Consider the following 42,247-nt stretch of genomic DNA (forward strand, 5'->3'; position numbering starts at 1 on the left):
AGGACCGAAGCTTACATGCAGGATAGCGTTTCCCGGGAACATACGCCTTCCTTTAAAATAGGAGCTGCCTATGTACTTTCTATTGGCTTCTCTTATGAGCAAGGAATTGATCTAGCTGTGGGCTGGCCTTAGTGTCTAAATTACTATTAATCTACCTTAAAAACAGAGGAACACTATGGATTTCCCAGAATCTGTCTCTTTTACAGTTACCAACGCGTGCAACCTGAGATGCAAAATGTGCGGTCAGTGGGGACCTGATGGTTACATTAAAAACAAGGTAAAAAGCAACACAACCATGAGTCCCGATGTCTGGAAAAAGATGGTAGATGAGCTGGTAGATAACAACAGTGCATCTGTTCTTTTGCGAGGCGGAGAGGTGTTTTTGTATCCCTACATAGCTGAATTGCTTCACTACATTCATTCAAAAAACATCTTTATCTCTATTGATACAAACGGTACCTTACTGGATAAATATGCAGACCTGCTATCGACTCTTGGTACTATTCACCTAAGCATTTCGATCGATGGCCCTCCTCACATACATGATAAAATTCGAGGAGACGAAAATTGTTTTGAAAGGATTGAAAAGAACCTTGAAGTACTCAGGGATGCTGAAAACAGGCACGGTCAACGGATCAGCAAGGCTTTCACATTTACACTATCCTCAGATAATTACCTGTTCCTTGGCCAGATGCCCGATATTGCACGACGCTTAGAAATCGAAACTATTACCGTCGTACCCCGTTATTGGGTGCCTGGTGAAGCTGGAAAAGAGTATGAAAACTGGGTCTGTAAGCACTTTGAAGACAAAGCGTTCTCCTGGAAAGGGTTTCATGAGGAGACTCCGAAAATCGATTGTAACAGATTAACCGAAGAATTACAGAAGTATGAGAAAAATCTTGGAACTATCAAAAACTACCCCTATATGGAATTATCTCAGAGTGAGTACCGGGAATGGTTTACCACCTACTATTCTGTGGTAAAAAAACATCACTGCTCCAACACCGAGCGGTTAATTGATATTCAGCCTAATGGTGATGCTAATGTGTGTGTAGATTTTCCTGATATAGTATTTGGCAATGTTCAGAATCAGACGATCCGGGAAATATGGAACGGTAAAAAGCTTCAAAAATTTCGGAAACTAAGGAAAGAAAGCCAAACGCCTGTGTGTTATCGATGTGGAGCTAAATACATGTCGGAGAGTCCGGAGAAACAATCGTCCTGACCGGTCACGTTTTTTAAATTAATAAGCAGCAAGTATCTTTTACCTATAGCCATTACTTTAATGTATACCCGCAAAGGTCACTCAAATAACATGCTTACAAAAAATAGTACCCCGTGCTGATCCAAATCCCCTTATCCCCGAATGTTCATCCCCATCTTTATTAATTCATTTTTAACACTGTCCCTTTTATCACCCTGAATCTCTACAGACCCCCGATTTTCAGTAATGTGAAAGGTACCGCCACTGCCGCATTTTTTCTTAAGCTTTTGAGACAATTCTTTTAAAAACATAGTTGATGCTGGCAACCGGTCAACAACAGTGACATCCTTACCTTTTCTCCCTTTTCGCTCCAGACGTAAAACGGGTTTTATCTTTGAAAGATCATCAGGTACACTATCCTTTTTACACTCGCAGGAAGAGATATTTTTTTTGCAACGCTTACAGCGTTTGTTCTCTTCGGGATCGGTTGAATATACCAGTTCCGAATCATTGCTGCTCATAATTCTATCCTTCTTCACTTACAATTTAAAGAGATCATAAGGTTACCATAAAATATACACCCTGGGGCAAAATAATAAAAATCGCATGAAAAGAGGCTTATGAGGTAAATTTAAAGAAGTGGTATGTATGTGTGGAAAGAGGGTAAGCGCTATATTTTGCCTACCCTAAGTATAGATTTTAGAAAGATTAAAAAACGATAGGAGCGATATCTTTCTCGGTACAGTTTCGGGACATATCCCAGTACTGTGCTTCTCCATGCGCGATTCGAAATATGAATATTTCCTGATCTGGAAATGCATCCCTGACTGCATGTAGCCACTCCCGATCCTCAAACAGTTTTGCTTTCAGTTTTTCATCATTCACTAATTGAATATCACCAGTGATTCGGACCATTTGAGAGTTTAGTCCATCCCCCGGGTTAAAATAAGCAATCTCAGCTTTTGGATTAGTGTGGAGCTGATCGGAGAGTCGTTTCGATGTACCGGTGTGAAAGTAAAACCCTGTCTCATCAGCAAACCACATCATCATACCTCTAACGTGGGGCTGGTCGTTTTCTGCTGTTGCAAGCCATGCAACCGGATACTGATTTGTGAACTCTCTGATTTGTTCGATTGTTTCCATTACGCCTCCATGGAAGAGCATTTACCTGAATATTTCTTTTTTTATATTCATTTAATATAGGTATGTTCGTTATACAATTTCTTTCAGCAAACGCTCAAAAATTAACACTATTATGCTATTTTACCCATTGCTTTTTAAACTGAAGCGGCGATTGGCTAAACTCACGTCGAAAGCAGTGTGAGAAGTAGGATGAACTGTTAAATCCACAGCGAAGGGCGATTTCGGAGATGCAATAGTCTCCTGCCCGAATCATACGCTTTGCACAATCCAGTCGTGTTTTCAGTATATAATCACCTGGAGAGAGCCCGGTTTCAGTTTTAAATAGGCGGGCAAAGTGTGAGGGCGAAAGGCAAGCTACACGGGAAAGATCAGCAAGTGTCATTTTTTCACCATAATGGGCCCAAATAAACTCTACTGCCCTATTTATACTCATTCTGAAACTAATCTTTTCACCCCTCCCGGAACGCTGCAAAAGCAAACGAATGAGCAGGTGAGTGATTGTCTGTGCAGAAGAATGCAGCAGTAGTTCATAACCCGGCGCCTGATCTTCATATTCATTAAGGAACTCTTTAACAGACGAAACGATACGATCGTTTACCTTAAATGCTCTTCCAAAGCAATCGGGATTTAGTGCGGTTTTATACAGTGAAAGATGTGATTCAAAAAAACTCTTATTGATCATCACCGCAAAGTAACGGGGAATAATATCGCACGGAAGCTCCTGGTGGGGCATATCGGGCGGTATCATAACCACAGTAGAAGGGTGGGATTGGATTGTCCGGCCTGAGAATTTTGTCCGGCAATTTGAATCAAATGATATCAGGAACATGTATGCAGGATGGGTGTGCTCGGGCGTAATTGCATAGTAGCACTGACCTGCTAAGGGCATAAACACACCAAGGTTCTTATTTACCGCGCAATCCACGTATCGAAGCTGTTCTGCGGAAACAGTACCAACAAGATTTTGTATTAAGGATAGATCTTTCATAAGCTTTGAGATGAAAAATTAATATGACAGTCATACATCTGGTCTAACCGAGCATGTATCTTACGCATCACTTTTCTCCAGGTTTCTTTTGTGCCCCAATCTCCTTTACACTCACTTTGGGGTGAATATATCTGCCCTCTTTTATTTCATATCTGTTTCTAATAAGTATTGCCTGAACAGGGCAACTGTTAAAACAGGCAAAACAGAGATAGCAGGGCTTATCTTTTCGCCATACAGGGCAATTTCCACCCATATCCACTTTACCTGATGGACAAACCTTTCTACACATAGCACAGGAAGTGCATGTTGAGTCTGCAAAGTATGGTATGGTTGTTTTCATTGCTTTTGCTGAAGGCAGTATCATCGATGTCATTCTTTTGAGAATAGTTCTCAAAATTGATCTTTCATCAAACCATCTGCTTTTATTTTTTATGCAATTACTAACCTCGTCCAGTTTTTGCTGAAGCGGTAGTTCCAGCTTTTTTACTTGCGAATTGGTGATCGCTTCAGGCCATCGCTCAACCATTTTTTTATAACCTGGCAGATACTTTGGAGCGACTCCACAAGGAGTGTTCTTTACCATAGTAGCAATAAAAAACGCATTAAGCTTCTTTCCTCTTCTCTTTAGCATCTTCGCAAGCATCACATCTGCGTAATGAAATGTTCCACCTCTGGTAGCAAAGGCAAAAAGGTAGTTTGCAGGTGTACTATCGAACCTCTCGATAAATTCCACCATGGGAGCCGGGAGCCCCATGAGATAGATTGGAAACACAAACCCGACGGTTTCAGCAGTTGCCTTTAAGCTATCATTGTTTAAAGAACCAATTACAGGTACAAGCGTCGCGTCGGGAATTCTTTTCTGGAGCTCCCTGGCAACATGAAGTGAGTTTCCTGTGCCAGTAAAGTAAAAGATTTGGGTTGCCATAGTTATTTTGCTTTTTTTTCCGGCAAAAGAGTATACTGTGCCTGATAATAGGCATCCAAAGCGTTTGTGGATATTAAAGTAGTATTATTCAACGGTTAAAACCAGATACTTGTACCAGGACCATGTATTAAGTATGTGTAAAAGAGACGTCACCTTCCCTTTTTCTTTTTTCCTGCTCTACTCGGTTTTAAGTACGTGATATTTTCACTCTTAACGATCCAATACTCTGGAAAGAGATGCTTTTTTTACGGTTCCAGTAGTAGTGCCAGGTGCATTCCCACTGAAACCGGGGATTTATAATTATTGATAGATGAACCCAAAGGAATTGCTATAAATGGGCTTAATGCCACTGTTCTGAACCGATAATCTATACCAGCGTATGCACCATAAGAGTATTCCCCGATAAGATCATCATCTGCGTTTGGGTATTTTTGCGATCTTAATTGAAAACCTACAAATGGTGAAAGGTTATTTAGTATCTCATACCGAAACACTAGGCTATTTCTCATTGAAATTGCCCGGAAGTTTATTTGTGAAGTTGGTTTCGTGAAATCTGATACCTCTTCTGTCTCTCTCCACACTCTATCCCCAAATAACCGATAAGCCAGGATTTCTGGCTTAAGTGCCAATCCAAACCGATCGAACTGGTTTGCTATTTTTATATATATCGACCCTCTATGATATCATTATGGACACTTCTGTTCTTCTCAGGAGAAGGAGTACCTCCGATCACTCCAGTTGAAACATCAATGCTGAACCCTACCGAGAGTATATCGGTAAAAGAATATGCCCCCTCACCACTAATCATCACTCGTGATTCGTAGAGGTAATACTCTGCGGAAGTCATTACTGTTACATCCGGACTATAGAAAGTAGATTTAGCAATTACACTTGTATCAGAATAATACATGACCCCTGGTTCATCGATTGAATAGGAGGCATTTATTGCACCCGAAAAGCTACCCCTTTTCATCTGTCTTCCAGGCTCAATTCTGTTCATTTGAGGCATTCTTCTGATGTAAGAAGTATGATGCCGTTCAATGTGTTTACTTGTACACCCAAGAGATAAAAACACAACTATCAATATGAGTAGGAATTTCATCTTACTTATTTCAGGCATTTTGTGTTTCAAAAAGGCTCCATTGTAGGGGTGATACTAAACATAACGGCGGTTAATAGTGCATTTTACTACAATATAAGATAACTATTGCCCGCTTATTTAAGATAGATATTTACTCACTGCTGCCCAACCAGGTCCTAATCAGTTTAAACGCCCCATTCCTTTCATATAATATCGTGTACAAATTAAGCGAGCTCTTAAACTATCTACAGCAGACTCCGGCTCTATTTGAAGCGGATTAAAAATTTACGTCCAAAGGTTTCGATAAATGGTTTAGTCGCTGAGTAAAATAGCTTATTTGACTTATACTCAGTTTTATCCTAAATTGGTGGCTGCTTTCTCCTTTGCCACAGGGGAAAATGCTGTTGCTGCTGAGCTTTCAGTAAAACACATAAAAGCTCCCCTCCTTGGAATGACTGTGCACAGTAAGGCTACCTTAACGGGCATTGATGGGCGTAAGGTCAAATTTAGGTTGCAGCCTGGGATGAGACAGGCAAAATTGGAAAAGAAACACATACTCGCTATAGTATAGATGTGGAGCGGTTTATGGCGATATTGAAGAGGTAGTCGCTACTCAAGTGAGCAGAAAATGATTGCTGGGGAGCTAACGCTCTTGGATCAAATCGGGAGAAGATGTGCTGGCCCGCTCTATCACTAATCCGTGCAGTCTTATCACGTTGCCTGAAAATAGAGTGCTGTGAGGATCCAAGAGGTGGTTTATCATACTCTGTACCTCTCCTCTGGTGTTGAATTCATAGGAGCTTACCTGCAATTCAAGGCTTCTGAATGTATTATCAAAACCGATAAGTGCCGGTCTTTTCTCTAAAGGTGTGCCGGAAAAATTCCAGTGCTCCATCACCATGCAGGCGACTAGATCATTTGCGCAAACCCATGCACTGATCTGATTGTTACTTGCTGCCTGCCGGAAAAATTCTTTGCAGCCGTCAAATATAAGGTTGTCTCTGAGCAGACAATTCAGCTCATACTTTAAACGGGGGAAACGAGTTCCGATAAACGGTTCCAATTTGTGTCTTATCTTTTCCCCGCAGAACTCATGTTCAAAATTACCCTCTTTTGTAGCCTCTTCAAGATACTTATAATCATCACAGTATTTATCTGATACAAACGGGTAAACTCTATGTGTGGGTCCAAAAGCCAGGGCTGCTTTTTTGAGGCCCTGAAGTCTGTTTTGGGACCAGACTCCGCTGTGAAACGGAGATATATAGGCTATTTCACGATGTCCTTTTTCAAAGAGGTAGTTACCTACATCTTCACCCGGAAGTTTTGAGTAGCTAGAGTCAAAAAATGTGAGCCGCTTGTAAAAACTTGAATAGGCTTTTGATTTTTGTAAAACTTTTTGATCTTCTATCCAAATAGAGACCGGGATTTGTGTGCCGATAAGCATTGAAAGGCATGCTGCTGAATCGCCCATGTGATATGAAGAAAGGATAATTCCGCAAACATTTCTGCTTTTGAGATAGGTTTCAAGCGTATGCCCCCGGGGCAAATAAAAACGAGGTTTATCAAGATAGTCGTTATAGCCAACTATCTCTATATCTATTCCGTTTTGCACTGCGATCTCGGAAAGCAGCCGATGAAATTTTCGCTCTCTTTCTGTTTCTATCTTAATGCCGTTTCCATCGAGGCTAAGGCCAATCAGCGCAATGCGGTGCTTTGAATTTCTGTTATTTATGAAAACATAATATCTGGAACCATTTTGTTTAAGAGTACGCTCTCTGACCAGTTCTGAGAGAACCTTACGTATAGTAGGGTAGCTAACATTGTAAATAGTTGCAAGCTGCTTTTGAGAGGGAAGCGGCTGGTTTGAGCGGAACGTTCCCTTAAGCAGATCTTTTTTGAGCCGATCAAGAGTCCTGTGATACTTGCTAGCCGCTGATGCTTTGGGTGGATCAGGTATAAAGTGAACTTCTTTATTTAGGCCAGAAACAAAGTTTCCCTTACCCCATTTACCCTCAATCAGGCCTTCCCCGCGAAGGTATTCTGTTGCCCGCAAAGTAGTTACGACAGAAACACCACATTGCTGTGCAAGCTCGCGCACGGAGGGGAGACGTCCCTCAGACGAATTACTTAGAAGTTCTCTTATAAAACTGATGCATTTGTCGGTTGCCGGAGACTGCTTCTTTTTCATTGATTGAGTTTACCGTTTGATCTGAGTGTAACACTATAACAGTTTATTTAAAAAATAACGTTTTTGCAGGTGAAATGAAAGCTTTTGCACTTTATATTCTTAAGGAATGTACAATTTACTAGTAACAGATTTGCCAATGAAGCGAGGAGGAAAAGGTGTTAAAAGTTCTAATGGTATCGGTTTTAATGTTCAGCACGGTAAGACTTGAAGCTGCAGAGGAAAATATTGTGTCACATTCAGTTACTATCGACGGAAGCAACGTTATGAATACGCTTTCTGACTATTTTTTTGGGCATAACTACTGGATGTGGGCTCCAACCTGGGGGGATCAGGTTAGTGGAACCGAATCTCTGGTATCTGATCTGAATCTTTCGCTGATGCGTTTTGGTGGTATCCAGGTGGATTTGGGTTATCCTGATTCGGTCACAGAAGCGGTGATGTCGCAATTTATTGAATACTGTGCGGACATTGGTGCTGAGCCTTTGGTTCAGCTGCAGATTGCCCGTTATTCCACCACTGAAGAGCGGGTGGCGGGTGCAGTGAAAATGTTCAACTACTACAGAACATTGTACCCGGTAAAATATGTTGCAATAGGTAATGAACCTGATCTCTATTCAAGTGACCATTCAAATAATCCCGAGTACAATGCACCATATCTGAGCGGTTATACAGTGGATGATTATTGCAATGATTTTAACGCAGTTGCCGAGGCATTGAGAGCTATTGATCCGGATATCAAACTAGTGGGACTTGAGCTTTCTCACAGATACAACCAGTGGGTGCCGCAGTTTATTGAACAGTGCCGGGACAATGTAGATATTCTCTCTGTACACTATTATCCTTTCAATGCTGCGCAATGTACCTACAGTAACGCGCGTAATAGTTTTTCTTCATTCAACACTTTCTATGACAATATACGTAACCTTATTGATGAGAACGCAGATGGAAAAGATATCCCACTGTTGATAGGGGAGACAAATATCTCCTGGGACGGGGACCCTGCTCATTCTACAAGGGATGCATCGCCCGGGACGTTTAATGCAGGTCTATGGTTTGCTGATTATGTTGGTGTTTCAGCTGCTCAGCATAATCTCTTCTCAATAATGCCCTGGAGCATAAGCGAGGGATGGACATTGGGATTTCTTGGTGCAAACAGAAGGCCCAAGCCGGTCTATCATGTATATAAGATGTTTTCAAATAATTCTAAAGAACATTTGATTCATATTGAAAGTGTAAACCCATTCTTAAGAGTATATACCTTCAAAGATGATCAGGAAAATGTAGCTGTTTTCGCGGTAAACTGGGATACACTTTCCTCCTACAGTCTTGATATAAACTTTACCAACATCCTTAATGATTCCTCCTTTAATTATGAAGTACCACCTCACTCCGTCTCTTCCATTGTAATCTCCTCAGACTTTTCTCAAAAAGAGTTTTTGGAGTACAATTCATCGATGCAAGCTCCTACAGCTCCTACAACTTCTGTTGTTCAGAGAAGTAAGGGCCTTTCGGGAGGTAAAAAGGCTGGTTTGAATGTTTCTTTGCGTACTGAGGGGGCGGTGTTAGCACTTTCTTTGCAAAATCCACTTAGTGGGGTGAAAGTAGATATAGTCGATCTGCAGGGACGAACTGTGCGCTCTATGTTTACAGGAAACTCCGAAGCCGGTAAACAGATACGAATACCGCTGGAGGGAGTTCCAAAAGGTACCTATATGGTAAAGATTGCTTCGGGCAATGAAGTGCTCGCCCAAAGAAGATTTGTTCTTAGAACAGGTTTTTAGGAGAGGGTAAATATTCTGGTGTATCGCAAAACAGGTCTGCCATTTGGCAGGCCTGTTTTTTTGTGTTTGGCTGAAATTAACCGGGTAATGGGCTTAGTTGGGGTCGATTCTCTTTGCGTAGTTGGGGTCGGACCAGATTTGAGCAACCTAATTGCCCAAATTAAGCTGCAATGGGCAAAAAGATCTGTACTCTAGTCAAACATCTCGGGCTTAGAGCTCGATGTGAAGGCATCTTATCAAGCTCTAAGAATCTAAAATGGTGCATCTCCCAAGATGCACCGATAAAGGTTAGAAGCACGATTCTCTTTTCGTAGTTGGGGTCGGACCAGATTTGATCAACCTAATTGCCCAATTTGAGCTGAAATGGGCAAATTCATCTGTATTATAGTCAAATATTCCGGGCTTAGAGCTCGATGGGAAGGCATCTTATCAAGCTCTAAGAATCTAAAATGGTGCATCTCCCAAAATTCACCGATAAAGGTTAGAAGCACGATTCTCTTTTCGTAGTTGGGGTCGGACCAGATTTGAGCAACCTAATTGCCCAATTTGAGCTGAAATGGGCAAAATCATCTGTATTATAGTCAAAATTCCCGGGCTTAGAGCTCGATGGGAAGGCATCTTATCAAGCTCTAAGAATCTAAAATGGTGCATCTCCCAAAATTCACCGATAAAGGTTAGAAGCACGATTCTCTTTTCGTAGTTGGGGTCGGACCAGATTTGATCAACCTAATTGCCCAATTTGAGCTGAAATGGGCAAAATCATCTGTATTATAGTCAAATATTCCGGGCTTAGAGCTCGATGGGAAGGCATCTTATCAAGTTCTAAGAATCTAAAATGGTGCATCTCCCAAAATTCACCGACTTAGGTTCTGAAGATAAGCGTTCCGGCAAAATGCAGACGGCTCTTACGAAAACTCATGGCGGCAGTACCGTTTACTGCCCCATCATAAATACATTTCTTTGATTTGCCTTTTTTTCCGTCTGTTTTTAAAGGAGTGCAGGACCGCAGCATTTTTTGAATTTTTTATTACTTCCGCAGGGACACGGGTCATTTCTTTTAACGGGAGCGCATGGTTTGCTGTACGTTTCACCTCTGATTGTTCCATCTTCTCTAAACGATGAAAGGTAACGATCTTTACTACCTTCTACATACTCTATCAGATCCAATGCCCGGGGATCACGCCCGGTCGATCCGGTAAAATGAAGATAGGAAATAACAAGGTCCGGTGCATTCTTTCGGGTTTCAAGAGAAAGCTGCAGTCTGCCAATGTGGTTTAGGGCGCGTTTAACCGTCTCAAATGAGAACTCATCGTTTAGATTCTTGAAGAAAAGATGTAAAATCTCTCCTGAATTGTCCGCTCTGCATTGGCTCAGAAGAAAGTATTCTGAACCAATGTATTCATCAATGAAGTCAGAAATAGAGTGCATACAGTGCTCCTTTGCCAAAGAAGTAAAATACATCCTGTATTACGGAAAAAAGGATGTGTTTATGTGTAGTTTTTCTCGCAGCGGTCTTTTATGGAAAAATGAGTGGGAATCTCATCTTACTTATTTTCAGTTTTAATGTGTTTTAAAAGGGGCACCTTTGAAGCGGTGTTAGGAAATTTTTGTATTCAAGATACTCAAATTTTCGCAACCAAAGTGTTGGCTGTATATTAAATTCAGTAGAATTAATTCTTCGTCGCTTCCTGAACTAATATATCGCACTTTAAAGCACATAATAACATCTTACTATTTATAACCAAACCAAATGATTATAACGGCTATTTTGATGATTCCACCTAATAAAAAGAACATTGCAATTCAATAAGTTCTAAACTATTTTTTTATCTAATTATATTTTTTATCCCGCCCAAGCTTTTGTTAATAAAGTGAGCAAATCATGCGTTCAAATCTTATTTCGATATTACTTCTAGTTATGTTTTTTTACTCATGCAATGCTTTCAAATCTCCTACCCATCCTTCTGAAAAAATCGAAAATGTGAATGTTGAATTATTTATTAATGAAAAGAACAAAGCCGGTTTTATAGAAGGCGAAGAGTTCTCTTTTCAGCTGTTCATTTACCTACCCCAGCATGTAAATGAAATCGAAATATCATTTGGAATCGATGAATGGGATACTGTTTTTCAATATAGGAACGTAGATTCCTTTTATGATACTTTAGAGTTTACTTCAAACTTTAAGCGCTACGGAGATAAAAAAATAACCGCGACTCTCTATCTTGGGGAAAATTCCCTCTCCAAAACCGACACACTACCTATTACGATAATGCCTGCAATACCGAAAATTACCAGTAATCCCGAGGATCAGAACATAACAATAGGTTCCCTGGCTGTTTTCAGCGTTTCTGCCGAAGGAAGCTCTATAAGATATCAGTGGCAAAGGAATGAATTAGATATTGCTGGGGAACAGTCAGCTTCATTAGTTCTAACAAATTTGTCTCTTTTAAATAGTAATGAAAAATATCGCTGCATAGTAACTAACGCATCTGGTAGTGATACAAGCGAAACTGCCACTCTTTTTGTAGTGGAAGAAGCAATCGCTCCTAATATTATCAATGAGCCACAGGATGCTTATGTTAAAGAAGGAGAAACCGTTTCTTTTTATGTCGAAGCCTCCGGAACGAATCTTCAGTATCAATGGTTAAAAAATGGAGATAGGATTGAAAAAGCAAATACCAATAGACTGAACCTTGAGCAAGTATCAATTAACAAAAATGGGTCTTCATTTAAATGTGTGGTAAGTAACAGTGAGGGAACTGATACATCTCAGAGTGCTACACTTACAGTGACAGAACAAGTGATAGCACCTCAAATTGTAAAACACCCTAAAGATATAAAAGTTATTGATGGTGACAGTGCTGTATTCTCAGTGGAAGCAACAGGCACTGATCTTGACTTTCAGTGGCTTAAGGACAGTGTTGTAATTGAAGGGGCTAATGAGCCGAGGTATACTCTTTCATCTATCGGTCAGCATGATGGAGCTGTTTTCGCTTGCATAGTGAGTAACTCAAAAGACAGCATAGTCAGCAACGATGCAATTCTCAATGTACTTTTCACTATTACCTATAATGGAAATGGAGAAGATGGGGGTAGTATTCCTGTGGACAATAACAGCTATCCCTCTGGATATGAGGCTACAGTAAGGAACAACCTTTCCACGGGAGGACTATACAAAAAAGGTTATACTTTTGGTGGTTGGATCGAAAATACCAATGAGGGGAATGTGTTAAATGGTGGAAACACTATAATTATAAAAAATTCATTAACTTTGTATGCAGTATGGATACCAGAGCTTAAACTCACAAAACAACCAGATGATATGCAGATAAGCTCAGGCGAAAGTGTTTCATTTTCTGTTGAAGTGGTTGGAGGTAGTAATCTGCGTTTTGAATGGTATAGGGATGATAACTATATTCCAAATTCAAATAATCCTGTTCTTAAGATTCCTGTTGCCACATTACTGGATAGCGGTAATTACTATTGTGTTATAAAAAGTTCATCAAAAAGCATTGTAAGCAATAAAGCAAAGCTTAGCGTACAACCAGCTCCATGGAGACCTTCTGAGCCAAAAGAATATAAGAATGGAATGGTTAAGGTAATTGCCAAAGGGTATGGTTTCAATATGGGGGCAACTGAAATAGCTGAGCCAATTACAGAAGTTACTTTTACTTATGATTTCTGGATCGATACAGTCCCGGTTACAATTTCCAAATACCACTCTGTGATGGGAAGCAGCCCTGACTATGATGCCTCTCATGACCACCCGATACATGAGGTAACATGGTACAATGCTGCTCGGTATTGCAATGCCTTAAGTATAATTCATGGCCTGGAACCTGTATATGACACAACCGTTGCAGGTTTCCCGATTAATTATAATAAAAATGGATACAGGTTACCCACAGAAGCAGAATGGGAATATGCTTGCCGAGCTGGTTCAGAAACAAGATATTTTTGGGGGTATTCATTTGATGATAGTTACGTGGCATATTTCAATGAAGAGTTCCAACCTGTTGGAACAGTTCTCCCAAACAACTATGGGATTTATGAGATGCTAGGTAGCGTTTTTGAGTGGTGTAATGATTATGAAGAACTCCACCCAGGAGGCTCACTGGTTGACCCTAAAGGTGGTAATTATCCCCATCCAATTGATACCCGTTTCCCAGATTATACCGTTAGAGTGTTAAGAGGCGGTAAATATCTGAATAACGACCTTTTTGATTACCGTTCTGCCCAGAGGAGTGTTTCCAGGGCCGTTTTAGGACTTGACAGGTTTGGTTTCAGAGTCGTTTTACCGATACAGGAATAGTTTTTATATGGTAAAACTCCTAAAAACTTAATTATGATAGCGCTCCTTTTTGCTACCATTGTCATTCATGACAACACTGTCTCTTTGCCATACCGTTCAAATCAAACCGATTTAATTTAAATGAGCACTAACTGTTTTGAACAGGTCTTTGTCCAGCATCTATACCCCCCTTTCCTATCCCCCCCAGATATAAGGGATGGATAATCCACACACGCATACGAGACTGAGAAGATTTTTTTGATCTATTAAAGCGCTTAAACATCTGCAACGCAGAAGGGAGATGGGATGAGGTTAACTTTCCGTGCACTTTTTACAGCTATGTTTCTATTACTAGCAGCCAGTGAAAGCTATGCCACGTGGGATCCATGCGGGTTCAATTTCGGCATGACTTATGCAGAAAATCGTGAAATTCCAGATGAAGTGAATTACTTAACCATTTGGGCTGGTTGTGACGAGGAAAACAGATTTAACAACTACTGGCATGGAGAGATGCTCAGAACCTGCATACAGCACAACAAAACACCGGTGTTTTATGCCTATATCATTGCCTTTGCTGCCAGAAGAGAGAGGGGGTTACAAGATTGTGATAAAAATTCATCAAATAATCTCTGTACAGATGGTGCAAACTTTATCAGAGAGAACTGGTCTGAAATAAAAGCTGAATATTCAATGTATGCCTCCGAAACAGCCAATATATGGGGAACATCTGAACCGATTATCTGGCTCATGGAACCGGATTTCTACCAGTATAACTCTTCATCTCAACAAGGCGGGGGAATATCTGCCCAGGAGCTTGGTGAGAAGATGAATGAACTGGTCACAATAATTAAAAGTCACCTGCCTAATGCAATTATTTCTGTAGATATTTCACCATGGATTGAGGACCAGGCTGCATGGTATAATAACTTTGACATGTCTACATTCTCTTATGCCAATACTTCCGGCGGCCGCACATCAGCCCACAGCCAATATATTCGTGCAAACGAAAACCCAACAACATGGAATGAGATTCACAACATCACGGGACTTGGAATAATTGCCGATGATGGCTATGGAGTGGGAGGTGGCAACACCGGCCATGATGATACCTGGGATGATGTAAACAACCTAAATGCCCGCATTGCAGATGGAGTTGTTGCTATAACCCAAGCCGATCCAAAGCCAAACTGGGGTGCTACCATTCAACAGATAAGACCACAGCTAGACGATATTATTACATGTTCGGATAATGGCGGCGGTGGTGGCGGCCACGAACCAAACACCTACTCCCTTTCCACACACACGCAGGGACAAGGCTCTGTAAGCAGAGACCCTAACAACGATTCCTACCCCGCTGGCACAAGCGTGCAGCTAACTGCAAACGCAAATGAAGGGTGGACATTCTCAGGATGGAGCGGTGATGGTGTACATGGAGATCAAAACCCGCTATCTGTTACTGTCAGCTCCGATATGAATATCACCGCCACCTTTACCAGATTGCAAGATGATGATGACCACGAACCGACCTACTCCCTATCCACACATACGCAGGGACAAGGCTCTGTAAGCAGAAACCCTAACAGCGACTCCTACCCCGCTGGTACAAGCGTGCAGTTAACTGCAAATGCAAATGAAGGGTGGAGATTCTCAGGATGGAGCGGTGATGGTGTTTACGGAGATCAAAACCCGCTATCTGTAACGGTTAACTCAACTATGAATATCACCGCCACCTTTACCAGATTACAGGATAACGATGATGGTGATGATAGTGGTGATGACGACAGTGATGATAGCAGTGAGGGTGATGAAAGTCGCGGCGGTGGCAGCCAACCAGGAGAAAACATACTGGAAAACGGCGACTTTTCATCAGGTACGGACTCCTGGCATTTCAATAACCACGGTGCGGAATCGGAAGGTACGGTTGAGAACGGGGAATTTGTAATCACCATAGATGACCCTGGAACCGCTCACTGGAATATTCAGTTCCATCAGTATGTGCCTTTAGAACAGGGCCAAACCTATATGCTTTCCTTTGATGCCTGGGCCTCGGAACCAAGATCCCTGGTAGCAAATGTCGGCCAGTCATCAGGGGATTACGCCAGTTACAGCGGAGAACAGGAAGTTGATCTTTCTACCTCAAGACAAACTTTTACCGAAATGTTTACCATGAATGAGGCCAGTGATAATGATGCCAGATTTGAGTTTAATGCAGGAGCAAGTGGCACCGGTACGGTTTATATCGACAATGTTGAATTAAGTATTGCTCAGACGACATCAATTCCTAAAATTTCCGTACCGAACATTCCTTCAAACTGGTCAATAGGTGTAAATGGTGGCTCGTTTGTGATCAATGCTGCAACCCCGAAACAGGTGGAGCTAAGTATGTATGATATACGCGGCCGACTTGCAGGACGACTCTACAATGGAAAGATAACCGCAGGTAATCATACAATTACTCTTAATCACAAAAGGTTTCCTTCAGGAACCTACATTGTAATTCTTAGGGACGCAAACAGGAAAGAATTGGCTAAATCCACTACCGTTATCAGAAACAGATAAATTGATTTTTAATCTATTGGGGCGTGTCCAAAAAGCACGCTCCTTTTTGTTTACCGAACTTAACAACGAATATGGGTTGACAGGTACTGTAGAACTCCAAAAATCAGGGCTGATATCTCCCACCAAACAGCTCTCTTGCCTTGCAAGTCCATTTTGAAACAAACTCAGTTTTACCCTCTGTATAAGCATCTCTGTTATGCTCGTAACGCTCCTTTAAGCGCTGTTTTAATTCTCCATAGCGTATTGCCACATCTTTATTGCTTAACAGATAATCCCTGAAATACAACTCATCCCAATCCCCGGGGAAACGAACATGGAGATGATAAACTTTCTGAGCAAACCCATTAGGGGTGTAACCCTTATTAAATGACATCTCAAAGTAATCATCCTTTTTAAATGCCATAAGTGTCCAGTCGGCATTTTGCAGCTTATTTTTCACTGTATCGGTATCACAGTTATAATCGATTTCCAGTAGTATATCAACAGTTGGTTTTGCAATCAGCCCCCTGACTGCACTGCTCCCCATGTGACTTATCCGCCTGATATTTTTTGCCCCTACGATCTTCTCTATCGCCTCTTTTTCTGATAAATACCATTCTTTATACCTGGTAGTATGTTCACGCAGGATTATGGGAAACAGCTGCCAGAGTTCTTCTAAACTCATTTGGGATAGTGGTTTTTTCATAGGTGATTTAGCTCTGTAATTCAAAAATGTAGTGGTGTTAGCAGGCGACGCAACGACTTTTGGCATCTCGTTTCCCCCTGATCAAAATGTACTACAATACCGGCTCTGCCACAAGGTATTTAGGAAGCTATTACCGCGGCGAAAGAGAACGTTATACGCGAATAGCCAAAAACTAAGTTTTTGGCCATTCTACATCTGATATTATCCACGACATCGCATGGATATACAGGTTAGCTGTTGGGTTATGAATTGATAAGTTTCTCATAATCTTCATCAGAACCATTATCCATACAACATTCGATGATTTTACGACCTATACTATCGAGACCATCATCCCGGAATTTTTCAAGTTCCTTTCTGAAAAATCCGTGAAGGATTTCTGCGCCTTTGTCGTACCCCTCTATTCCGACTTCCGGCTGTTCCTCAACCCTCAGAAGCTCGTGAGGAATCGGGCTACCTTCCACCTGCATCGACTTGAGTGTGTGTCCGAGCAGTGAACATCTCGATTCGACCAGCTGATCCGCTTTGAATCGTGCCATACCACGACGTGACAGATACTCTCGGGATATCCACTGTGGCATAAAACTTACTTTCCATGCGCCTACATGCTGGTTAGGAGTCAACGAATACCTGGTCTCAGGTGTTTCAATAATCTGACGCAAAAGCAAATTGGCGTGATCCACGAACCTGCCTGATGCAAATGGCCAGTATGATCCCACACCCTCACTGGTCAAAGCCTCACTTTCAGTGATACTTGGATTTGCATGACCACGAGGAGCGACAAGACGCCACAGCCATGCCAGTGCAGGCGAAAGGAAATGCAGATACCCTACGATTCCATAGGTCGGCATCTCTTTTGTACAAGGAGGAGTACGGATCCCGAAGTTTCGCAACTGTACTTCAACCATACCGTTCACCGTTCCAGGAACCAAATGACGCGGCAGTATAACCCGGGGATTAGGACACGGCACTCCTGGCTTGTCCTGGATATGATCCCAGACCAGAATCGTTGAGTCCGGAGCACCTTCAAGATTAAGGAATATAAGAGGTTCTTCGGGATGTATAGTCACCTTTTCAAGATGAGGATCAGTACCATAATGAAGCAGGTGATTTAACCGTACAAACCATGCCTGTTCCGCATCACAGGCCACCACCTGTTTGCTGTCATTCTGAGCAGAAGTATGACACATTGCCATATCATCGGTAACGGGATTGAGAACGCATCCGTGGGGAAGAGTAAGATATTTACGTTCATTGCTGTTTACACAATTTTCGCCCAGAAGAAGGCGTCCGTCCTCTTCACGGTGAACATGCTCAAGCATCTCACTTTTTCCGCTTCCGCTTGCACCTTCATGCATAATTGTAGACACATTGTCATAGGGTGTTACCACCTGAACAGTGGATGCGTGCAGGGTAGTCCACTCCTCTTTCTCACCTATTGACAACAACACACCGTAGACTCCCTTTTTGGCACTGGGACCAGGGTAGAGATTGTAGGAAAAAATCTCATAAAGATCATCACAACGGTTATGTACCACTACCTGCTTACCATCAAAATGAGTGTGACGGAAAGGAGGGGCAAGATAGAGTGTGGTATGAACCTTAAAGTCATGGTCAAGCTTAAAGATATCCAGTATACCCTGCAGATCGGCAAGTCCAGCCACAAAAAATCCGGCATTTGCAGGAGCGACCAGTAACCCTCCGTAGCCTTCATCATCCTCAAACGCGCCGACCGTAAAAGCGGTGACAATCAGGTCCTGTTGCTTAAGCCATTCAAACGTTTCTTCACGTACGCCACCAAACTCTTTTCCCTGCCGTTCTTTAAAGGTGACTTTGTCGGTCGGCTTGTCATCACCTATCAACATACACTCGGGATCTCTTCGGCGCATGTATTCCTCAAGATAGTTCACCGCAAAACCATTTTTACACCTGTTAACCTGAACCTCTTTTACATAGTTACCATTTACATCATAACCCACATCAAAAGTCTTATTCTGCGGATTGCCGAGTGCCACATCGAGCAGCCCTGCGCGATTTCCGATAAACTGATATGATTTTGCCGCACGCAAGACATCTTTCACATGCTCCGGCACAATCATTTTGTCCAGAATTTCAGTTGTACACACAGTCATAGGTTTTCCTTTCATAAAGGTTTATAAGTTCACTAAATATTATTTTCACTACCTATATTTAAAGTTCATTTTAATCCAAAAAACAGAACTATCACCGCGCTTCCGTACTGCGGATCAACAGTGAAAAAAGAGCGGATAACTGTTTTGTCCAGATTATTTTCCAACCGTGAATGCAGAACAGAATTTGAAACATTAAACAGTTCGGTATACATTTCCTGGATCATTGAACGGGACAACTGTTTCTTTGCCAATTCCAACTCTGCAGGATGTGATACCCCCTCAAGCGTCACCGTCACCGACTGCTCATGAACATCAACCGATACTTTTTTGGGATAAATCCCCATCTGCTCACTACCGTAGGAACAGACCTCCCGGGCGATTATGGAGCTCAGCGACTCTGTATCTTTTTCTGTGCTGTTGTTTCCTTCCATCATTTCGCGTCCTTTCCGCCGTACGTGAGAATGGACAAAAAAAAAGGGCCGTCAGTGTGGAATTTTGTTTCCTCACTAACGGCCCGTCTAAAAACAAAGCGCGTTTTCTGCGCCTTCTTCCCTAACTTGCCTATATTTTAAAAAGCAGAACTTAAGATACTATTATTTTGCATTGAAGTCAAACAAAAAATACCAAATCATTCATTCATAAACCTGGGAGAGCGCTCCATGGTGAATACTATAATCCGCTCCCCGGTCACCGAACTGATATCGGTGTGCAGAGAGACCACATCTATCCCAAGCACATCTTTAACAATTGTTTCGAGCAGATACCGGGCATTCTCAATAAGCTCCTGACGAACCTGCTTTATGAGCTTGCGACCGGTGATGGTGTCGTCTGCTTTGGCCAAATGCCGCTCAGCCGGAGTCAGTACGCCACGCAGACGCACAAACACATGCTCTTCTATAATAAACGTTTTGGCCTCTTCCGGCCCCCGCCCTTTGTACTCCCGTTCAAATTTTACCATAGCCTGCGTTATCTGCGCTTCAGCTTCGCCACGGGTAAGATTAACCATTGTTCACTCCTTCCAATGGGATAATTTAATTACCCACCCGGTGTTGTCGCAAGATTTTGATTAAAAGTTTATGCATAATGCGTCATAAATGCCACCCTGAGGGTAATCTCCCCTTCAATTCTACCTTTGATCGTCAAAAAATTCATCACCAGTGCCAATAAAATAATCAGCTGCCCAGAACCGAACTCCCCTGCAAACCCTACCATTTTGGTGCACAATTATAGTTTAAAAGGAGTACACATGCCAGATCTCAAGTTTTCAGTAAGTGCCCAGGCTTTGAGTCCTGCTAAAACAGAAGTCAAAACCCGCAAGTTTTCCTTCATTATCGATGAACCTAAAGAGCTTGGTGGCACCAATGAAGCCGCTAATCCTGTGGAATACCTTCTGGGGTCACTTGCAGGTTGTATAAATGTAGTTGGTCATCTGGTTGCAAAGGAACAGAACATTACCCTTTCTAATCTCAAAGTGGAGATTTCAGGAAACCTGAACCCGGAAAAGCTTTTCGGTAAAGCGACTGAGGACAGAACCGGTTACAAAGAGATCAGCGTAAAGCTGTACCCAGAAACCGATGCCTCACCTGAAGTACTTTCAAAGTGGATTGAAGAGATAGAGAAGCGCTGCCCAATTAACGACAACATTACAAATTCCACACCGGTAAAAGTTTCAGTGGGTGCGGATACCGCTTCAACTACAACTGCCTGAGCACTGTTTGTAATGCTCCCCCCGATACCAGTGACAGCGCCTGAGGTGTCACTGGTATTATTTTTTACTCACCCGTCAGTTTATAATTAATTCCCAGTGACAAATTCATTAAATCGGGATAACCAGGCACAAAACTCATTGAGAAATTCACCTTTTTGGAAAAGGAAAACTTATATTCAAATTCACCCCCATACCACAGAAATAGATATTGCCACATATCACCTTCATTTCCCTTAAATATGGTAGGATTTTCATACCCGTCCAACTCCATCCAGTTTCTTCTATACACTAATGTAGGACCGATTCCACCATTCAGAAGATGTCTGCCTCTTTTAAATATTCTACCTCTAAAACCAACATGAGTGTATCCTCCCAGCTGTGAGGCACAATCAGTATATAAGGCCTGGATTATTTTTACAGACAATAAATCGCCGAAGATAAAATGCTCATAAGAAAACGCCCCTCCAATATTTAATACGAAGCGGGCTCGTTTATCTAATTTAGTTGACATCAATTGGGCATTATCGCTACCCCCCGGGTGAATGCTTAATCCAAAGTATTTTAACCCAAAGTTGTTTTGCGCACGTACAGTTACAGTTAGCACCAATAGAAAAAGAACAAGAACGTAACTACTTCTATACTTTAAAGTAAATATTTCAGGAGCGTTGATTTTAACCACGATGAATCATTGCCCTTTTTTTCCGTCTTTTTTTATCACCAGGGTTGCGCATACAATTTCATTTTTCAGGAAACCATACTCTTTTCTCTGCTGACTCATGTAGTTTTTAAACAGATGACTCTTGTCGCGGTTTTTTTCAATTAATTCATTACACCTTTTCTCGATTAAAGCATACTCTGTATCATATGCCTGGAAATCTGCATTGTCGCAGGAGATTACTTCATCGACAAGACGCATCTTTGCCGATATTATCTGTTTTACCATCTCTTTTCGTTTTGGCACCTGAGGATGGGTGAAATCACTTTGGTCATCGATATATCCATCATCGATTACGATAAACCCATCATCGTTAAGTACTGGTGAGAGAGCCTGGAGCGTTTCATAATATTTTCCAAAAACCTGCCCGACAGATCCCAGTATGATGATATCATAATTGTGCAGGTCTTTAACTTTTACACGTATATCCGCCGCTTCAAATTTACAGATTTTTTGCACATTGTATTGCACCGCTTTCTTTCTGGCAAAATTGATGAATTCAGACACTGCATCTATACCGTAACATCTGTACCCAAGCTTACTGGCAAGCTTTACCGTTACAGCGCCTTTGCCACATCCAAGATCAAGAACATTCGGACTTTCTTTTCTGTTATGATTTTTGATTAGAGGGATTAAACTCTCCGGATCAGATCCTATCTCCCAGAAATCCTGCAGAATGTAGGGTAAAAAAGGGAAAAGCCCTTTATCGGTGGCGTCTAACGCTGTAAGGACGCTCTCTTCCATTGACTTCATTGTATTTCTGCTCCTGAAATAATTTAGAGTGGTTACTACCTTTACCTGATACGCACCATCGCATAGAAAATTATATTCTATCAACAAAAGGGGGCCATACTTTCATATAAGCCCCACATACTACCACTGAAAGGTTCTGCATTGTTATCTGTTATTTAACTCTGCCTGCCACCTGTCCCCAAAGACTTTTCTGTAATTACCATGAGCATCACGAATAATCAGTACATTTTGTTTTGAAATAGTTTGATTAATATCAACCTTTCTGCCGGTAATTGTGAATGCCTGAACAGCATTTCTGTTTGATGGTACCTGTTGATTTCTACTTCTCAATTGTCTTTGGGGGCCAGCAGACATAGGAATTAATGATGGAAAATGTGGCTTTTTCTCCTCTTCCATAGTCCAACTGACTTCTATTTTAGGTGTTACGACCCAAGCTTGGCCACTAACACATCCCACATCCGGAACATCATAGCACATTACCGGAATGTAGCGTATCTCTGCTTTTACATAGTTTGAATCGGGGGTAATGATTACATAATACTGATCTTCAAATAGTTGCCTATCACTGCTGCAACCCGTTTCAGCAAAGAGAACCATCCCTATCGATTTTAGCTCATCGTGATACGGGGAGGGCATTCCATGGTCAAAAAGTACCTCATTATCGAGATCCAGTTCATCTTTAAAATCATAGTATTCCTTACTCTGCGTGGACCTGTAAATCGCTACCGGAGCCCCTACTCTAAGTGCAGGCTGACAACACTCCGCATCACATGAATTGCCATCATAAAAATAAAGATCGGGGTAATCGATAGTTATATCATTTGAGCCGAAAATTATTCCCTGGCCAAGCTCTAAAGTATCCACCCCCTTTAAAGCATCGCTGTAGACTGCATGTAGCAGAAGAGCAATAATTACCGAAAGCATAGCCATTTGTTTTTGCATCTTACATCCCCTTTTTTTGTAGTGATGATACATCAGTTTGCAATGGGCTTACACTCTAATATAATCAATTATTGGCTGACAATCACATCTAATCACATTAGTTTCAATCTTTTCGTTATCACGCCTGATAACGGCTCAATATCAGTGAACAAGTAGGTTGAGTGGATTGCAGATTTTCAATACTGTAAGAATACCGACAGCTGTGGGATGTATGCTCACTGACCAGAGAGTTACAATGAGTGCTAATGAACGGGTTGCAGAAAAAACTTCAGGAGGAATAGACCACTCGAAAAACAGATCAGCATCTATGCTGTTACTCCTACTGTTCAAAACCGCTGATGATATGAACTCTGACCTCCTCCCGCACTGTGATATTTTCCACTGTAGCAACAAAGTGCCCACCGCGTTCAAAGCTCAACAGACGGGCATTGGGAACGGTTTGAGCGGCGAATTGTGCATGCTCATAGGGAAACAATACATCATCCTGTGCATGAATGATAAGTGTTGGGTGACTAATAGCAGCGATTCGCTTACCCAGTTGTTGCGTATGATGGTCAAACATTATGCCATCATAACGAACTGAAGCCGGGTTCATGTAGTCAATAACCCGCTCTATTGCATCGTACTGATGAGGACTGAGGGTTTCAATCACTTGCCTGTCAGCGCCCAAAAAATTCAACAACTGCCTTTTAAACAGATTTGAAACTGCCCAGTAAACAAAATCATTCTGCACTACATAGGTTAAAATTCTACCTACATTCTCTGCCTCCTCCACCTGCTCCGGAGGTAACTGTGCGGCACCACAGGAGATAAGCGTAAGTGAAGTAACCCTCTGAGGGTAAAGAAGCGCAAAGAGATATGCAGAAACTCCCCCAGCACTTACCCCCACTACTGCCACCTGATCGACATTGAGGCTATCGAGCAGATATGCATATGTATGGGCCTGCTCCTCAACAGTAGCCCCTTGCCGTATATCTGATTTTAAATACCCAAAACGAGACGGCGCTATCCAGTTAAATTCTTCCCCCAGTATCTCCTGAGCCAAAAGCTCACCCTGATCAAATCCTCCACCTGCCCCATGGATCATCAGGACATCTAATTGTTTTTTTTCAGCTGTAAGGTATTCTAAATTACCGAAAGGGGTTGCAATGCTACTGCTTACATTCTCAATTCTTGCATACGATGCAGCAATATCTCTTCTGTAGGAAAGCCATACCCAGGCAGCCAATAGACTCAGTAGCGTGAAAATCACAATTAGTATTCTAATCACTACTACAAGTCCTTTTTTTAAGATCTATAAACAAGGTAATCTATTTATTAAGCAACTGACAGGCCGGGTAAATTCCGTAAAACAGGTGTCTTTTTAAAAGGGGTGGGGATTTATAGCCCCCAACTACTTTCCGCCACAACCTTTTAGGCGAAAAGAAAAAAAGTTCCTGGACAGGAACTTTTACTAATCGTTTGGGGTCAGTATGATCGTCGCCACACACTGCACTCCCAGACTCAAAACTGCACTTCTTGTTACTGAAATTGCGTACGAATCGCAGTATAGTGAAACAGTGAAAGAACTGCAATATTTTATCGACCATGGTGAGCGTCAGATAAATCAGATTTGTCGCAGATGTTTTAAGAATGAAATCATTCCACATTCAGAGAAAGTTTTTTCGGATCGGTGTAATGCTTCGTCGCCGGGCTCTTGAACCGAAGAAGATGTCTCAAGAGCAGCATAAAATATGCGTACCCAGAACCGTTAAGAAGGATGGACCATACGAACACATTGCCTTATGTTATTTTATGTTTGGGAATGCTGTCAGATTGAAGGAAACTTACCTGAATGAAACAATTAGGTGGCCAGAAAAGATAGCAGAGTTGGATAAATTATGGGAGTTTTCGAACAGACACTAATTAATCTGCACCAGTGTACAAGCTACGATATGCTCCTGGTTTTCCCTCTTCACGGTCACCTGCACCAGATCTCCCGCTACTTGTTCTTCAAGAAAATGTGCCAGGTCGTCGTTATTGCGGATCACGGTATCATTGATCTTTACTATCACATCCCCTACAATGGTTTTGCCCTGGGAGTCTCTTGAGACGCCTCTCAACCCGGCAGCTTGTGCAGGACTGCCCTGGGGCACATTGAGTATCACCACACCTTCACCAGGATAGAGTTCTGAAGCTTTATCCCGCAGTGTTGTTATTCCCAGACCTGCGCGACGTACTACACCGTGCTCTATCAATTCCGGTACCACACGTTTCACAGTGTGTACAGGAATGGCAAACCCTATGCCGGTATTTGCACCCCCACGAGAAACTATGGCGGTATTTACTCCAATAAGCCTTGCCTGTGAATCAAGAAGTGGTCCACCGGAATTCCCGGGATTGATTACAGCGTCTGTCTGAATGACATGTCTGATAGTACGTGTTTCGGAGGCTCTGATCTGCCGTCCCAGTGCGCTAATCACCCCAACGGTTAGAGTTTTCTGTAACCCAAACGGGTTCCCAAGAGCAAGAGCTTTTCTTCCTACAACAAGATCCTGTTTATCACCGACTCTAACTGGATCCAGAAGGTTTTCGGGAGCATCTACTTTAAGAACTGCAAGATCTTTTGTAGAATCGATTCCGATCAGCTCTGCTTTGAACTGTTTATCTCTGTCAAAAAACACCATAACACTGTCAGCGTTTTGTATTACGTGATAATTGGTAACCACATGGCCCTCCCTGTCCCAGATAACTCCCGATCCGGATCCCCTGGGAAGCTCTGTCCCTGATGGAAGGGACAGCCCTCTTAAACTTCTGCGACTCTCGATATAAACTACGGACCCCTTGGTCTTTTCGTACACATCAATGGTGTTACGTTCATATTCAAGCAGCCCTCCATCACCGGACTGAGCCCAGCCGATACAAAAAAGAGCGATTACCCCTGCAACTTTTCTGAATACACTCCCAGCACAATGCTCTTTAGACGCAGAAATCAAATACCCCATAACTATCCTTCCACTTACAATGTTACTGAGATTCACCCTGATGATGCAGAAGTTCACTTGGAACAAATTCCCTGCTTTCAATCATCTCGGCATTCATTCTATGCCTTCTACTATAAATTCCCAGAGGTATAGTTGCCACAAGTGATACGCCCATAGCAGAGAAACCGGAGGTCATCCAAGCTCTACGTCTACGCTGCTTTCTTTCCTTCTCTTTAATTTCGTCCTCAGCCTCTCTAATCTCGGATAGAGTATAAGAACCTCTGTTTCGGTCCAAACGGTCTTGAACAGCATCAAGGTCGGAGTTAATACCGGACATCCCGGCCACGAAAGCAATTATTCCACCTGTTGCAAAAGTAATTGCCGAAGGAAGATAACCATATCTGAGAACGTTGTTTATTTTTGTATGATCGCCGGGATCTACACTCCACTGCTGGTAGCCTCCCCTTGCATCCACCACAAAAGAGGTACTGAGCTGAGTATTATCTGCACTGAAGCTATACCTTCCGTTTGGCAGCGTCAGTACTGCTGGCAGTTTTGCCACTTTCTGGTTTGAGTAGAAGGTGATATGGGCACTGCTAGTGAAGGTGGTTCCGTGTATATGTAGATGCCTTAGATCGATGCTCATATCGCTGTCGACCGAATTGGTATCCACAACAAATTCAACAATGGTCTGATCTGACTTTTCCTGCTGAGCTTCACTCAATACTCCGATACTCTGAGCGGGTAACAACTGCAACATAAGCAAAATGGAACAAAAGATGCGCTTTGTCATATAATGACCCTTTCTGTGCTTCATAGAGATGGTTTTTTTTGGTTTTTATGTTGGGATACTCAATGTACTGAATAGGCATTATTGCGGCATCAGACAGATATAACATAATTAACGGATAAAGAAAAGAAAAGATTAAAGTTAAATTATACTGTTTTTATTTAGGGTAAAATTTATAAATTTAATAAGCTCTTTGTACCATGTAAAAGCTGAAGTGAATTAGAATCCAGGATTAAAAGTATATTAAAACGCCTTCATCTCAATTACGAATCCGGCACCGGTGATGAGGATACACAGTGAAGGAGACATTGGGTCAAAGTGCTCCTGCACCATCGTTTCTCCCCCCTGCGGCAATACTCGAGATGACCTATAAGTGTAATCATTGATGCCTTTTCTGCTCTTGCCCGTGGTATAACAAAGATGGTGATTTCGATTGGAAAAAGGAGCTTTCAGCAGACGAGTGGAAGTTTCACATCGAAACATTGTGTTCACTTGGGGTTTCACAGATCGCATTCACTGGTGAAGAAGCGCTCCTTAAAAAAGGTCTTTTTGAAATTATCGAATTTGCAGCATCCTGTAATGCTATCCATATAGAAACTGAAAATAATATACTTGTCCGATCCGATCCCCCCCAAACCTCATCCTTCTTACAAAGTAAACAACCAAACAAAAAGGTGCTCTCTTTTTGTCTGGAGCACTCTGTTGGAATAAGTATAAGCCTTCCGGGCTTCACAGTTTTAAATACCACACTGTTAAGGGGTACAAGGACAATGTACTCTATTGGTTGTCTGAAGCCAAAAAGATGGGTATTGCTACCACGGTCGGTGTAACCGTTACAAGTAAAAATATTCACTAACTTTTTGAAACCATTGCAGAAGCACTTCTTGCAGGAGCAGATCAGCTACTTCTCAATCGTTTTTTTGCCTGGGGGAAGAGGTATGGAGCACAGGGAATTGATGCTCTGGCGTGAACAGATACTTGAGATGCTTGACACTGCAGAGAAGGTGCTGCGGCACGCCAATCGCAGGGGCAGTATCGGAACAGAAATTCCCAGATGCGTTGTTGATCCATCGCGATACAAATATATCAACATGGCAACGACCTGCTCTGCAGCAAAAAGCTTTTTTGTCGTGGACCCATCTGGCTATATCAGAGTTTGTAACCACTCCCCTGTATTACCGTCTTTTACCTATAACTTTTTTGGGACAAACTAAACGTAGCACTACCTTTCAGAACCAAATATTCCCAGCCCTAAAGGGTACTACCAGATAAAAGTGTGCTGTTCTCAGCACGAAAAGCAGTAGGCGTCACTCCGATCCTCAACTTAAATTCCCGATTAAAGTGACTTGGCGTAGCATAACCCAATTTGTAGGCGATCTCTGCCACATTAAGTTTTGTATGGCTGAGCAGGCGTTTTGCTTCATCTATGCGAAGGGTGTGGATCATGCTGCGGAAGCCTTCATGGTAGTTTTCCTTGATAAGCTTTGAGAGCCTGGACTCCGAAATTCCCAAAGAAGAAGCAACGTTGCTTAAGTTTAGCTCATTTGAACTGTAGTTTTTATTCATGAATTGAAGAAACCTATCCCAATCACCAGGTTGTACCTCGAGCGGTTCCGGTTTCAGATTGATCACTTTGGAAACCCCTTCATTCCTGTCTTCTTTTCTTTTATATGTCAGCAACTTTATAAGTACTGGAATAAAAAATAGCGGAACAATAAAAAGTAGATACATTAGAGATGATCTCTTTTTTTCATTCCCGGAAACAAAAGATACCCCGTATACCACCAGTGTATCAGTATGTCCGATCCGTGGCGTATTCCCAAAAACCCAATTTACAACATTAATAGAATCCAGAAACAATCTTTTGTCTGTAGGAGCAATACCGTAGCGCGTTCTCCACCATTTTGCCACTTTAAAATCCTCAAGCGGCACAGCAACCCGGGTCTTTTCGGGAAAAACTGTAACCGGCGCTTCCAGAGTTCGACTGCTCACAGGATCATCTTCCACCGTTATCTCCGGATCGAATGTAGCCAACTGCAACACCACTCTCCCGGGCTGATTGCTTCTCATATAGATTATCAGTGTATCGGATTCATTACAACAGTTGTCTTGAGAATTGGACTGTGTGAGGTCAATTCCCATAGTTAATCCCGCAAAGGGCCAGGAGTGCCCCGGATTCAATTGATACACCCATTCGACGCTATCAGTTACAGAGAGACTCAAAACTTTGGAATTACCCGATTCATGGTTATCATCAAAAGCACTCCACGTAATTTCACCGGGAGGAAATTGTGCTTGTGTGATACATACGAGCAGTAATAGGATCAATGTTGAAAACGTTCTCTTCGACTGCAATGAATCTCCTTATTTTTCTATCATCCATAGGATTAATCAGTTAGATTCAGAGTAAAATTACTATATAAAAACTCCCTGAAAACCTTTTTTTTCTAACTGCCACCACGATTATCTCATGGCTTCCCTTACTACAAAGAAAATTATCTATGCAAAAAGATGGTTACATTCACAGATTGTTATCCCATAAAACTTCTCTGAAAATACAAAAATGTTGCCTAAAACAGAAAATTCTGATTTTTGATTAGAAATCAGCTGTTTCAGACAATTCAAATTAATAGGAGGAGCCTTATATTGTTAAAAGAAACAATGTTCCATAAACAAATTAAAAGAAAGGGAAAAGATGAAACAGCCTGCATTACTTTTCTGCGCAATATCCCTGATATCAGCTTCAGTCATCGGGGTGAATCTGACGGCGGCAGATCTTTCGGAAAAGGGGTGGGATAATAAGAAAGGGGGAAGTAGTGCTCTTGAAGAAGACGTGACTGAAAGCACCACCATAATTAGTGACCCCAAAAGCCACCCGTTCATCCATACAGATGATCCAGCTTTAACACTCAACTCTATTCAGCAGTCTCCGTCAGACACTACCCTGCCCGCTGACAGCAGCCAGGCTGAACCCATGCCTTTGTGGAAGGTTCCGGTAGACCAGGTATCCTGGCATCTGTTTTCAGACAGTGATGAAGGCTATAACAGTAGTGCGGAATGGATAGACCAAAGCAGTCGGGAAGTTCTTCTGACACCCAGGATAGGAAGAGATTATCCTTATTGCGGCTTTGGATTCATGTTTCCCGAGTACAAAAGTGACTTTACAAACTATGATGGATTTATAGTGTATGGGTTTTTCGAGCACGGCCGTGAATTCAGAGTTGATATCGCCATGAGTTCCATTACTGATTATAACTATCACTCAAAAACAATTGCAGGAAGAGACGAAACTGTTTACACCTTTCGTTTTACGGACCTTTACCGGTCATGGGGACTCCCAATGGTGTTTGACCCTTCATCCCTAATAAGCATCGGAATCAGTTACAATGAGATTACAGCCAGCGCTACTGCACGCATAGATTCGGTTCACTTTTTTAAACTGCCGGAAGAGACAAGTGTTAAATCCTCTCTGAACAAGATAGCGAACCATACCTTCAGCTGGAAACGACATGGGCATAACTTTATCTGGATGGAAAACAAAAGCGTGAATCTGGTCTTATGTGATGCAAAAGGAAGAGTTTTTTGGCGGGGTGTTGCCAAGCCCAATGAGCGGCTTGTTCTTCCCAGATACAGAGGCCTTCAGTTTCTTATGACATCCAATAAAAAGCTGATCGATCAGTGGACTATCTATTGATCATATGATTTCAACCAGACAGTTACAGTGAGAAAACGGCTTACTGAGGAGTCGATGAGATTTTGGGGGGAAGAGTGACACGGTTTTTCGTCTTGGAAGATGGAGAGAAAGTGACCTGTGGTGGTGGAGAGTTGAAAACTAATCATCAATGGCGATTCCTGATCCGTTTGGAACTGATTTGGATCGTACCCTTTTCAATGGTTCAAAAAGATACTCTAACCCATTCACCTTGATCTCATAAACCGCCCGAAGCATCTCACCAAGTCCCCGCAGGAAATCTATGAGTAATAATCCCTTGTATTTCCCAAAGGGCATGGTGGTACGTGCAAGTTTTAGAAGATAGGATGGATCAGATATAGAGGATTCGGAGAATGGCATGTATTCTGTTCCATGGAAAAAGGTTGGGGATAAATTTACATGTTGCTGTGAAGGAGGGGTCTATGTCTTTAAAGGCGATGGCAAGAGTCCTTCTTCTGATATACCGTTGCTATGGTATGGGATATATCTCCGATCTTCCATCTTCTCATATGCGGGAGCTAAAAAGGAAACGGTGACCGTCTATGCTGTAATCGGTTGGTTTTATTCTTGGAAGGGACGACAGAAGAAAATATTAGAGACTCGTATCTTTTACAAACATGTAATTTGTATTGCACACATCATGAACGACTGGACTCATTTCAATTCCGATATTTACATTCCATAAAGCATTAGATTCCATGCTAAACCGGTAAAGGGTCATATTTTTATGCAGATAATATTCGTTTTAGCTTACATAATCACTAAAAATTTTCTACAGTGACAATAGATATTTTTTTGCAGTTTGCTGTTCATATAAGCCATCAAGCATAGATATTGAATATGTAACACCTCAGGATCTATGTTCTGCTTTGATAGGTTTCCTCTAATTATATTTTGATATCTGATTCTGATATTTTTATCAATCTATTGCAAGAACCTCCCACCCACCACCTCAATCCTTGCAACACGAAACCCATTCGGTATAGCCCAAAGGAGCGATTTCGGGTGCCACAATGACCACAAAGGGGTATCTGATAGCGGGTTGCAGATGCACTGAGGTGATTTTTCACGTGGAATAAACAAAACCAGACATATACACTACAGGAAATAGAAGTAAATGAAATAGTATAAATTTTGGGCTGTTCTTCCGATCATGGTAAACCACAATGGAAAAGATTCTTTCTATATCAGTTAAAGGACATTCAAACCTATCACCCAGAAGCAACCATGCCTCTTACCCACTCACCTCTTGTAGTAGCTATCTTACATCGGATCAATAATACAAGCAGTTCTTGGCCAAATCATTCAGGGGTAAAACTTGTGGTCACCGATGACGATGCCCCCAAAAAAAACACCCTTTGTACCCTCTACAGTGTACCCCTAAACACGTTTGCACCCAAAAAACCCATTACAACAAGGTACAGTCGCCTGCCGTAGTAACTCATTGGTTTGCCGACTATTGCATAACATTTAGCTCGTCCCCAACGTCTCTGGGCTCATTTTTCCCCAAAAACTCTTTGACACCGCAGCGAAATTGTAGTATTATTGTAGTGTACTAGTTCTCTATAACAATACAACACAGGAGTAAGCAGCCTTGGCGTTTACTTTCACTCTCAGCAACTCAAGCGGTGTGCCCTACTATCGCCAAATCGTTAACCAGGTGATGTACGCAGTAGCTAACGGCATGCTTAAACCCGGAGAACGCCTCCCTACCGTACGCCAGCTCGCAGTGGACCTGCAGGTCAATCTAAACACTATAGTAAAAGCGTACGGCGAACTTGAAATACGTGGGGTAGTTAACACTCAGCAGGGCACCGGAACCTTTGTTTCTGAATGCGGAACCCAAATCGATCCAAAGGAAAAGCAGAAGGGGATAGAAAGGCTTTGCTTTCAATTCCTTGACGAAATTGCCGCAATGTCGGTAAGTACCGATGAAGTTATCACCACACTTAAGAGAATAATTAAAGAGCGAACAAAAAACCGGAAAGGGGATATATAAAATGGCTATTAAAAGAGAGTACAGAGAGAGCCGGGATTTCAATCCAGTACTAAGTACCGTAAAAAAACACACCTTTGCTCTTCAGCGCTATATCATTAACCTGCTGCTTTTGGCAATTGCTGTAGCCCTCTTTTATGTATCACAGGCACAGACCAATCACTACGGGTTAGTCTTAGGAGTTGCAGCCGCACTTTTTTTCGCTGCATCGTTAAGTGCTCGTATTGCTTTTGAATGGGAGCGTGTACCACTGCTTAGGTTTGGATGTTTCAGAAAAACAAAGGGTCCGGGGTTATTCTTTGTCATACCATTTGTGGATGTTCCCTGCGGCTATATTGATTGCAGAATATCGGTCACGGATTTCTCTGCCGAAAAGGTGCTTACAAAGGATGCCGTTCCAATCTTTTTTGACGCGATCATTTTCTGGATGATATGGGATGCCGCAAAGGCAAAACTTGAAGTCGAGAATTTCAGTGCTGCTGTTCCACTGAGCGCGAAAACTGCCTTAAGAGATATTATCGGTAAAACCACTCTGGCGGAACTTTTAACTAACCGCGATGAAATAGGCCAGGAGTTGCAAAAAATCCTCGACGCCAAAACGAATCCCTGGGGCATCACCTCCCTTTCCGTTGAGATAAAGGATATAGTAGTACCACAGGAGCTTGAGGATGCCATAAGCAGGGAAGCCCAGGCAGAACGTGAAAGAAGCGCACGCGTAATCCTTGGTTCAGCTGAAATCGAACTTGCGGAAAAGTATTCTAAGGCTGCGGAAAAATACAAAGGCAATGAGGAAGCAATGACCCTCAGGTCTTTAAACCTCCTGCTTGACTCGGTCAAAAACAAGGGTTCGATGATACTTGTCCCTTCAGAAGTGCCCCATCTTATGAATAAGGCAGTCGCGGCCGCTATGGCTAAAAACGGTAACCGCATTGAGGAAGATAGTTTGGAAGTATAACCCAATATCGATAACAATCCAAGCAACAGGAGCGCGCCTTGAAACTCAGAGACAGGTTTTTTGAAACGCTATCAAATGTGGTGACTCATCACGCAGGCACAGTTCTTTTGACTTGTGTAATCCTGACTATTGTACTGCTTGCTTCAGCCACCCGTTTGGGAATAAAAACGCAGTTTGCCGATATGATGCCCGATGACATTCCAATGATCCAGGAGTATATGGAGATCATTGAAGATTATTCATCTGATGCAACGGTAATGATTACAATAGAAAATGACCAGCTGAATCTTGATCGTATGCAGGAAGTCGCTCAGGATTTAGCAGCTCGTTTAAGCACTATACATTTGCTTCAACCCAAAGAAGATCAGTCTTTGACACTGGGGCAGCGTTTCGCGCTCTTTCAGGGCCAATTTCCATCAAACATTGATTATGACACACTAAACCTCGTACGGCGAATAGACTATAAAATCGACAGAGAATTCATCTCTTCACACGGAATGATGGCTCAGGAAACAAAAGACCTGGAAAACATGCTCACCATGTACAGCTCTCTTTCACTTACAAATCTGATTCAGAACATAAACGACAATTTTGAAAAGGAGTTTATTGATGATTCAGATAACATTACCACGCTAAATGGTGAGGAGCAGGCCGTGCAGGGGCTTGAGGGAATAAGTCGTTTCCTTGAAAGCATCGACATTTACTTAGAGCAAAGGGACTCTGTTGCGGTGGCAGGTGCTATAGCGGATTTCATAACCGGACCTCAGTATATGATTTCCTCAGATAACAGCATGCTCCTTATGATGCTTCACCCATCGGTAAGCTTCAATGAATTTGAAGAGATTATGTATCTGGGCTACCGAATTGATGATACTCTAACGGTGGTAAGTGAACTTTATCCCGATGTCCGGATAAACCGCACCGGTCTGATGATGATGCAGATTGATGAAAATAACGCTCTCGCAGAAGACTTCGCCTGGCCCAGTGTTATTGCGTTAGGATTAATTCTGATTCTTCTTATTGGTGCATTTAAGGACTGGAAACATCCGTTGTTTGCTGTTATAACGCTAATGGTTGGAATACTATGGACAGCAGGTATTCTGGCCAGCGTCTTTCGGTATCTCAATATTATGTCTGCTGGCTTTGGGATAGTGCTTGTTGGGCTTGGGATCGACTTTGGCATACATTTTATTTCAGGTTTTCGCGACGGACGAGAACAGGGCATGTCGGTTAGCGAATCGCTGAAGTTTATGTATAATCGTGTAGGCGCCGGAGTTATAACTGGAGCGCTTACTACTGCCATAGTGTTCTTCTGTCTGCAATTTACACGCTTTGAGGCATATTCACAGTTAGGTATCTCAACCGGCATTGGGATCATAGCGGTTCTTTTGGTACAGATGATTATGCTTCCTGCTCTGATTGTATGGGACAATAAAGGATATTCACTCAGTGCTACTATCCTACGGAAGCTACGCTTAGGTTTTCTGGTGAATGCGTGGAAATGTATGTGGGGCGCTGTCTTTTGCTTCTTTACTTTGCCTGTTTTTACCTGGATCTGTCGTCCGCTGCGGTTTAGGTTTCTTGCGACTTCGGGCACAATACTGGGAAAAGTTCCGGTCGCGATAATGGTTCTTATAGTATCAGCTGTGCTTATCGTTTTTTCTGTTCGTGCAGGTTTCAATATGGAATGGGAATATGACTTTATGAAGCTTCAACCCGCGGGGACACCCAGTCAAATTACACAAAACAATATTCTGGAAAAATTTGAATTCTCTCCCGATTATGCTATGGTAAAAGCAGGGGATCTCGATGAGTGCCGAAGCCTTGTGGAAGAGTTTCGAAAAATTGGTGACCGCACGGGCCTTATAGCTTCTGTTGATGCGATAACCGAATTTATTCCCGAAGAATCGGCGCAGTTGAAAAACGCGGAGCTGATTGATTCATTCAGAGTAAATCTACTAGCGGCGGAAGTAAATGATATGAATCACAACGATGTTGAGCTACTTGAAAATGAACTCCTCCGTTTGCATCAAAACATAGTAGAAATAGGTGAAATGTCTGTTTTATCCCTTGGGGAAGATAATAAAATAGTGCGTAAATGTGATCAGATCGCAGGGGCAATGGATGAAGACAGTTATGTGTTGGCTCTTTCTGAAAGAATAATAGCTTCCGCGGATGACCTTTCGGTCCTTAACAGCTTTCAGAAAAGCTCATCTGAAATAATCAGGGAAAAGTTACTTTCCATGTCCAACACAGATCTTATATCATTTGAAACTATTCCCGAAAGCATTCGGGAACGCTATGTAAACCCCAATAACAACGATCTGTTAATAAACATATTTCCCAGGGGATATATCTGGGAAGAACAGAGACTACAAACGTTTAATGACTATACATCCCGGGTAAGCGAACGCACAACAGGAATGCCCGCAATTATCCAGCTAATGATGGATCTAATGGCAGAAAAGGGCAGAGACGCTGTAATTATCGGTTCAATTGCTATACTGCTATTTCTGTTAATTGATTTTAGATCACTCAAATTTACCCTGCTTGCATCTGTACCTCTAGCTGTTGGCGCGGTTTTTATGGTAGGTATGATGGCTGTGACAGGAATGAAGCTCAGTATAATGAATTTTGTAGCACTACCGTTAATCATTGGAATCGGTATTGATGATGGTGTCCATATGCTCCACCGATACAGAATAGAAGGCAGAGCTTCGGTTCCACTTGTACTTAAAACTACCGGTCGCGCCATTTTACTTACCTCACTTACTACGATGATCGGGTTTGGCTCTATGGGTTTGGCTTCCCATGTGGGTATAGCGATGTTTGGACTGACTCTTTTCTATGGAGTCGCGGCTTGTTTCATAAGCAGTGCCTATGTTCTACCCGCTGTTATCACCATAGGAGAATCTCTTTCAACAAAAAAACCGGGCAAAAACAAAACCATCACTAACGACTCTGTTCCTGAGAGGAGGAAAGAATGTATCTGAAACTCGCGACACTTATTGGTATTACCGCATTCAGCAGCTTTGCTTTAACCGTTGATGAGATCTTGGACAAAGCAGAAGCAAACCAGAACCCTCAAACCTCCCGCTCAGAGGTAACCCAAACTGTTATTCAGGCCAATGGCCGGGAAAATGTTTCGAGACTCGTAAGCTATTCGATGAATGAGGGTGAAAAAAGCCTTATGGAATATATTGAACCCGCGCGTATCAGAGGGATGAAAATTCTTATGCTCAATGATGGTGATGACATATGGTTTTATTCTCCCAGAACATCCCGCGTGCGACGAATTGCAAGCCATCAGAGAAATCAGTCCATAAATAACTCCGACTTTAGTTATGAAGACTTGTCTCCAAAAGACATGAGGGAAAACTACACTGTTACCCTGAAGGGTGAAGAAACTATAGATGGAGTCAACTGCTATAAACTCCTGGCCTTACCCAAAACCGATGATGTTTCATATGCTAAAACTATCAGTTGGATCGATAAAGAGCGCTTTATTCCGGTCAAGATGCATTTTTTTGATGAAGACAATACACTCTGGAAAAAACTTACTGTAGACAGTGCGCAAAAAGTGGGAGAGTACTGGAGTTTTAACAGGGTAACAATGAAAGATCTTCTAAGAGGCAGTAAGACTATTATGGAAATGGACAAAATTGAAAACGATATCACCATTGATGAAAACATGTTTTCTGAACGATATCTTAGCAGGTAAGTTGGGGGGACATTATGAAATATTTACACATTTTTATTATGGTAATTTTCGTATTTACCTGTACACTATTCGCCTCAGATCTTAGGTTTGGCGGTTATCTTCAAAACAGAACGACTCTCACCCTTGCAGATGAAGAGATTATTTCAGACATTGCGCAGGCAAGGCTTGAAGGAACCTGGAACTACGGCCAATGGGGTGGAATAGAAACACACGTTCTTGTTTCCGGTGCGCTGCGACCTCTTGATCCTTTTGAAACAGTTCGAAGTGGCTCAGTTATGGACAGAGCTCTTCAGGAACTCCTGGCTCCATTGTTAACCGAAGCAATACAGATACTTAAAGAGCAATTTCCAGATTCAGATGCGACAGGTAATCAACAACTACTAACTGATGAGGTGTTTGAATCAATTATAAGGTATCTTCCCTATTCAACTTTTTTTCCTTCGGATAAAACAGTTCTGGACCGGGCACTGATAAAGGCCTACTTCAGTCCATTTGATCTGTTTATTGGTCGTCAAATGATTGCCTGGGGTACCGGTTATGCCTTTAACCCGACAGATATCTGGAATCAAAAAAGCCCATTGGATCCCGAGGCACCCAGACTTGGCGTTAATGCCCTGAGAGCAGAGATACCGCTGGGAATGTTATCAGGGGTTTCACTTGTCGTGTCCCCGGGCAGAGATTTTGCTCACTCCAGTGGCGGCATACGAGTAAAAACAAACGTCGCGGGGTATGATATGTCTATAAGTGGAATGCGAATAATGAACGCCGACAGAGCTCTTTTGGGGCTGCCAGGGAAATTTATGGCTGGTGTTGATCTGGCCGGTGAAATCGGGAATATTGGTATATGGGCTGAAGCAGCCTTTAACAATCCCGTTTACGAAGAAATGGAATACAAAGATCTGGATTCCAGTTACTTCCAAGTAGACCTTGGCTTTGACTACACTTTTAATAACGGTGTCTATACAATCCTTGAATACTACTTCAATGGTCTTGGGCAGGATACTAAGGAAGATTATAACTCAAGAGACCTGATTCACCTATTAACCGGAGAAATGGCCGGATTTGCAAAGCACTACCTCTTTGGTGGTGTAAGCTATACTTTTTCGAATCAGTTTGACTTTTCTGCTTTCGTGCTGGGTAATTTGGTCGATCACTCCGCGATGCTTTTACCCTCAATCAAATATTTGGTAAGTGATAACATTACCATAGAAACAGGTGCGCAGATCGGCATAGGAGATAAAAACCTAAGCGAATTTGGAGGGCTTTTTCCAAACTTTCTGCTAACCGCTAAGGGGTATTTTTAAGGGGATTACAAATTTGCCCCATAATAGTGAATCCATTATTTGCGCTTCCACTGTACCCTTCGTCTCCGCTCAGGGGTACAGTCAGGGAATTGCGTCTGTCATGGTGGCAAGCAGCGCGTCTGCAAGCACCCCGGTACAGGTTCAGGAGAAGGATTGACATATCAACCACCACCACTCTTGTCCAAAACAGGATAAATGAACTAGGGTTAAGGGTAAACGCTCCGCAATTACCCTGGATAATGTCTTGATCACAACTGAATGAATTGCGGAACTTCTAAACGCGAAGCGTTTACCTCTGTTCACCCTTCGCAGTAGTCTGTTATGGAGAACGGGCGCTCTTTGCGTTTTAAAATCTCCTTTTTCACCCGTCCCGACCTTTGGGCCTGAATCAATAATCCGTTTCCAAAAGAGGGGGAGGCTGATGTAAAGGTGGAGCAAGTGGCTTTAGCATTCGCTCAATTTGGACAGCATATTAAATGAAAAGAATGGGTCGGTTTTTGAAATGAAGTAAAAATGCTCATAATTGAATCAAAATTATCACCATATATCTATATTACCCATCTCCTGACTGTTCCCCCCATTTCTAATTCCCCTATTATATATTTTCACATCTTTACCCCATAGACGAAATACCTCTATAACGAACAGAAAGGGGAACATCAATTTGAAAAAATTAGTACTCTACACCGTCATACTTTCAATTTTTATGTACTTTTTCCTGGTGGGAGGCAATTTGTTCGGTACTCATCAGGACATCTTTTCGATTATTGAACATGCATGCACCCATATGCAAGGCGGCCCGTATGAACACATTAGGGCTCAGGGTGAAGGCATGGGGCCAGGCGCGAACAATCCGCACACCCGGTATGAGATCGAGCTCATTGCTGTTGAAGAGGATAATAAATGGGGCGGAAATGTCCATTTTAGTGCATCAGGGCATAATGACTACCTTATTACACTGGACTCTGAGATACCTTTAACACTGAAACAAAACGGAGCTATCGTAGAACCAAACGTGGTGTTCTCTTCGGAGGAGATTACAAGTAAAAGCAACTGTCCGCTTATCAAAAAAGCCTACCTTTTTACTCTCGAAATAGGCAAAACACTACTGGATTTTGGCCCCGGCACACTTAGTTCTGTTCAAATGATAATCGAGAAGGCCCATGGCGACCAGCCACATAATCACTAATGATGCAAAAACGATTGGAATTGTGAGGGTAGGATACAAAAAAGGCTCCCCGGGGTTACCAGGAAGCCTTTTTTAGATGGCGGAGGACGAGGGACTCGAACCCCCAAGACCGCAAGGTCGGCGGTTTTCAAGACCGCTGGATTACCAATTATCCTAGTCCTCCGTAAGCCAAAAATTTCAAGAATTCCTAAAATAGTATATAGCAACACTGATTGCAATTTTTTAATAGAGTATAAATGATCAAAACCGCTCAATTAAGCGGAACCAATTCTCCTCCGAGCGGCAACGACTCCCGAGAACAGAGCAAAGGAATCTGTAGCCGGCGCCCACTCTTTTGTGTTTCCCCCATGAAATGTAGAGAAGAAAATGCCACCAATTTTCCCGGCTTCATTATCCACAGTTCGATAAACCAGATCCTGAAGCTCCAGTGCTTTAAGGCCATCGACCCATACCTTTAACTGGCCATTTTCGCACCCTGAGTCATTGACCTTCACATACTGCTCTACACAATGCCACCGGGCAGTTTTAAAAGAGGTGTTGAGATCGATATCAAAGCCCCACTGACGGTTAGTGTATTTGCCGGGAGGAAGGTAAGCATACACCACTGCGTTTCCATTCCTGCGCCACATCAGCCTCATGCTCCATCCATTGGTTCCATCTGGCAGATCACCCCCAGCCCGTTTCCAGGATTGCCCTGCCCCAATCAGCCCGGGAAGCTTACCGCCCAGACAAAAATCGAAGCCCTTTTCAAAACAAAGGTAATATCGCAGATAAAGTGAATCAAAGGTGGTCTGTTTGATGGTGGGGATATTTCGAAAAGAAACCGGAAATTCGACTCCGCTCTCAAGTGGACCTACCCCCCCCCTGGGATAACTTACGCGCAGACACTTACCTGTGGCTCCTGGTGGCAAAACAGAAACAGCTTCAGCACCCTGAGCTCTCTTCATCCACTCTATACCCCACTTGTTTTTGAGGGCAGAGGGATTATCGTCAAACGGGTTGCGGCCGTTTTTAAAGCCGTTTAAGCTAAACACCTCTTCTGAGCTTTTACTGGCAGCCCCACCAATCCCAGGCTCAAGACTCACAGGTTCATTACTGAATTCCATAAGATTATTTCCACTTATATTGAGCGGGGTTCCACAGTTTCCCCCTAAATACATTCTTGAATCATCAAAAATATAAATGAACCGTGTACCTGAGTAATTAGTAAGGACTTCAACTGAAGATACAGGTCAGATAATTGTTATTTATGATTGGGTTGGGTTGGGGATTGATGTTTCGGTTTAAAAGAAGCTATGAGCGTTGAACTGTGCCAGTTACATTAGAAGAGCGAAAAAGGATTTTTATGGGGCTAAAGGCGATAGATTGGGTCACCCCCGGGCGTCAATGGTGAAAGCGTGAAAAGATCCGTTTGGGGGGACCCTTGAGCTATAATCTCGGGAGGAGGGGGGATTTTGAATAAGTCCTTTGTTTCTTCCATTAAGATGATACAGCGCTCCAAAACCCAGGCCATCCACTCCACCCCTCAAGCAAGCTCTGAACAGGGCGGTTTCTGTTAAAAGCCTTGGGCAATCGCCCCGGGAAAACAACACGGTAGACCAATGAGCCCTGAAGGGACGACCTCTATGAAAATGTGGGGTTTGGAATTTGGAATGCAGATTTTTTGGGGCTAAAGGCCTCATTTATAGTCAGAGAGGGTTGGCATCAAAGAATCTTACGCTCTTAGAGTCGCTTGTATGAAGTTCCAAACAACATCTCCTGAATATATCCCCGCAGAACCCCGCATAGAAGAGCCCATCTGAAGGTTATAATCATCACATTTGCTGTTTAAAGGTATGAAAATGGAGTACGATGGATGCAAAAGTGCAGCGATCAGGTCTGTTTTATGGTGGCGCACCATACAGATCAGGTATAAACCATATGCTTTAATGGTGGGATCATACTGTACTACGGATGCAGACGCAATGTTTCGTCTGGTAACTCTAATAGCACCCAATTGCTAATTTCTCCGGCGTGGTATGAGAACAGGCTTATACCGGTTTGGCTTTATACCAGTTTTCTGGGTACGGTGTACTGTTTTCATCATACAACGTGGTGTTCTCAGTAAGCACTACCAAGAATTTTCAGGTGGCAATGGGCTGTTCGCAACTACCAAAGTGTGGCATGTAGAGTGCAATAGTGCTGTTTTTGTGTTGAAATACCCCTGTTTTCCTTTCAATGGCACACTATAAACAGGGAAACTATGACACCATTCACCCCATTCTTACACTACCAACAGAAGAGTTGTGGCTTAAAACAGGCGTAGATGAACCATAGTACCGTTATTTTGGGAAGAGGACCGTAAATTTTGGCGTATTGAGTCGGATTTTGGTGATTTTAGGCAATAGCAGGCTGGTTTCGCCCAACTTTGGGAGGCGAAAAAGGGTAAAAAGTGGTAAGACAGGCTTGTCGCTTAGGCAGATTGGTTCGGTTCAGGGGCTCGTTTTATCCCTAAAACAACTCTCCTTTTTGTGCTTCTGCGA

At 42.5% G+C, this 42,247-nt stretch carries 38 protein-coding genes and 1 tRNA gene; 16 read left to right on the forward strand and 23 right to left on the reverse strand.

Annotated features, from left to right (window positions below; all coding sequences use genetic code 11):
• The first annotated feature begins 175 nt into the window (after nucleotides 1-175).
• Nucleotides 176-1,225 (forward strand): radical SAM protein, encoded by a 1,050-nt coding sequence (locus QA601_15580; protein ID MDG5816518.1) that lies wholly within the window; start codon nucleotides 176-178, stop codon nucleotides 1,223-1,225.
• Between the two features lie 131 nt (nucleotides 1,226-1,356).
• Here the strand turns inward: QA601_15580 and QA601_15585 are convergent, their stop codons facing one another.
• From QA601_15585 to QA601_15615, 7 genes are all read right to left on the reverse strand, one after another.
• The gene (locus QA601_15585) at nucleotides 1,357-1,725 is read right to left on the reverse strand and encodes a hypothetical protein (protein MDG5816519.1); all 369 of its coding nucleotides are present in this window, start codon (nucleotides 1,723-1,725) and stop codon (nucleotides 1,357-1,359) included.
• 187 nt (nucleotides 1,726-1,912) lie between these two features.
• The gene (locus QA601_15590) at nucleotides 1,913-2,347 is read right to left on the reverse strand and encodes a pyridoxamine 5'-phosphate oxidase family protein (GenBank protein ID MDG5816520.1); all 435 of its coding nucleotides are present in this window, start codon (nucleotides 2,345-2,347) and stop codon (nucleotides 1,913-1,915) included.
• Between the two features lie 115 nt (nucleotides 2,348-2,462).
• Nucleotides 2,463-3,335, reverse strand: a complete 873-nt coding sequence (locus tag QA601_15595) for an AraC family transcriptional regulator (protein MDG5816521.1) — start codon at nucleotides 3,333-3,335, stop codon at nucleotides 2,463-2,465.
• 67 nt (nucleotides 3,336-3,402) lie between these two features.
• The gene (locus QA601_15600) at nucleotides 3,403-4,260 is read right to left on the reverse strand and encodes an EFR1 family ferrodoxin (protein MDG5816522.1); all 858 of its coding nucleotides are present in this window, start codon (nucleotides 4,258-4,260) and stop codon (nucleotides 3,403-3,405) included.
• Between the two features lie 245 nt (nucleotides 4,261-4,505).
• Nucleotides 4,506-4,769 carry a hypothetical protein gene (locus tag QA601_15605; protein ID MDG5816523.1) on the reverse strand — a complete coding sequence of 88 codons (264 nt, stop codon included), beginning with the start codon at nucleotides 4,767-4,769 and terminating at the stop codon, nucleotides 4,506-4,508.
• A gap of 149 nt (nucleotides 4,770-4,918) precedes the next feature.
• Nucleotides 4,919-5,392 (reverse strand): hypothetical protein, encoded by a 474-nt coding sequence (locus tag QA601_15610; protein MDG5816524.1) that lies wholly within the window; start codon nucleotides 5,390-5,392, stop codon nucleotides 4,919-4,921.
• 592 nt (nucleotides 5,393-5,984) lie between these two features.
• A complete protein-coding gene (locus tag QA601_15615; GenBank protein ID MDG5816525.1) occupies nucleotides 5,985-7,529 on the reverse strand; it encodes a GntR family transcriptional regulator in 1,545 nt (514 codons plus the stop codon).
• 155 nt (nucleotides 7,530-7,684) lie between these two features.
• Here QA601_15615 and QA601_15620 point away from each other — a divergent pair, with 155 nt between their 5' ends.
• Nucleotides 7,685-9,310 carry a DUF3244 domain-containing protein gene (locus QA601_15620; GenBank protein ID MDG5816526.1) on the forward strand — a complete coding sequence of 542 codons (1,626 nt, stop codon included), beginning with the start codon at nucleotides 7,685-7,687 and terminating at the stop codon, nucleotides 9,308-9,310.
• Nucleotides 9,311-10,297: 987 nt separating this feature from the next.
• Here QA601_15620 and QA601_15625 read toward each other — a convergent pair.
• Nucleotides 10,298-10,738: an SEC-C metal-binding domain-containing protein gene (locus tag QA601_15625; protein ID MDG5816527.1), complete on the reverse strand. Its 441-nt coding sequence runs from the start codon at nucleotides 10,736-10,738 to the stop codon at nucleotides 10,298-10,300.
• A 454-nt stretch (nucleotides 10,739-11,192) separates the two neighbouring features.
• Here QA601_15625 and QA601_15630 point away from each other — a divergent pair, with 454 nt between their 5' ends.
• Together QA601_15630 and QA601_15635 are read left to right on the forward strand one after the other, a co-directional pair.
• Entirely contained in the window at nucleotides 11,193-13,622 is a 2,430-nt protein-coding gene (locus QA601_15630) for an SUMF1/EgtB/PvdO family nonheme iron enzyme (GenBank protein MDG5816528.1), read from the forward strand.
• Nucleotides 13,623-13,907: 285 nt separating this feature from the next.
• Nucleotides 13,908-16,160 carry a carbohydrate binding domain-containing protein gene (locus tag QA601_15635; protein MDG5816529.1) on the forward strand — a complete coding sequence of 751 codons (2,253 nt, stop codon included), beginning with the start codon at nucleotides 13,908-13,910 and terminating at the stop codon, nucleotides 16,158-16,160.
• A gap of 103 nt (nucleotides 16,161-16,263) precedes the next feature.
• Here the strand turns inward: QA601_15635 and QA601_15640 are convergent, their stop codons facing one another.
• From QA601_15640 to QA601_15655, 4 genes are all read right to left on the reverse strand, one after another.
• Nucleotides 16,264-16,911 (reverse strand): GrpB family protein, encoded by a 648-nt coding sequence (locus tag QA601_15640; GenBank protein MDG5816530.1) that lies wholly within the window; start codon nucleotides 16,909-16,911, stop codon nucleotides 16,264-16,266.
• A 176-nt stretch (nucleotides 16,912-17,087) separates the two neighbouring features.
• A complete protein-coding gene (locus QA601_15645) occupies nucleotides 17,088-18,977 on the reverse strand; it encodes a DUF4914 family protein (GenBank protein ID MDG5816531.1) in 1,890 nt (629 codons plus the stop codon).
• 65 nt (nucleotides 18,978-19,042) lie between these two features.
• The gene (locus QA601_15650; protein ID MDG5816532.1) at nucleotides 19,043-19,411 is read right to left on the reverse strand and encodes a Na-translocating system protein MpsC family protein; all 369 of its coding nucleotides are present in this window, start codon (nucleotides 19,409-19,411) and stop codon (nucleotides 19,043-19,045) included.
• Nucleotides 19,412-19,605: 194 nt separating this feature from the next.
• Nucleotides 19,606-19,983, reverse strand: a complete 378-nt coding sequence (locus QA601_15655) for a DUF2294 domain-containing protein (GenBank protein ID MDG5816533.1) — start codon at nucleotides 19,981-19,983, stop codon at nucleotides 19,606-19,608.
• A gap of 240 nt (nucleotides 19,984-20,223) precedes the next feature.
• Between QA601_15655 and QA601_15660 the strand changes: the two genes are divergently transcribed.
• Nucleotides 20,224-20,685, forward strand: a complete 462-nt coding sequence (locus QA601_15660) for an OsmC family protein (GenBank protein ID MDG5816534.1) — start codon at nucleotides 20,224-20,226, stop codon at nucleotides 20,683-20,685.
• Between the two features lie 64 nt (nucleotides 20,686-20,749).
• Here QA601_15660 and QA601_15665 read toward each other — a convergent pair whose 3' ends face one another.
• The 4 genes from QA601_15665 to QA601_15680 all read right to left on the reverse strand — a co-directional run bounded on the left by QA601_15665 (nucleotide 20,750) and on the right by QA601_15680 (nucleotide 24,365).
• The gene (locus QA601_15665) at nucleotides 20,750-21,364 is read right to left on the reverse strand and encodes a hypothetical protein (GenBank protein MDG5816535.1); all 615 of its coding nucleotides are present in this window, start codon (nucleotides 21,362-21,364) and stop codon (nucleotides 20,750-20,752) included.
• A gap of 6 nt (nucleotides 21,365-21,370) precedes the next feature.
• Nucleotides 21,371-22,153, reverse strand: coding sequence for a class I SAM-dependent methyltransferase (locus QA601_15670; GenBank protein ID MDG5816536.1), 783 nt, complete (start codon nucleotides 22,151-22,153; stop codon nucleotides 21,371-21,373).
• Nucleotides 22,154-22,297: 144 nt separating this feature from the next.
• Nucleotides 22,298-23,095: a hypothetical protein gene (locus tag QA601_15675; protein ID MDG5816537.1), complete on the reverse strand. Its 798-nt coding sequence runs from the start codon at nucleotides 23,093-23,095 to the stop codon at nucleotides 22,298-22,300.
• A 319-nt stretch (nucleotides 23,096-23,414) separates the two neighbouring features.
• A complete protein-coding gene (locus QA601_15680; GenBank protein ID MDG5816538.1) occupies nucleotides 23,415-24,365 on the reverse strand; it encodes an alpha/beta hydrolase in 951 nt (316 codons plus the stop codon).
• 202 nt (nucleotides 24,366-24,567) lie between these two features.
• On the opposite strand from QA601_15680, the gene QA601_15685 reads away from it, so the two are divergent.
• Complete coding sequence (locus QA601_15685; protein ID MDG5816539.1) at nucleotides 24,568-24,795, forward strand: hypothetical protein; 228 nt, start codon at nucleotides 24,568-24,570, stop codon at nucleotides 24,793-24,795.
• Between the two features lie 201 nt (nucleotides 24,796-24,996).
• Here the strand turns inward: QA601_15685 and QA601_15690 are convergent, their stop codons facing one another.
• Together QA601_15690 and QA601_15695 are read right to left on the reverse strand one after the other, a co-directional pair.
• Nucleotides 24,997-26,136: a trypsin-like peptidase domain-containing protein gene (locus QA601_15690; GenBank protein MDG5816540.1), complete on the reverse strand. Its 1,140-nt coding sequence runs from the start codon at nucleotides 26,134-26,136 to the stop codon at nucleotides 24,997-24,999.
• Nucleotides 26,102-26,851, reverse strand: coding sequence for a hypothetical protein (locus tag QA601_15695; protein MDG5816541.1), 750 nt, complete (start codon nucleotides 26,849-26,851; stop codon nucleotides 26,102-26,104). Before QA601_15695 ends, QA601_15690 begins: the two co-directional genes overlap by 35 nt.
• A 682-nt stretch (nucleotides 26,852-27,533) precedes the next feature.
• Between QA601_15695 and QA601_15700 the strand changes: the two genes are divergently transcribed.
• Complete coding sequence (locus tag QA601_15700) at nucleotides 27,534-27,704, forward strand: hypothetical protein (protein MDG5816542.1); 171 nt, start codon at nucleotides 27,534-27,536, stop codon at nucleotides 27,702-27,704.
• 82 nt (nucleotides 27,705-27,786) lie between these two features.
• The gene (locus tag QA601_15705) at nucleotides 27,787-28,062 is read left to right on the forward strand and encodes a hypothetical protein (protein ID MDG5816543.1); all 276 of its coding nucleotides are present in this window, start codon (nucleotides 27,787-27,789) and stop codon (nucleotides 28,060-28,062) included.
• Between the two features lie 37 nt (nucleotides 28,063-28,099).
• Here QA601_15705 and QA601_15710 read toward each other — a convergent pair whose 3' ends face one another.
• A complete protein-coding gene (locus QA601_15710; protein ID MDG5816544.1) occupies nucleotides 28,100-29,203 on the reverse strand; it encodes an AraC family transcriptional regulator in 1,104 nt (367 codons plus the stop codon).
• Nucleotides 29,204-29,543: 340 nt separating this feature from the next.
• Here QA601_15710 and QA601_15715 point away from each other — a divergent pair, with 340 nt between their 5' ends.
• Nucleotides 29,544-30,542, forward strand: coding sequence for a hypothetical protein (locus QA601_15715; protein ID MDG5816545.1), 999 nt, complete (start codon nucleotides 29,544-29,546; stop codon nucleotides 30,540-30,542).
• Between the two features lie 138 nt (nucleotides 30,543-30,680).
• Here the strand turns inward: QA601_15715 and QA601_15720 are convergent, their stop codons facing one another.
• Nucleotides 30,681-30,920, reverse strand: coding sequence for a DUF3820 family protein (locus tag QA601_15720; protein MDG5816546.1), 240 nt, complete (start codon nucleotides 30,918-30,920; stop codon nucleotides 30,681-30,683).
• Between the two features lie 1,234 nt (nucleotides 30,921-32,154).
• Here QA601_15720 and QA601_15725 point away from each other — a divergent pair.
• The 7 genes from QA601_15725 to QA601_15755 all read left to right on the forward strand — a co-directional run bounded on the left by QA601_15725 (nucleotide 32,155) and on the right by QA601_15755 (nucleotide 39,725).
• Nucleotides 32,155-32,559, forward strand: a complete 405-nt coding sequence (locus tag QA601_15725) for a GntR family transcriptional regulator (GenBank protein MDG5816547.1) — start codon at nucleotides 32,155-32,157, stop codon at nucleotides 32,557-32,559.
• 1 nt (nucleotide 32,560) lies between these two features.
• Nucleotides 32,561-33,511: a slipin family protein gene (locus QA601_15730; GenBank protein ID MDG5816548.1), complete on the forward strand. Its 951-nt coding sequence runs from the start codon at nucleotides 32,561-32,563 to the stop codon at nucleotides 33,509-33,511.
• A 38-nt stretch (nucleotides 33,512-33,549) separates the two neighbouring features.
• Entirely contained in the window at nucleotides 33,550-36,504 is a 2,955-nt protein-coding gene (locus tag QA601_15735) for an MMPL family transporter (protein MDG5816549.1), read from the forward strand.
• The gene (locus tag QA601_15740; GenBank protein MDG5816550.1) at nucleotides 36,495-37,232 is read left to right on the forward strand and encodes an outer membrane lipoprotein-sorting protein; all 738 of its coding nucleotides are present in this window, start codon (nucleotides 36,495-36,497) and stop codon (nucleotides 37,230-37,232) included. The genes QA601_15735 and QA601_15740 overlap by 10 nt, the downstream gene beginning before the upstream one ends.
• A gap of 14 nt (nucleotides 37,233-37,246) precedes the next feature.
• The gene (locus QA601_15745; protein ID MDG5816551.1) at nucleotides 37,247-38,536 is read left to right on the forward strand and encodes a hypothetical protein; all 1,290 of its coding nucleotides are present in this window, start codon (nucleotides 37,247-37,249) and stop codon (nucleotides 38,534-38,536) included.
• A gap of 13 nt (nucleotides 38,537-38,549) precedes the next feature.
• Nucleotides 38,550-38,693 carry a hypothetical protein gene (locus tag QA601_15750; GenBank protein MDG5816552.1) on the forward strand — a complete coding sequence of 48 codons (144 nt, stop codon included), beginning with the start codon at nucleotides 38,550-38,552 and terminating at the stop codon, nucleotides 38,691-38,693.
• A 507-nt stretch (nucleotides 38,694-39,200) separates the two neighbouring features.
• Nucleotides 39,201-39,725 (forward strand): hypothetical protein, encoded by a 525-nt coding sequence (locus tag QA601_15755; protein ID MDG5816553.1) that lies wholly within the window; start codon nucleotides 39,201-39,203, stop codon nucleotides 39,723-39,725.
• Between the two features lie 77 nt (nucleotides 39,726-39,802).
• Here the strand turns inward: QA601_15755 and QA601_15760 are convergent.
• The 3 genes from QA601_15760 to QA601_15770 form a co-directional block, all read right to left on the reverse strand.
• A tRNA-Ser gene (locus tag QA601_15760) sits at nucleotides 39,803-39,888 on the reverse strand.
• A gap of 91 nt (nucleotides 39,889-39,979) precedes the next feature.
• Entirely contained in the window at nucleotides 39,980-40,831 is an 852-nt protein-coding gene (locus QA601_15765) for a hypothetical protein (GenBank protein ID MDG5816554.1), read from the reverse strand.
• Nucleotides 40,832-41,439: 608 nt separating this feature from the next.
• A complete protein-coding gene (locus QA601_15770) occupies nucleotides 41,440-41,721 on the reverse strand; it encodes a hypothetical protein (protein ID MDG5816555.1) in 282 nt (93 codons plus the stop codon).
• Nucleotides 41,722-42,247 lie beyond the last annotated feature (526 nt).

The sequence above is a fragment of the Chitinispirillales bacterium ANBcel5 genome (assembly GCA_029688955.1).
GTDB classification, from domain to species: Bacteria; Fibrobacterota; Chitinivibrionia; order Chitinivibrionales; family Chitinispirillaceae; genus Cellulosispirillum; species Cellulosispirillum alkaliphilum.

Bases quoted from the DNA above. Each gene is read 5' to 3' on its own strand.
- QA601_15580 (MDG5816518.1), top strand. From the start codon at position 176: ATGGATTTCCCAGAATCTGTCTCTTTTACAGTTACCAACGCGTGCAAC.
- QA601_15585 (MDG5816519.1), bottom strand. From the start codon at position 1,725: ATGAGCAGCAATGATTCGGAACTGGTATATTCAACCGATCCCGAAGAG.
- QA601_15590 (MDG5816520.1), bottom strand. From the start codon at position 2,347: ATGGAAACAATCGAACAAATCAGAGAGTTCACAAATCAGTATCCGGTT.
- QA601_15595 (MDG5816521.1), bottom strand. From the start codon at position 3,335: ATGAAAGATCTATCCTTAATACAAAATCTTGTTGGTACTGTTTCCGCA.
- QA601_15600 (MDG5816522.1), bottom strand. From the start codon at position 4,260: ATGGCAACCCAAATCTTTTACTTTACTGGCACAGGAAACTCACTTCAT.
- QA601_15605 (MDG5816523.1), bottom strand. From the start codon at position 4,769: ATGAGAAATAGCCTAGTGTTTCGGTATGAGATACTAAATAACCTTTCA.
- QA601_15615 (MDG5816525.1), bottom strand. From the start codon at position 7,529: ATGAAAAAGAAGCAGTCTCCGGCAACCGACAAATGCATCAGTTTTATA.
- QA601_15625 (MDG5816527.1), bottom strand. From the start codon at position 10,738: ATGCACTCTATTTCTGACTTCATTGATGAATACATTGGTTCAGAATAC.
- QA601_15630 (MDG5816528.1), top strand. From the start codon at position 11,193: ATGCGTTCAAATCTTATTTCGATATTACTTCTAGTTATGTTTTTTTAC.
- QA601_15635 (MDG5816529.1), top strand. From the start codon at position 13,908: ATGAGGTTAACTTTCCGTGCACTTTTTACAGCTATGTTTCTATTACTA.
- QA601_15640 (MDG5816530.1), bottom strand. From the start codon at position 16,911: ATGCCAAAAGTCGTTGCGTCGCCTGCTAACACCACTACATTTTTGAAT.
- QA601_15645 (MDG5816531.1), bottom strand. From the start codon at position 18,977: ATGACTGTGTGTACAACTGAAATTCTGGACAAAATGATTGTGCCGGAG.
- QA601_15650 (MDG5816532.1), bottom strand. From the start codon at position 19,411: ATGATGGAAGGAAACAACAGCACAGAAAAAGATACAGAGTCGCTGAGC.
- QA601_15655 (MDG5816533.1), bottom strand. From the start codon at position 19,983: ATGGTTAATCTTACCCGTGGCGAAGCTGAAGCGCAGATAACGCAGGCT.
- QA601_15660 (MDG5816534.1), top strand. From the start codon at position 20,224: ATGCCAGATCTCAAGTTTTCAGTAAGTGCCCAGGCTTTGAGTCCTGCT.
- QA601_15670 (MDG5816536.1), bottom strand. From the start codon at position 22,153: ATGAAGTCAATGGAAGAGAGCGTCCTTACAGCGTTAGACGCCACCGAT.
- QA601_15675 (MDG5816537.1), bottom strand. From the start codon at position 23,095: ATGCAAAAACAAATGGCTATGCTTTCGGTAATTATTGCTCTTCTGCTA.
- QA601_15685 (MDG5816539.1), top strand. From the start codon at position 24,568: ATGATCGTCGCCACACACTGCACTCCCAGACTCAAAACTGCACTTCTT.
- QA601_15695 (MDG5816541.1), bottom strand. From the start codon at position 26,851: ATGACAAAGCGCATCTTTTGTTCCATTTTGCTTATGTTGCAGTTGTTA.
- QA601_15705 (MDG5816543.1), top strand. From the start codon at position 27,787: ATGGAGCACAGGGAATTGATGCTCTGGCGTGAACAGATACTTGAGATG.
- QA601_15715 (MDG5816545.1), top strand. From the start codon at position 29,544: ATGAAACAGCCTGCATTACTTTTCTGCGCAATATCCCTGATATCAGCT.
- QA601_15720 (MDG5816546.1), bottom strand. From the start codon at position 30,920: ATGCCATTCTCCGAATCCTCTATATCTGATCCATCCTATCTTCTAAAA.
- QA601_15730 (MDG5816548.1), top strand. From the start codon at position 32,561: ATGGCTATTAAAAGAGAGTACAGAGAGAGCCGGGATTTCAATCCAGTA.
- QA601_15740 (MDG5816550.1), top strand. From the start codon at position 36,495: ATGTATCTGAAACTCGCGACACTTATTGGTATTACCGCATTCAGCAGC.
- QA601_15745 (MDG5816551.1), top strand. From the start codon at position 37,247: ATGAAATATTTACACATTTTTATTATGGTAATTTTCGTATTTACCTGT.
- QA601_15765 (MDG5816554.1), bottom strand. From the start codon at position 40,831: ATGGAATTCAGTAATGAACCTGTGAGTCTTGAGCCTGGGATTGGTGGG.